Source organism: Acidovorax sp. NPDC077693 (genome assembly GCF_044542805.1).
GTDB lineage: Bacteria > Pseudomonadota > Gammaproteobacteria > Burkholderiales > Burkholderiaceae_C > Acidovorax.
This window is the reverse complement of the sequence record NZ_JBITVD010000025.1, coordinates 1-55,822: the sequence shown is the minus strand read 5'-3', so window position 1 is coordinate 55,822 and position 55,822 is coordinate 1. Positions and strand designations below refer to the sequence as shown.

The 55,822-nt window shown below is 69.0% G+C and carries 52 protein-coding genes (1 of these 52 cut by a window edge); 16 read left to right on the top strand and 36 right to left on the bottom strand.

Annotated elements, in window-relative coordinates; translation table 11 throughout:
• Positions 1–119, bottom strand: partial view of a TetR/AcrR family transcriptional regulator gene (locus tag ACIGHN_RS26305; protein WP_396507143.1) — the 5' end (the start) only. Its footprint begins 454 nt before the window's first position; only the first 119 of its 573 coding nucleotides appear in the window; it begins with the start codon at positions 117–119; its stop codon lies beyond the left edge, outside the window.
• 115 nt (positions 120–234) lie between these two features.
• Here ACIGHN_RS26305 and pdxH point away from each other — a divergent pair, with 115 nt between their 5' ends.
• Both pdxH and ACIGHN_RS26295 read left to right on the top strand, forming a co-directional pair.
• On the top strand, positions 235–876 hold the full coding sequence (pdxH, locus tag ACIGHN_RS26300; protein ID WP_396507141.1) for a pyridoxamine 5'-phosphate oxidase: 642 nt from the start codon (positions 235–237) through the stop codon (positions 874–876).
• A 218-nt stretch (positions 877–1,094) separates the two neighbouring features.
• Entirely contained in the window at positions 1,095–1,655 is a 561-nt protein-coding gene (locus tag ACIGHN_RS26295; RefSeq protein ID WP_396507140.1) for a hypothetical protein, read from the top strand.
• A 66-nt stretch (positions 1,656–1,721) separates the two neighbouring features.
• Here the strand turns inward: ACIGHN_RS26295 and ACIGHN_RS26290 are convergent, their stop codons facing one another.
• Positions 1,722–2,678 (bottom strand): AEC family transporter, encoded by a 957-nt coding sequence (locus ACIGHN_RS26290; protein ID WP_056166555.1) that lies wholly within the window; start codon positions 2,676–2,678, stop codon positions 1,722–1,724.
• Positions 2,679–2,985: 307 nt separating this feature from the next.
• On the opposite strand from ACIGHN_RS26290, the gene ACIGHN_RS26285 reads away from it, so the two are divergent.
• On the top strand, positions 2,986–3,528 hold the full coding sequence (locus ACIGHN_RS26285) for a DUF1697 domain-containing protein (protein WP_396507138.1): 543 nt from the start codon (positions 2,986–2,988) through the stop codon (positions 3,526–3,528).
• A gap of 383 nt (positions 3,529–3,911) precedes the next feature.
• Here ACIGHN_RS26285 and ACIGHN_RS26280 read toward each other — a convergent pair whose 3' ends face one another.
• The 7 genes from ACIGHN_RS26280 to ACIGHN_RS26250 all read right to left on the bottom strand — a co-directional run bounded on the left by ACIGHN_RS26280 (position 3,912) and on the right by ACIGHN_RS26250 (position 9,819).
• Positions 3,912–4,598 (bottom strand): HAD family hydrolase, encoded by a 687-nt coding sequence (locus ACIGHN_RS26280; protein ID WP_396507137.1) that lies wholly within the window; start codon positions 4,596–4,598, stop codon positions 3,912–3,914.
• 31 nt (positions 4,599–4,629) lie between these two features.
• The gene (locus tag ACIGHN_RS26275; RefSeq protein ID WP_396507135.1) at positions 4,630–5,727 is read right to left on the bottom strand and encodes an ABC transporter ATP-binding protein; all 1,098 of its coding nucleotides are present in this window, start codon (positions 5,725–5,727) and stop codon (positions 4,630–4,632) included.
• A 13-nt stretch (positions 5,728–5,740) separates the two neighbouring features.
• Complete coding sequence (locus ACIGHN_RS26270) at positions 5,741–7,216, bottom strand: sensor histidine kinase (RefSeq protein WP_396507134.1); 1,476 nt, start codon at positions 7,214–7,216, stop codon at positions 5,741–5,743.
• On the bottom strand, positions 7,213–7,914 hold the full coding sequence (locus ACIGHN_RS26265) for a response regulator transcription factor (protein ID WP_056412063.1): 702 nt from the start codon (positions 7,912–7,914) through the stop codon (positions 7,213–7,215). Before ACIGHN_RS26265 ends, ACIGHN_RS26270 begins: the two co-directional genes overlap by 4 nt.
• 132 nt (positions 7,915–8,046) lie before the next feature.
• Positions 8,047–8,355, bottom strand: a complete 309-nt coding sequence (locus ACIGHN_RS26260; RefSeq protein WP_396507133.1) for a hypothetical protein — start codon at positions 8,353–8,355, stop codon at positions 8,047–8,049.
• A gap of 13 nt (positions 8,356–8,368) precedes the next feature.
• Positions 8,369–8,791: an MAPEG family protein gene (locus tag ACIGHN_RS26255; protein ID WP_056166298.1), complete on the bottom strand. Its 423-nt coding sequence runs from the start codon at positions 8,789–8,791 to the stop codon at positions 8,369–8,371.
• A 95-nt stretch (positions 8,792–8,886) separates the two neighbouring features.
• The gene (locus tag ACIGHN_RS26250; RefSeq protein ID WP_396507131.1) at positions 8,887–9,819 is read right to left on the bottom strand and encodes a LysR family transcriptional regulator; all 933 of its coding nucleotides are present in this window, start codon (positions 9,817–9,819) and stop codon (positions 8,887–8,889) included.
• Positions 9,820–9,920: 101 nt separating this feature from the next.
• Between ACIGHN_RS26250 and ACIGHN_RS26245 the strand changes: the two genes are divergently transcribed.
• Positions 9,921–10,250: a nuclear transport factor 2 family protein gene (locus ACIGHN_RS26245; RefSeq protein ID WP_396507129.1), complete on the top strand. Its 330-nt coding sequence runs from the start codon at positions 9,921–9,923 to the stop codon at positions 10,248–10,250.
• Positions 10,247–11,029, top strand: a complete 783-nt coding sequence (locus ACIGHN_RS26240) for an SDR family oxidoreductase (RefSeq protein ID WP_396507127.1) — start codon at positions 10,247–10,249, stop codon at positions 11,027–11,029. The genes ACIGHN_RS26245 and ACIGHN_RS26240 overlap by 4 nt, the downstream gene beginning before the upstream one ends.
• Positions 11,030–11,128: 99 nt before the next feature.
• On the opposite strand, the gene ACIGHN_RS26235 is transcribed toward ACIGHN_RS26240, so the two are convergent.
• The 8 genes from ACIGHN_RS26235 to ACIGHN_RS26200 form a co-directional block, all read right to left on the bottom strand.
• Positions 11,129–11,491 carry a hypothetical protein gene (locus tag ACIGHN_RS26235; protein ID WP_056412345.1) on the bottom strand — a complete coding sequence of 121 codons (363 nt, stop codon included), beginning with the start codon at positions 11,489–11,491 and terminating at the stop codon, positions 11,129–11,131.
• Positions 11,492–12,365: 874 nt separating this feature from the next.
• Positions 12,366–14,504 carry a TonB-dependent receptor domain-containing protein gene (locus tag ACIGHN_RS26230; RefSeq protein ID WP_396507125.1) on the bottom strand — a complete coding sequence of 713 codons (2,139 nt, stop codon included), beginning with the start codon at positions 14,502–14,504 and terminating at the stop codon, positions 12,366–12,368.
• A 327-nt stretch (positions 14,505–14,831) separates the two neighbouring features.
• Positions 14,832–15,383, bottom strand: coding sequence for a hypothetical protein (locus tag ACIGHN_RS26225; RefSeq protein WP_396507123.1), 552 nt, complete (start codon positions 15,381–15,383; stop codon positions 14,832–14,834).
• A gap of 78 nt (positions 15,384–15,461) precedes the next feature.
• The gene (locus ACIGHN_RS26220) at positions 15,462–16,058 is read right to left on the bottom strand and encodes a DUF3299 domain-containing protein (RefSeq protein ID WP_396507122.1); all 597 of its coding nucleotides are present in this window, start codon (positions 16,056–16,058) and stop codon (positions 15,462–15,464) included.
• 241 nt (positions 16,059–16,299) lie between these two features.
• On the bottom strand, positions 16,300–16,557 hold the full coding sequence (locus ACIGHN_RS26215; protein ID WP_396507121.1) for a hypothetical protein: 258 nt from the start codon (positions 16,555–16,557) through the stop codon (positions 16,300–16,302).
• A gap of 57 nt (positions 16,558–16,614) precedes the next feature.
• Positions 16,615–17,850 carry an FtsX-like permease family protein gene (locus tag ACIGHN_RS26210; RefSeq protein ID WP_396507119.1) on the bottom strand — a complete coding sequence of 412 codons (1,236 nt, stop codon included), beginning with the start codon at positions 17,848–17,850 and terminating at the stop codon, positions 16,615–16,617.
• Positions 17,847–18,527, bottom strand: a complete 681-nt coding sequence (locus ACIGHN_RS26205) for an ATP-binding cassette domain-containing protein (RefSeq protein ID WP_396507117.1) — start codon at positions 18,525–18,527, stop codon at positions 17,847–17,849. Before ACIGHN_RS26205 ends, ACIGHN_RS26210 begins: the two co-directional genes overlap by 4 nt.
• A complete protein-coding gene (locus ACIGHN_RS26200; RefSeq protein ID WP_396507115.1) occupies positions 18,524–18,949 on the bottom strand; it encodes a Fur family transcriptional regulator in 426 nt (141 codons plus the stop codon). Before ACIGHN_RS26200 ends, ACIGHN_RS26205 begins: the two co-directional genes overlap by 4 nt.
• Positions 18,950–19,110: 161 nt before the next feature.
• Here ACIGHN_RS26200 and ACIGHN_RS26195 point away from each other — a divergent pair, with 161 nt between their 5' ends.
• Entirely contained in the window at positions 19,111–19,365 is a 255-nt protein-coding gene (locus ACIGHN_RS26195) for a hypothetical protein (RefSeq protein ID WP_156370940.1), read from the top strand.
• 95 nt (positions 19,366–19,460) lie between these two features.
• Here the strand turns inward: ACIGHN_RS26195 and msrA are convergent, their stop codons facing one another.
• From msrA to ACIGHN_RS26120, 15 genes are all read right to left on the bottom strand, one after another.
• Positions 19,461–20,003, bottom strand: a complete 543-nt coding sequence (msrA, locus tag ACIGHN_RS26190) for a peptide-methionine (S)-S-oxide reductase MsrA (protein ID WP_156370938.1) — start codon at positions 20,001–20,003, stop codon at positions 19,461–19,463.
• Positions 20,004–20,097: 94 nt separating this feature from the next.
• Complete coding sequence (locus tag ACIGHN_RS26185; protein ID WP_396507179.1) at positions 20,098–20,961, bottom strand: oxaloacetate decarboxylase; 864 nt, start codon at positions 20,959–20,961, stop codon at positions 20,098–20,100.
• A 5-nt stretch (positions 20,962–20,966) separates the two neighbouring features.
• Complete coding sequence (locus ACIGHN_RS26180) at positions 20,967–22,373, bottom strand: FAD-dependent oxidoreductase (RefSeq protein WP_396507113.1); 1,407 nt, start codon at positions 22,371–22,373, stop codon at positions 20,967–20,969.
• On the bottom strand, positions 22,370–23,002 hold the full coding sequence (locus ACIGHN_RS26175; RefSeq protein ID WP_396507111.1) for a cysteine hydrolase family protein: 633 nt from the start codon (positions 23,000–23,002) through the stop codon (positions 22,370–22,372). The genes ACIGHN_RS26180 and ACIGHN_RS26175 overlap by 4 nt, the downstream gene beginning before the upstream one ends.
• Entirely contained in the window at positions 22,999–25,041 is a 2,043-nt protein-coding gene (locus ACIGHN_RS26170) for a hydantoinase/oxoprolinase family protein (protein ID WP_396507109.1), read from the bottom strand. The genes ACIGHN_RS26175 and ACIGHN_RS26170 overlap by 4 nt, the downstream gene beginning before the upstream one ends.
• The gene (locus ACIGHN_RS26165; RefSeq protein ID WP_396507107.1) at positions 25,038–26,753 is read right to left on the bottom strand and encodes a hydantoinase B/oxoprolinase family protein; all 1,716 of its coding nucleotides are present in this window, start codon (positions 26,751–26,753) and stop codon (positions 25,038–25,040) included. The genes ACIGHN_RS26170 and ACIGHN_RS26165 overlap by 4 nt, the downstream gene beginning before the upstream one ends.
• Positions 26,746–27,249, bottom strand: coding sequence for a 3-isopropylmalate dehydratase (locus ACIGHN_RS26160; protein WP_396507105.1), 504 nt, complete (start codon positions 27,247–27,249; stop codon positions 26,746–26,748). Before ACIGHN_RS26160 ends, ACIGHN_RS26165 begins: the two co-directional genes overlap by 8 nt.
• On the bottom strand, positions 27,246–28,523 hold the full coding sequence (locus ACIGHN_RS26155) for a 3-isopropylmalate dehydratase large subunit (RefSeq protein WP_396507103.1): 1,278 nt from the start codon (positions 28,521–28,523) through the stop codon (positions 27,246–27,248). The genes ACIGHN_RS26160 and ACIGHN_RS26155 overlap by 4 nt, the downstream gene beginning before the upstream one ends.
• Complete coding sequence (locus tag ACIGHN_RS26150) at positions 28,520–29,476, bottom strand: tripartite tricarboxylate transporter substrate binding protein (protein WP_396507101.1); 957 nt, start codon at positions 29,474–29,476, stop codon at positions 28,520–28,522. Before ACIGHN_RS26150 ends, ACIGHN_RS26155 begins: the two co-directional genes overlap by 4 nt.
• Before the next feature lie 15 nt (positions 29,477–29,491).
• Complete coding sequence (locus tag ACIGHN_RS26145; protein WP_396507099.1) at positions 29,492–30,208, bottom strand: ABC transporter ATP-binding protein; 717 nt, start codon at positions 30,206–30,208, stop codon at positions 29,492–29,494.
• Complete coding sequence (locus ACIGHN_RS26140) at positions 30,205–30,978, bottom strand: ABC transporter ATP-binding protein (RefSeq protein ID WP_396507098.1); 774 nt, start codon at positions 30,976–30,978, stop codon at positions 30,205–30,207. Before ACIGHN_RS26140 ends, ACIGHN_RS26145 begins: the two co-directional genes overlap by 4 nt.
• A complete protein-coding gene (locus ACIGHN_RS26135; protein WP_056166357.1) occupies positions 30,968–31,939 on the bottom strand; it encodes a branched-chain amino acid ABC transporter permease in 972 nt (323 codons plus the stop codon). The genes ACIGHN_RS26140 and ACIGHN_RS26135 overlap by 11 nt, the downstream gene beginning before the upstream one ends.
• Positions 31,936–32,808 carry a branched-chain amino acid ABC transporter permease gene (locus ACIGHN_RS26130; protein ID WP_396507095.1) on the bottom strand — a complete coding sequence of 291 codons (873 nt, stop codon included), beginning with the start codon at positions 32,806–32,808 and terminating at the stop codon, positions 31,936–31,938. Before ACIGHN_RS26130 ends, ACIGHN_RS26135 begins: the two co-directional genes overlap by 4 nt.
• Before the next feature lie 98 nt (positions 32,809–32,906).
• A complete protein-coding gene (locus ACIGHN_RS26125; RefSeq protein WP_056166363.1) occupies positions 32,907–34,109 on the bottom strand; it encodes an ABC transporter substrate-binding protein in 1,203 nt (400 codons plus the stop codon).
• A 43-nt stretch (positions 34,110–34,152) separates the two neighbouring features.
• A complete protein-coding gene (locus tag ACIGHN_RS26120) occupies positions 34,153–34,953 on the bottom strand; it encodes a GntR family transcriptional regulator (RefSeq protein ID WP_396507177.1) in 801 nt (266 codons plus the stop codon).
• 348 nt (positions 34,954–35,301) lie between these two features.
• On the opposite strand from ACIGHN_RS26120, the gene ACIGHN_RS26115 reads away from it, so the two are divergent.
• The 6 genes from ACIGHN_RS26115 to ACIGHN_RS26090 all read left to right on the top strand — a co-directional run bounded on the left by ACIGHN_RS26115 (position 35,302) and on the right by ACIGHN_RS26090 (position 42,953).
• Entirely contained in the window at positions 35,302–36,000 is a 699-nt protein-coding gene (locus tag ACIGHN_RS26115) for a TetR family transcriptional regulator (protein WP_396507093.1), read from the top strand.
• Positions 36,001–36,002: 2 nt separating this feature from the next.
• Positions 36,003–37,178, top strand: coding sequence for an efflux RND transporter periplasmic adaptor subunit (locus ACIGHN_RS26110; RefSeq protein WP_396507091.1), 1,176 nt, complete (start codon positions 36,003–36,005; stop codon positions 37,176–37,178).
• Between the two features lie 14 nt (positions 37,179–37,192).
• Positions 37,193–40,387, top strand: a complete 3,195-nt coding sequence (locus tag ACIGHN_RS26105) for an efflux RND transporter permease subunit (RefSeq protein WP_396507089.1) — start codon at positions 37,193–37,195, stop codon at positions 40,385–40,387.
• Between the two features lie 41 nt (positions 40,388–40,428).
• Complete coding sequence (locus ACIGHN_RS26100) at positions 40,429–41,142, top strand: protein-L-isoaspartate O-methyltransferase (protein ID WP_056166378.1); 714 nt, start codon at positions 40,429–40,431, stop codon at positions 41,140–41,142.
• 35 nt (positions 41,143–41,177) lie between these two features.
• On the top strand, positions 41,178–41,519 hold the full coding sequence (locus tag ACIGHN_RS26095) for a rhodanese-like domain-containing protein (protein WP_396507087.1): 342 nt from the start codon (positions 41,178–41,180) through the stop codon (positions 41,517–41,519).
• Between the two features lie 84 nt (positions 41,520–41,603).
• Entirely contained in the window at positions 41,604–42,953 is a 1,350-nt protein-coding gene (locus tag ACIGHN_RS26090) for a TolC family outer membrane protein (protein WP_396507085.1), read from the top strand.
• A gap of 99 nt (positions 42,954–43,052) precedes the next feature.
• On the opposite strand, the gene ACIGHN_RS26085 is transcribed toward ACIGHN_RS26090, so the two are convergent.
• The 3 genes from ACIGHN_RS26085 to ACIGHN_RS26075 all read right to left on the bottom strand — a co-directional run bounded on the left by ACIGHN_RS26085 (position 43,053) and on the right by ACIGHN_RS26075 (position 46,684).
• Positions 43,053–44,435 (bottom strand): 3-deoxy-D-manno-octulosonic acid transferase, encoded by a 1,383-nt coding sequence (locus ACIGHN_RS26085; protein ID WP_396507083.1) that lies wholly within the window; start codon positions 44,433–44,435, stop codon positions 43,053–43,055.
• Positions 44,432–45,223, bottom strand: coding sequence for a carbon-nitrogen hydrolase family protein (locus ACIGHN_RS26080; protein WP_082486135.1), 792 nt, complete (start codon positions 45,221–45,223; stop codon positions 44,432–44,434). Before ACIGHN_RS26080 ends, ACIGHN_RS26085 begins: the two co-directional genes overlap by 4 nt.
• A 72-nt stretch (positions 45,224–45,295) precedes the next feature.
• Positions 45,296–46,684, bottom strand: a complete 1,389-nt coding sequence (locus tag ACIGHN_RS26075) for a phosphomannomutase/phosphoglucomutase (protein WP_396507081.1) — start codon at positions 46,682–46,684, stop codon at positions 45,296–45,298.
• 158 nt (positions 46,685–46,842) lie between these two features.
• Here ACIGHN_RS26075 and ACIGHN_RS26070 point away from each other — a divergent pair, with 158 nt between their 5' ends.
• From ACIGHN_RS26070 to ACIGHN_RS26055, 4 genes are all read left to right on the top strand, one after another.
• Positions 46,843–48,465 (top strand): DNA-3-methyladenine glycosylase 2 family protein, encoded by a 1,623-nt coding sequence (locus ACIGHN_RS26070; RefSeq protein ID WP_396507079.1) that lies wholly within the window; start codon positions 46,843–46,845, stop codon positions 48,463–48,465.
• A gap of 64 nt (positions 48,466–48,529) precedes the next feature.
• Entirely contained in the window at positions 48,530–49,129 is a 600-nt protein-coding gene (locus ACIGHN_RS26065) for a methylated-DNA--[protein]-cysteine S-methyltransferase (protein WP_396507077.1), read from the top strand.
• Positions 49,126–50,052 carry a DMT family transporter gene (locus ACIGHN_RS26060; RefSeq protein ID WP_396507075.1) on the top strand — a complete coding sequence of 309 codons (927 nt, stop codon included), beginning with the start codon at positions 49,126–49,128 and terminating at the stop codon, positions 50,050–50,052. The genes ACIGHN_RS26065 and ACIGHN_RS26060 overlap by 4 nt, the downstream gene beginning before the upstream one ends.
• Positions 50,053–50,212: 160 nt before the next feature.
• Positions 50,213–54,073 (top strand): EAL domain-containing protein, encoded by a 3,861-nt coding sequence (locus ACIGHN_RS26055; protein WP_396507073.1) that lies wholly within the window; start codon positions 50,213–50,215, stop codon positions 54,071–54,073.
• A gap of 131 nt (positions 54,074–54,204) precedes the next feature.
• Here ACIGHN_RS26055 and ACIGHN_RS26050 read toward each other — a convergent pair whose 3' ends face one another.
• The gene (locus ACIGHN_RS26050) at positions 54,205–55,371 is read right to left on the bottom strand and encodes a pyridoxal phosphate-dependent aminotransferase (protein ID WP_396507071.1); all 1,167 of its coding nucleotides are present in this window, start codon (positions 55,369–55,371) and stop codon (positions 54,205–54,207) included.
• Positions 55,372–55,822: the final 451 nt, after the last annotated feature.

The following is a 55,822-nucleotide window of genomic DNA, read 5'->3' as shown; positions in this document are numbered from 1 at the left end:
GCAATGCCCGCGGCCCGCGCGATCTCGGCCATGGTCAGGCCGCTCAGGCCCGTGCGGGCCACCAGGTCGAAGGTGGCCTGCGCAATGGCGCGCTGTTTCTCATCGTCCTTGGGTTTCATGGCGGGGCGACTATAAGCGAATAATCATTCGGCCACAACCAGCGGGTGCCGAGCCCGGCGCAAACGCCTGCCGTAGCGCAAGGCGTGATGGTACGGGCGATGCACAATCGCTGCCATGACCACGCACTCCATCGCCGACCTGCGCAAGAGCTACGAGCGCGCAGAACTCAACGAAGACGCCTCGCACGCCGCGCCGCTGCAGCAGTTCGACCAGTGGCTGCAAGAGGCCATCAAGGCCGAGATTCCCGAGCCCAACGCCATGACGCTGGCCACGGTGGGCAGCGACCTGCGCCCCAGCACCCGCATCGTGCTCATCAAGGGCTACGACGAGCGCGGCATCGTCTGGTTCACCAACTACGACAGCCGCAAGGGCCGCCAGATCGGTGGCAACCCGTTCGCCGCGCTGCAGTTCCATTGGGTGGAGCTCGAGCGCGTGGTGCGCATCGAAGGCACGGTGGAGAAGGTCAGCGACGAGGAAAGCGACGCGTACTTTCACAGCCGCCCGCTCGACTCGCGCATCGGCGCCTGGGCCAGCCCGCAGAGCCAGGTCATCCCCGGCCGCAGCGTGCTGGTGGCCAATGCGGCCAAGTACGGCGCGCAGTTCCTGCTCAAGCCGCCGCGCCCGCCGCACTGGGGCGGCTACCGCCTCCAGCCCGAGCAGTGGGAGTTCTGGCAGGGCCGCAAGAGCCGCCTGCACGACCGCCTGCGCTACCGCCTGGACCAGGGCGAGTGGGTGCGGGAGCGCCTCGCACCCTGAGCGAGGCCTGGCCGCCCCACCCGGGGCGCGCCAAGGGCGCACACAGGAGCGCACGGGAGCGTACGGGAGCCCAAGGGCGGGGGGCCCTGTTCATCTTCCGTTCATGTCCCGCTTCGTCGCGGTTCATGGGCGCATCACGTTCTGTCCACCCCTGCCCGGTTCAATGGGAACCGCTGACTTCGCAGTCGGCGTCAACAACTCACAACCATTGAACTTCCATGAAAATCAACCGCCTGGCACTGGCCGCTCTCCTCGTCACCGCCGCTTCTTTGCAAGCCCACGCCAAGACACCCGTGGTCAACCACGCGATCAATGAGGCCGAAGTGCTGACCGCGCAGCAGAACTGGTGCAAGGCGCTGCTCGACATCAGTGCCGTCCACCAGCGCGACGGCGTCGCTGCCGCCACTGCGCTCGCGGCCAAGGTGATCGACAGCGCCTACGGCTACCAGTTCGGCGTCGTGCTGTTCAAGCCCACGCTCACGGTAGCGCCGCAGACCTTCCGCACCGACCGCGCCGGCGCGCTGGCGTACTTTGTGGGCGGCAACCCCAGCTACCCCAACGACACCGGCTTTGCGCTCAAGGGCTGGAAGAAGTGCGATGTCGACAATGCTGCGGTCTACATCTCTGGCGACGTGGCCATGACCATGGGCAACGTGCGCTTCACCGGGCCCGACGGCACGGTGACCACGGTGGACAAGACCTGGAGCTTCGCCAAGGACGATGCGGGCCAGTTGCGCATCGTGGTGCACCACTCGTCGCTGCCCTACGCGGCCCGGTAAGGCGCAACGCACCGGCCCGGCCGGTTGGCCTTGCTGCCGACAGGCAGCCATTGCGCCGGCCGCGCCTTACACGGCGAAGAACTTCGTCACCCCGAGGATCACCACCGGCATGGTGATGAGCGCCAGCGCCGTGGACACCGCCACGCTGGCGGTCACCTCGTCCTCCGCCACTTGGTAGCGCTGGGCGAACAGGAACACGTTGGCCCCCACCGGCAGCGACGCCGCCACGATCATCACCGCCAGCGGCATGCCCGACAGGCCCAGTGCCCAGGCCAGCGCCACCAGCACCAGCGGGTGCACCACGCACTTGACCACCGCGATGCGCAGGGCCGCCTTGAAATGGTGGCCCACCTTGGTGAACGCCAGCGTCACCCCCACCAGCAGCAGCGAGATGGGCCCGAGCGCCTGGCCCAGCAGCAGCATGGGTTTGTCCACCACGGCCGGGATGGCGAGGCCCGTCTGCGCAAACAGCAGGCCCGCGATGATGGGCAGCGGCACCGGGTGCACGATGCCGTTGCGCACCGCCTGCAGCACGGTGCGCCACATGGCCTGCTGCGTGCCCCCGGCGCGGCCCGCATGCTCGCGCGCAGAGGCCAGTTCGAACACCACGGTGGCGGCGGTCAGCAGGATGAGTGCGTGCACCGAGATCAGGGTGAACAGCGTCACCAGCCCGGCCTCGCCAAACACCAGGCTTACCAGCGGCACGCCGATCATGATGGTGTTGCTGAAGGTGTTGGCCAGCGCGCGCGCCGCCGCCAGGCTGGAGAAGCCCAGCACCGCCATGGTGACGCCAAAGACGAGCATCGCCGCTGCGAAGTAGATGGCGATGGGCCCGAAGTCCAGGTCCTGCACATGCACCGAGCTCATGGTGCGAAACAGCAGCGCGGGGGTGAGCACCATGAACACGAGGTTGGCCAGGTCTTTCACGGCCTCGGCCCGTATCCACCCGCGCCGCCCCGTGTAGAAGCCGATGACGATGAACAGGATGACGGGAAGCAGCGAGGTGACGACGGGCGAGTTCACAATGGGCGGCACGGCGCGCTGGGGCGGCCGGCAAAGGGGTGGACGACAGCGCGGCCGGTGGTGGCCGCGGCCGGTATTGTGGCCTCTGCCGCAGGTGCATCACAGCCTTTGCTATGAATTGAATAGCTGCTCCCGCAATCCCATCAAGCGGTAGGTGCCATTTTTCTTCAGTTTTTGGCATTCACCCGGGCATGCAGCCACCCACAGGCCCGCATGCGCCGCCCGCTGAAGGGGCCGGCGCCACAGGTGCAACACGCTTTGGAGCGCCCTATAGTGCCAGCCAGCATCCGCCACAGCGTGCATCGACATGAAGTTCGCCGCCTTCTTTCGCAACCTCAACCTGGGCCACGGCGCCGCGCCGTCGCGCGCTGAACTCGAGAGCATCTTCACGCGGGCCGGCGCGGGCGGGGCGGCATCGTTCCAGACCAACGGCACGGTGGCCTTCACCGCACGCGGTGTGCGGCCCGCACGCCAGGTCCTGCGGGCGGTGCAGGCGATGCTGGTGCACGAGCGCGGGTTCGACGAGCCCGTCTTTCTGCGCGACATGCCCGGCCTGCTCTCCCTGCGCTCCCGCGACCCGTTTACCGGCCTGAGCAAGAGCCCGCCCGTGTACGACTTCTACGTGACCTTTCTGCACGACGACGCGCAGGTGGTGCCCGGCCTGCCGCAGAGCAACGCCCGCGGCGATGTGCAGGTGCTGCTGTACACCGACATCGCGTTGCTGTCGGTGAGCCACGCGCACGGCCTGACCATGGGCAGCCCGAATGTGTGGGCCGAGAAGCTCTTCGGCCTGCCCGCCACCACCCGCACCTGGGGCACGCTGTGCCGGCTGCTGGAGCGCCATGCGTGACCGCCCGTGGAACGAACTGCCCGGGGTTTGCCTGTCTCCTCGGCCGTTTGCCCTGCGCGCAGGCTGGCAAGCTGGCGGGGCTGACTGGGCGCCTGCCGCGGCCCGCCCCCTGGGCGCTTCGGCACCGGCACAGGCCAGCGCGCACAGGGCGCCCTTCCCTGCCCCCGTTGGTGACGGGCGGTGGAGCCGGGCGTACACCACGACATCCGGAGGGCTCCATGCTGTACACAGAACTTGAGATCCACGCGGCCGTGAAGCGGCTGATCCGCGAAGGCTACGCGGCGCTGACCCGGCGCCAGCAGCACATCGTGGACTCGCTCTCGGCCATCTGCTGACGCTGCTGACGCTGCGGCCAGCGCGGCCCGGCCGGTAGCGCCCAGCCGTTACTGCGGTGCCGGCGCCGCTGACAGCAGCCGCGCCACCCCTTCCAGGCCCATGACCTGGTGGTCGGCCCCGTCCCAGGGGCTGACGCCCGGCCGCACGGTCTGCACCGTCACCATGCCCAGCGCGCGCCCCGCGCCCAGCTCGGACAGCGGGTTGTCGCCCACCACCAGTACCTGCCGGGGTGCACACCCTTCCTGGGCCAGGATGTCCGCAAAGATGCGGCCCTTGCCGTGCGGCCCGTGCTCGTCGATCGCGTCGATCACCACGCGCTCGAACCAGGGCGCAATGCCCAGCGCGTCGATCTTGCTCTGCTGCAGCCGCCGAAACCCGCTGGTCACCAGGTACTTGCGCACCGGCAAACCGGGCAACAGGCCGATGTCGGCGTAGCCCGACAGCGGCGGGCGCATCTCCATGCGGCAAAACTCCCGCCAGCCCGCGTCGCGCATCGCGGCGCTGAAGCCGAAGCGCTCAGCCACCAGGTCGAAGGCCGTGTACCAGCACTCGCCAATGGCTTCTTCCAGCACCTCGGGCGACAGAGTGCCCTGGTTGGCCTGGCGGATGGCCACAAAGGCCGACTCGAACAGCGTGCCCATGGCGCGGGCGTCCAGCAGGCAGTTGTCCAGATCAAAAATCGCCACGGTGCAGGGCGCGCGGTGGGCGGGCACGAGGGGGATGGGCTCAGTCATTGCAGGGTTCGTTGTTGCAGTTCATGCGGGTCTAGCCAGCCACCACGGACACGCCGTGGTCCGCCAGCGTCAGGCTCACCGGCGCGCCCACATCCAGTGGCGCCTTGACCAGGGGCGAGACGACGAAGATCTCGCCCAGCGCGCTGGCAAAGGTGTATTCCATGATGCTGCCCAGGTAGGTGCGCTTGGTCAGCCGGGCGGCCAGGCCCGCCGTGGTGGCCGGGCCGATGATCCAGGCCTCGGGGCGCACGGCGATCTTCACCGGGCCGGAGGCCAGCGAGGGCGGCGACGGCACGCGCAGCGGGCCCAGGTCGGCATGGCCCGGGGCGCCGCCGGGGGGCTGGCTGGCTTGGTTGGCGCCCTCGAACAGCATGGCCTCGCCCATGAAGCCGGCCACGAACTCCGACGCGGGCTGCTCGTACAGCTCGCTGGGCGCGCCGCGCTGGGCGATGGCGCCCTTGTTCATCACGATGATCTGGTCGCTGACCGCCAGGGCCTCGCTCTGGTCGTGCGTCACGTACGCCACGGTGAGCGACAGCCGCTGCTGCAGCGTGCGGATCTCTTCGCGCATCGCGCGGCGCAGGCGGGCGTCCAGGTTGGACAGCGGCTCGTCGAACAGCAGCACCGCCGGCTCCAGCGCCAGCGCCCGGGCCAGCGCCACCCGCTGCTGCTGGCCGCCCGACAGCTCCGCGGGCCGGCGCTGGTCCAGCCCGTGCAGGCCCACGGTGTCCAGCATGGCGCGCGCCTTCTCGCGCACCTGGGCCTTGCCCAGGCCCGACATGCGCAGGCCATAGCACACGTTGTCGATCACGTTCATGTGCGGAAACAGCGCATAGCTCTGGAACACCAGGCTCACATTGCGCTGGGCCGGGCCCAGGGTGGTCACGTCGTGGCCGTCGATGAAAATGCGCCCGGCCGTGGGCGACTCCAGCCCGGCGATCATGCGCAGCGTGGTGGTCTTGCCGCAGCCCGACGGCCCGAGGATGGTGGTGAGCGTGCCGCGGGGCACCGCAAAGCTGATGTGGTCCACCACCAGCGGGTCGCTGTCGGCGGTGCCAAAGCGCTTGCACACGCCCTGGAACTCGATGCCGTGGGACGCCAGGGGCGGTGGGAATGAAGACAGGGTCATTGCAGTGGTTTCCTCAGGCAGGCGCGGCGCCTGGCGCTGCGGGCAGGCCGCCCGGGGCCAGCGTGGCGACCGAGTCCCCCGGTGCCGCCGACGGCCCCCAGGTCACGAGTGCATCCACGCCCACCACCCGCCCCGCGTCCTGCCGGTTGAACAGGGTCACCTCGGCGCCCATCGACTCGGCGATCTGCTTGCAGATCGACAGGCCCAGGCCCACGCCGCCCTTGCCCGCAGAAAACGGCTGGAACAGGCGCTGGCGCACCCCGTCCTCGATGCCGGGGCCCTCGTCCCACACCAGCATTTCGCGCCAGCCGGTGCTGTCGCGCAGCAGCACGCCCAGCCGGCCGTGCGCCGGTGTGTGGTGAATGGCGTTGGCCAGCAGGTTGCGCATCAGCTCGCCCAGCAAGGCAGCGTCTCCGGGCACCGAGAGGTCAGGCCCCTCCAGCGCGAAGTCCAGGCGCTTGGCGGCGATCAGCGGTGCCAGCTCCATCACCGCCTCGCGCGCCACGGCGTTCAGGTCCACGCAGGGCAGCTCGCCCATGCGCTTGAGCTGCTCCACCTTGCTCAGGCTGAGCAACTGGTTGGCCAGGCCCGAGGCCCTGTCCACCGTGTGCAGCATCTGCTGCAAGGCGTCGGCCGGCAACACGTCGCCATGGATGGCCGACTGCAGCTGCGTGCGCAGCACCGCCATGGGGGTGCGCAGCTGGTGCGTGGCGTCGGCCAGAAAGCGCCGCTGCTCCTCGATCCAGCGGCTCTGCCCCGCCTGCAGCGTGCGCAGGTGCACCACGGCAGGCGCCAGCTCCGACGGCCCTTCGTACGGCGCCACGGCCGCGCCCGCCGGCCGCTCCAGCGACGCATCCGCGCGGCGCAGCCAGGCCGACGCCACATGTGCCAGCGCCACCGACACGGCGCTCATCGCCAGCGCCAGGGCGTAGACGGCGCGCAAGACCGGGTTGTCCAGCATCTGCCCCACGGTGGGCAGGCGCTCGTTCCAGCGGCGCGCCACTTGCCGCACGACGGGCTCGCCGCCGGCGGCAACCCCTGCGGGCCGGTACAGCGTGGCGCCCACGCGGGCCAGTTGGCCGTCGATCTCTGCCAGGTAGAAGTGCACCTGCCCGGGCGCGCCAAGTTCGTGCACCGACAGCAAGGGCGGCACCGCCGCGCTGCCGGCCAGGCGCTCGCCGCCCAGCCGGGTCTCGCGCAACCACTGCGGCCGGACGGATGGCGTGGCGTAGGCTGGCGCACCGGTATCGGCGTCGTTGTCGGTGCCTTGCCCCGCCGGCCAGGCCAGCAGGGCCACGCGCAGGGTGTTGTCCTGCCAGTCGGCATTGGTGCGCATCTGCTGCACCGCATGTGCGCCAGTGAACAGCGCCACCAGGCCCCACAGCGCCGCCAGCGGCCACACCACCAGCAGCTGCCGCAGCGAGCCGCCGCGCGGCTGCCAGCGCCGCGACCCGTGCCACGCACCCCACCGACGCCGCCTGGGCGTCACCGGGGCGCCCCGCCCTTTTGCGCGGCCATGCTGTCGCCGTCGCACAGCAGGTAGCCCACGCCGCGCAGGGTCACGATCTCGGCATTGGTGCCCACCAGCTTCTTGCGCAGGCGGTGCACGACCACCTCCACCGCGTCGGCCTGCACCTGCTGCTCGCCCGTGTCGGCAAACACCTGTGTGCGCAGCTCTTCCTTGCTCACCACCCGGTCCACGCGGGACATCAGCAGCCGCAGCAGCTCGGCCTCGCGCTGCGACAAATCCAGCGGCAGTGCGTCGTTGTAGAAGACTCCGCTGCCGGGCTCGCGGTACAGCGTGCCGCAGCGCAACTGCCCGTCGCGCCCCACCCGCCGCGTCAGCGCCCGCAGGCGCGCCACCAGCTCGTCCAGGTCGAACGGCTTGGCCAGGTAGTCGTCGGCGCCCGCCTCCAGCCCCGCGATCCGGTCCGTCACCGCCGCGCGGGCCGTGAGCGCCAGCACGGGCGTGGTGCTGCCGCCGTCGCGCAAGCGGCGCAGCACCTCCAGGCCGTCCAGCCCGGGCAGCGACAAATCGAGCGTGATCACGTCGAACACCGTGCGGCGGGCGGCCGCCAGCGCCTCCTTGCCGTCCGCACAGCACAGCACCTCGAAGCCGCGCGCCGCCAGGCTGCGGCTCAGGGCGCCGGCCAGATCAAAATCGTCTTCGACCAGGAGGAGTTTCATAAGCAGGGGATCATGCCGCGTGCGCACAGGGGCTGCCATTGTGCTTTCACCAAGGGTGGGTGAAAGCAAGTCGAAAGCGGGTGGACCAGATGAGATGCACGACAAGGCCACCGGTTGGCCTGCTACGGTGCACTACCCGCCGCTGGAATCGCCCAGCCGCTCCCGCACCCGCGCAATCTCCTGAGCTACGCGTTCGGACAGGCCCTCGGTACTGAACGGGCCCGCGATCAGCACTGCATTGTTGTTGTCGGACGATGCACACAGCTGGATGCAGTTGGGCTGGCCGTCGGCACCGAAGAGCACACGCAGCACGCGGGGACTGCGCGCCGGATGCCACTCCACAGTTTTATAGAAGTAGGTGCGCGACACAGAGTTGACCGCCGGCTCCGGCACCAGCACTGCGGTTGCCACCAGCCAGTCATGCAGCTGCTGGCATGTCATGGTCTGCTGCAAGCTAGCGGCCCACCAGACCGGACTGCCCGGCCACCAGCCAGCCCCACATGCCCAGCACCGCCAGAAAGTTGATGGTGAAGACCAAACCGCGCAAGCGCACGTTGGTTGTCCCCACCTGCACCACGCTGTGCGCAACCCGCCCCGCGATGAACACCCACGCCAGCGCAAGCTGCACTCCGTCGACCGCCTGGAGTTGCCACAGCACCAGGCAAGCGGCGTAGAAAAACAGCGGCCACTCGAACTGGTTGGAGAGATTGGCGCTCACCCTGCGCTCCAGCGCGGCCCAGGGGTTGGAGCCATCGGCGCTGCGGCCAATGCCCCAGACCGACGGGGCGCGCACTGCGGTGAGCAGCATGTAGAGCACCGTGGCCAGGGCGACGTGCAGTGCCATGGGGTAGAGCAACAGGTGGGAAAGGTGGGACATGATGGGGCGCGGCGAAGGGATGACAAAAAACCAGTGTCGGCGATTGTGCGTTGGCAAGCTGCATGTTTGCGGTATGGCGCCTGCACCCCGCCGCATCAGTGGCCAGCCTGGAACGGGCGCTCGGACGCCAGTGGCTCCCTGTCGAGCAGGCAGTCGATCAACGCGGCCAGGGCCAGCGACGGGTGCCGCCGGTTCGAGTAGTAGAGAAACAGGCCGGGACGCGTGACGGACCAATCGGCGAGGACCTGTACGAGCCGCCCCTGGCGCAGGTGCTCGTCCATCTGTTCGCGTTCGAACAAATAGGCGATCCCCAGCCCTTGCAGGGCCGCAGCCACCCCCAGGTCCGAATGGTTGGTGACCAGAGGCCCGTCCACAGCCACCTCCACGAGTTTTCCAGCCTGCTCGAACTCCCACCGGTAGGCGCTGCCATCGGCCTGCAGGCGCCAGTTGATGCAGGCGTGCTGGTGAAGGTCGTCGGGCGACTGCGGCACGCCGCGTCGCGCCAGGTAGTCGCTGGACGCAACGGCAATCATGCGGACGTCCGGGGTCAGGCGCACGGCAATCATGTCCTTCTCCAGCCGCCCGCCCACGCGAATCCCGGCATCGAAGCGCCCCGCCACGATATCGCTCAAGCCGTCGTCCACCACGATGTCCAGATCCACATCCGGGTGCGCCCGGTGAAACCGCCCCAGCCGCGGCGCAATGACCTGGCGGGCCGCCATGCCCAGGGTGTTGATGCGCAGTTTTCCGCGCATCTGGCCGGCCGCCGCGCTGGCCTCGGCCACGGCATCGGCCATGTCGCGAAACAAGGGCGCCAGTCGCGCGTACAGAAGGTCTCCCGTGGGCGTGGGCGCCACGCTGCGCGTGGTGCGGTTGAGCAGCCGGGCGCCCATGCGGGCTTCGAGCAGGCGGATGGTCTGGCTCAACGCCGACGGCGACAGGCCCAGGTGTTCCGCCGCCCGGGCAAAGCTCGCCCGCTCCACCACTGCGGCAAAGGCCTTCAGTTCCGCAAACTCCGCTCCACGCATTGTGTATTCGTTTCTACATAGCTCATTCAGATTCTAGGCCATTCACTAAACTCTTCAGAGGCGTCAATCTCACGGCTTCCACCACTCAGGAGTTTGTCGCCATGACCACATTGCACCTTCCCGACCCCATCGCCGCCTATTTCGCGGCCGACAGGCAGAGCTCCGAAGCCCTGGCCCAGTGCTTCACGCCAGGGGCCGTCGTCCAGGATGAGGGCCACACCCACCAAGGCCGCGAGGCCATCGCGGCGTGGCGCACAGCAGCGTCTGCCAAGTACACGTACACGGCCAGCCCTGTGGCGCTGGAGCAGCACCACGGGCAGCACGTGGTGACGAGCCGTGTGGAGGGCAACTTCCCTGGCAGCCCGTTGGACCTGCGCTACTACTTTCGCCTCGAGCGTGGCCTGATCGCCTCGCTGGAGGTCACGGTATGAGCTTCGACCTTCAACTGCAAGGGCAACGCGCCCTGATCACCGGCGGCACCAAAGGGGTCGGAGCCGCCGTCGTCAGCGCGCTGCGCAGTGCCGGTGCGCAGGTCATGGCCACCGCGCGCACGGTGCCTGTGCAACCGGCCGACGGCGTGCTCTATGTGGCAGCCGACATCACCACCGCGCAGGGCGTGGAAACAGTCGCCCAATCGGTGTTGCAGCACTGGGGCAGTGTCGATATTTTGGTCAACGTGGTGGGCGGCTCCAGCGCCCCGGGCGGCGGCTTTGCCGCGCTGGACGATGTGCAGTGGTTCAGCGAAATCAACCAGAACCTGATGCCGGCCGTGCGGCTGGACCGCGCCCTGCTGCCCGGCATGCTGGCCCGCGGCTCGGGCGTCATCGCCCACGTCAGCTCCATCCAGCGGCTGCTGCCGCTGCCGGAATCCACCACCGCCTACGCGGCGGCCAAGGCGGCGTTGTCCACGTACAGCAAAGCGTTGTCGAAAGAGGTCACGCCCCAGGGCGTGCGGGTGCTGAGCGTCGCTCCCGGCTGGATCGAGACCGAGGCCTCGGTGGCACTGGCCCAGCGCCTGGCCGATCAGGCCGGTACCGACTACGCGGGCGGGCAACGGATCATCATGCAGTCGCTCGGCGGCATCCCGCTCGGCCGGCCAGCTAGGCCGCAGGAAGTGGCAGACCTGATCACCTTCCTGGTCTCGCCGAGGGCCGCAGCGATCTCGGGCTCGGAGCACATCATCGATGGGGGCACGGTGCCGACGGTGTAGAGGGGCGCCGGTAGCGGGCGCATCGCAAGGGGCAACACAGCGGCCGATGTTGCGGCCCAGTCAACGCGGACTGCGGATGGCGTGGCCAGACGCGGGATCTCAAACCTTCAGCGACCGCTCCAGGTCAGTCAGCCGGTAGCGGGCCAGGGCCAGGTTGCCCTTGCTGCGGTCGAGCACCAGATACAGGAACAGCCCTTCGTTGTTGGGGATCAGGCGGATCAGGTGGTATTGCTCGGCCAGCGTGATCAGGATGTCTTCGATGCCGCGGCGGATGCCCAGGGATTCCATGGTCTTGAGCTTGGCCTGCACGACCTGCGTGTTGCCGGCGGCGGCAAGGTCCAGGTTCATGCCGCTGCCGGCCTGCGCCAGGCACATGCCGCTGCGGTAGTCCACCAGCGCCACGGCCAGTGCGCCGTCGATCGTCATGGCTGCGTCCATGGAACTCTTCAGATTCGAACTCATACCGTCTGTGCCTTTTTTCTCTTCGTTGAAATACTCATTGACCGTCTTGACCTTGCCCACCTGCTCCATCAGCACGAACCACAGCGTCTGCGGGTCGCTGTTGGGCAACTGGTATTTGTGAACCCCTGCGCGCGGGTGGGTGCGCAGGAACTTGGCGATCTCCATGTCTTCCATCACGGCGTTGGGCAGCAGGAAGAACCACACCGCCCGCGCGTCCAGCAGCGGCTGCAGCGCCAGCACCGCCGGCAGCATGGTGAAGGCGCCGGGGCCCACCAGGATGGCCACGGCGTCGGGCTGGGCTGGCAGCTGGGACAGATCCGGCACGTTGGCAGGCCGGTACCAGCTGATCTCCGGAGACCCCGCCACACCGCCCAGTGGCATCTTTTCCCAGGCGCCGTGGCCGGTGGTGCCGGTCACACCGAGCTGGGCCAGCGCGTAGCCGCCAATGCGTGAAGTCAGGTCCAGGACGGCAATTTCGGGTACGGGCATCGACGGTCGGCTCGGTAATAAAGGGGGAAAGTGGCTGATCTGGACATCGGGGTTGGTGGACGGGGACCTATCCCCTCGCTCCATGTGGCAGTGCCGGATGTCGTCGGACAGACACCCACGAAGCTTCGTCAGCGGCGCGGGTGGGTGTCCGGGTGGCCCGATCCCCCAACGCCCGGCGCGGGACGCCGTGGGGACGATCGGTTTTTGATCAGGTGCTGGGTCTCAAACCAGGGTTTTCATCGAGGATTTTATGACTTGTATCCAGTTATTGCAAACAGTTGAATTTTGTTAACAATTGGAATGAACTGGCGAGACTTCCCGTCCATTCCTGGTCAACACGGCCCGGGCGCGGGCTGCCAACCCGCATGGCGCCCGGGCCCGTCCATCAAAACGCCACCTTGACCCCCACCGTCACGTTGCGCCCCATCAGCGGCGCCGCGTTCTTGATGAACGAGGTGTGCGCATACGCCAGGCGGTCGGTCAGGTTGTTCGCCTTCACATACACCTGCCACGGTGTGCCGCCGCTGAACTGGCCGCTGTAGCTCACGCCCACATTCAACATGCCGTACCCGGGCGTGGCGGTTTCGAACTCCGCCACACGACCCTGGCGGGCCACCTGCACCCATTCGACCTGGCCTTCCCAGGCGTTCCAGTTGCCGTCCAGGCGCAGGCCGGCGCGGGTCGCAGGGATGCGCGGCAGCAGGCCGCCGCCGGCCAGGCGCGCGCGCACGGTGTCACCGAACAGGGTGATGCCGAAGTGGCGGTTCAGGCGCTGGCGCACCTGGCCTTCGATGCCGGTGAAGGTGGCGTCGGCCTGGCTGTACTGCAGCAGTTGCAGGCCATCGACCTCGTCCAGCGTGCGGCCGTAGATGTAGTTGCTGATGCGGTTGCGGAACACGCTCACGCCGAAGGTGGTGTCGCCGCTGGTCTTCTTCAGGCTGACGTCGATGTTCTGCGAGATCTCGGAGCGCAGGTCGGGGTTGCCGCGCTCGTACGTGCTGGTGGCCATGTGCAGGCCCTGGGCGTACAGCTCTTCGGCCGACGGAGCCCGGCTGGCGCGGGTGAACGAGGTGCCCAACTGGTAGCCGGGCGTGAACTTCCACACCGCACCCAGCGACGCGGACGTGCCGTTGTGGCTGCGCTCGATGCCGCTGGTCTGCGCCTCGGCCGTCTGGCGGTCGTGGCGCAGGGCGGCTTCGAAGCGCCAGTCGCCCAGGCGGTATTCCTCCAGCGCGAAGAAGCCGAGCTTGCGGGTGATGGTGGGCTCCACATACGCCTCTTCGCCCTCGGCGCTGAACTTGCGCTGCGAGGTCTGCAGGCCGATCAGACCTTTGAAGCCGGCAATGGGCTCGTGCTGCAGCTCGATGCGGGTGTCGTAGGCCTTGTTCTTGAAGGTGGTGCTGATGGCGCCGTCCTCGACCTCGTCGTGCACGTAGTCGGTGACGCCGGCGCGCAGGCGCAGCGCCGAGAAGCCGGCAAAGGGGTTGCGCAGCTCACCGCGGATGTCGAAGCGTTCGCTGCGCAGGTCCACCACCGGCACATCACCGGCCTCCGCGCCGTGGTCATGGTCGTGGCCCTCCTCACCTTCGTCGGCATGGGCACCGCAGTGCAGGTGGTCGCCGTGGGTGTGGCACCCCTCAAAGCTGTGGTTGTGCCCTGGCAGGCCGTACTTGGCAGTCTGGCGGGTGTAGGCCGCGCCCAGGTAGCCCCGGTCGCCCACCCACGACAGGCCGACGCTGCCGGTGTCGGTGCGGTTGAAGCTGCCCAGCACCTTGCGGGCGGGATCGCCGTTGGGCGCCCAGCCCTTGCCCACGCGGTAGTCGCTGGCGTCGCGCGAGACGCCTTCCACGTGCACGGCCAGGTTGCCGGTACCACCCGTGAGCGAAAAGGCCCCTGCCCCTTCGCGCGCGCCGGTGTTGGCGCGCAGCTCGGCGCTGCCTTCGTAGCCCTTCTCCGGCACGGCGGTGGGGATCTTGCCGTCGAGCACGTTGACCACGCCGCCCACGGCACCGTTGCCGTAGACCAGGGCAGACGGGCCGCGCAGCACTTCGATCTGCGTGGCCAGCAAGGGCTCGGACACCACGGCGTGGTCGGGGCTGATGGTGGAGGCGTCGTGCAGCTCGGCCCCATCCGACAGCACCTTGACGCGCGGGCCGTCCATGCCGCGGATGATGGGGCGGCTCGCGCCCGCGCCGAAGTGGCTGCTGGTGATGCCGGGCTCGCTGTTGAGCGTCTCGCCCAGCGTGGCCTCGCGGCGGCGCACGAGCTCGTCGCCTTCCAAGACGGTCGCAGGCGTGGTCATCTCCGTGGCGCCCAGTTGCAGGCCGCTGGCAGACACGGTGACGGACGGCAGGCTGGGCGCGGTATTGGCCGACACCGGCGCCGATGGGGCCGCAGCAGATGAGGCCTGCGCATGCGCGATGCCGGAGCCCGACAGCGCCAGCATGGCCGCGAAGGCCACGGGACGAAGGGCTGGGCGGCTGCGATGGGCGGCAGAACGGGGGGCGAGAAGGGTGTGTGTCATGGTGGTGCTTGCTGGCAACGGGCAGGTGCGCACCGCGATGGCAGGGCCAGGCGTGCGGCGCGCGGCTGCACACCAATAGACGTGCAGCCATGAATAAAAATGGCCTCCAGCGCTTGATGGTCAAGCGCTAGCAGCTATGAAATCAGGAGTTAACTGAAGGAAGAAGCAGTGACGGCCGCGATAAACGGCGGCCCGTGGTCGCGCCTACGGCTGCACGGCGATCCCATCCGATCAAGTGCCATGCAGTGCGGTCAGGCGACAAGGCTCAGGCGCTGGATAGGACACACGCTAGGCCAAACGCCAATGAGCCCAGGAGCGTGGTGCTTCTCAAGCCGAAGGCGGGCCGCGCGCCTGGAACAGCGCGACATGCGCAGCGGCGGTGCGCAGCGCATGGTCGGCAGGCGGTGCGTGCGCAGGCACCGCGTCGGGCAGCGCCGCGGGGGCACTGTGCAGGGCATCGCCCAGCGCAAGCTGGTCGAGCAAAAGGCAATCCACGGGCGCGTGCTGCCCCAGGAACAGCGACCAGAGCCCGTGGCTGTGGGACGCAGCGGGCAGCGGCGCGGCATTTGCCGCGCCAGGCGCTGTCGCTGCCGATGCCAAGGGCAACGAAGACGCCAAGGCCGCACTGTGCGCCAGCGCCTGCTCGGCATGCACCCGGTCCAGCGTGCCGCCGTGCGCCACCTGGTGCAGCCGCCCCAGCGTCGGCACCACCACCAGGGCCAGCAGCAGCCACGCCAGCGCCAGCCGCACCAGGGCCTGGGTCTGCAGGCGGCCCGCCCACCGGCCCACACCGCCCGGCATGTGCCAAGGCGCACCCTGCCCCGCGCTGCGATGGGCAGGCGATGGCAGGTGCCGGCGTGGGCGGGATGGAAAAGTCACGACAAGATGCAGTGCAAAAACGAAAGCGAATCAGCCAGTGAGTCGAGGCGCACGGCGCGGAACGCCCGCCACCCGCGATTATTTCACCGGCACGGCCTCCACCACGCGGTAATACAGGCCGTACTGGTCATTGTGGAGCACGGTGAACTTGCCCTCGACCACCACGGGCTCCATCGAATAGCGCACGGGGGTCTTGGCCTTCACCTCGACCATGCTCTCGGGCCCCCCCGGCAGGCAGAACGAGCAGGTCAGCGGCACCGAAGTGAGCAGAAAGTGCGTCTGCGTGGCCTTGGCATCCAGCGGCATCATGAAGCCCTGGATGCGCTGCGTGGTCTTGTCCATGCCCTTTTGCGCATCGCTGAACACGGGCAGGATGCCATCCTTGGTAGTCTTCTTGGTCAGGTCGGTCAGCACCGACCAAGGAATCACATCCGTGCGCTGAGGCAGTGGCGCGATCGGGCTGTTCGGGCTGTGATACCCCGCCCCCGAGCCCGATGGCACACCCGCCACCGGCGCCCCACCAGCACCCGCTGGCAACGGTGAACTGAGCACAGGCGCTGCGGAAGGCTTGGCTTGTGCCAGCGCGGTGCCAGAGACACCGACACCCAACGCCAGCGCCAAAGGCAGAGCGATAGAGCGCCCGGGCACAAACCGAGGCAACCAACGATGGTGCATAAAAATCCCCTTCCGTAAACGCCCCGTGCGCACAGGGCCAGCTGTTCCATGACCGCAGCCACGCCGTCGAGCAACCACGTGACTCCATCCGACCTTATTTGCGGCTGCGCTCTGCAAAACCGGCGCGCCCCAATCCCAGCGCCCCCGTGGAACCGGCTCCGCCGGGCCACCGGGGGCGTCCCCCCTCAGGGGGGAAGGCGCGCAGCGCCTCAGGGGGGAGCCTGATTTTCAGGGGGGTGCCTTAATGACTGTGGCGCATCCCGCAATACTTGCCAATCCCCAGACCCTTGCATGCGGTCTGGAGTTCCTTCTGGCAGGTGTCGTGGTCCTTGCCGGATTCCAGGCACTTGGCAGCGGCCTCGTGCGCGGCGGCCATGGCCCGGTGGCGCTCGATGTCGGCCTTGGTTTCCTTGTCGGAATGCGCGCCCTGCGCATGGGCCACGGCACCGGCCAGCAGCAGCAATGGCACCAGGGCCAGGGTGGTGAACAGTTTTTTCATGAAGAACCTTTCGAAGGATGGGGAGTGAAGATTGAAGTGAAATGAAGAACAGGAAGCTCAGGGCTGGCTCAGCAGGTCCGCCACCTCGGTGCGGTAGGCCTGCATGGCTGGCAACAGCGCCGCCAGCGCCGCCACGGCACCGGCCAGCAGCGGCACGCCCGCCTCGGCCGGTAGCCACACCAGGCCGCTCACCGGCAGCAGGCCTTGAGACTGCAGCACCCAGCCCAGCGTGTGCGCCAGGGCGTGGCCCAGCAGCAAGCCCAGGGCCGACGCCATGGCAGCCAACCACAGCGCCTCCCACAACACCAGCCCGGCCACGCGGCCCGGGGGGGCGCCCAGCATGCGCAGCATGGCCAGGTCGGCCCGGCGCTCGCGCACCGCGTTCCACAGCGCAATGAACACGCTGAGCGCGGCCACGGCCAGCAGCACGCCGCCAAACGCGCGCAGCACATCGGCTCCCACACCCAGCAGGCGCAGCAGGCGCGTCACCTCGATGGCGGGCGCGGCGGCCTGCAAGGCGGTGTCGGCATTGATCTGGCGCGGCAGCGTGACGGCGGCCAGGGGCGTGCGGTAGCGCAGCAGTGCCACGGTCACTTCGCGCTCTTCCTTCAATATCTCCAGGTCCTCGGGCTCGGTGGCCGTGGCGGTCTCGTGCACCATCCAGACGGATTCGGTGCTGGTCAGCACAAGGCGGTCGAGCACGCAGCCGCAAGGCGCCAGCACGCCGCTCACGCGGTAGGGATGGTCGCCGTGGGCGTGCCCTCCCCCGCCCAGGCCGTGGCTGCCGATGAAGGTGGCGCCCACCAGCGGCGCACCGCCGTGGTCGGGCTTGACAATGCCGCGCGCCACGCTGGCGCCCAGCACGGCGTCCATGGGCTGCTGCCACAGGGCGCCTTTTGCCAGCGTGGCGCTGTAGTGCGATACATAGTCGGGGGTGGTGCCCACGATGCGGTAGCCCTGGTAGCTGTCGCCCAGGCTCAGCGGGATGACCTGCGCCACGAGCGGGTTCTTTTGCAGCGCCTGCACCTCTTGCAGCGGGATGTTGCCCGTGGGCACGTCGATGTGGAACACGCCCGCCAGGATCAGTTGCAGCGGGCTGCCCTTGGCGCCAACCACCAGGTCGATGCCGTCCAGGTCCCGCTCGAAAGCCTTGTCGAGCTGCGTGGCCACCAGCACCACCAGCGTGATGGCGGCCAGGCCCAGCGTGAGCACCAGCAGGTTGAGCACGGCGGCCAGCGGCCGGGACCACAGGTAGCGCCAGGACAGGGATGCGAGCTTTACTATGTTTTTCATAGCTGGTTGCGCCCGTCCAGAGCGCGGTAGGCCGCTGTTTCATTCAAATCCAGCTGCTGCGCGCCGGCCAGTGCCTGCACCACGCGCTGGTCGTGCGTGGCGATGACCAGGCTGGCGCCACACGCGGCGGCGCTGTGCTGCAGCAGGGCCAGTGCATCGGCGGCGGCTTCGTCGTCCAGGCTGGCGGTGGGTTCGTCGGCCAGCAGCAGCTCGGGCGCCAGCAGCACCGCCCGCGCCAGCGCCACGCGCTGCGCCTGCCCGCCCGAGATCTGGTGCGGCTTGCGCGCGGCCAGCTCGGCCACACCCAGTTGCGCCAGCGCGCGGGCTATTGCAGAGTCGTCGCGCGGCAGCCCGGCTGCAAAGTAGACCAGGCCCAGGTTGTCCGCCACGGTGAGTGCGCTGGACAGGTGCAGCTTTTGTGGCAAGAACCCGATGCTGCGCGCGCGCCAGGCATCGAGCTCCGCGCCGCGCTGCGTGCCCAGCTGCAGGCCGCCCACGAACAGGTCACCGCCGCTCGCGCCGCGCAGGCCGGCAATGAGCGACAGCCAGGTGGACTTGCCCGTGCCCGAACGGCCGCGCAGCAGCAGCGTGCCGCCCTGGTTCAGGTCCACATCCGGAAAGCGCAGCGGCGCATCGCCCGTGGGGTAGGTGTAGGCAAGGCCTCGGGTCCGGATCATGCCGCCGCGCCCCCAGCAGGGTGCGCGCAGCCCGCGCAGCGGCCCCGCACGGCAATGTCCACCGCCAGGCTCTCGTGCCCTGCGGTGGCCAGCGCCTGCAGCACCTGCTTCAACGCGGTCTGCACCTTGGCAGAGCCCTGCGACAGGCGGAACTGGCGGTGGCAGTCGTCGCATTCAAAGCGCGGCGCGGCGCCCTCCTCGCCTTGGGGTGCGAGCGCATACCGCGTCACGCGGGCGGCATCTACCTGCTTGTGCAGCAGCCCTGCCGCGGCGAAGCGGTCAAGCATGCGGTAGACGGTGACTTTGTTGACGGGGGCGCCGGCAGTGGCGAGGGCGGCCTCGACTTCGGGTTCGGAGAAGGCTGCGTCTGGGCGGGCTGCGTACAGCGCAGCCAGTGCGCGTGTGGCACGGGTCGCACGCATGCCTGCGGGCATCGCCCAGCCTGGGCGATGATGAGGGCTCGGGCGGGAGGGCTTGGGAGCGGTGGACATGGCTGCAGGCTGGCAGGTGGAGTAACGCAATTGGGTTGCATTATGCCGCCGCAGCAACCCCTCGCTAACATGTGCCATTTGAAAGGGCCCCTTTGGGATACGAATACACGTTAAAGGTGCCGCAGGAGGCCATGGCTCGCGTGTCGGACGAGGCTGCGGCAGAAATCTCCAGGCTCCTTGAAAGCCTGGGGCCTGACGCCAGCCGCCATGTCGCCATCACCCTGATTCCTGAAGGCCTGCTGTTGTGCGACCACCTGTCTGACCGGGTGGTGGCCGCTCTGGCCTTTCACAAAGCCATTCAATGGTTGCTGCGCTTCTCGCTCAACGTGGTGGTCGAGGATGCCTGAAATGACAGCGACGGCTGCAGCGCGCATCGCTGACGCATGCCGCGCCACCGTAGGCCCGGCGTGCGCGGCATGTCCAGTGCGGGGGCTGTGCGCGGCTATGCCTTCACATACCGCGCAAACGTCTTCCTGAACTTCTCCACCTTCGGCCCCACCACAAACGCGCAGTAGCCCGCATTCGGGTTCCGCGCAAAGTAGTCCTGGTGGTAGGCCTCGGCCGTGCTGTAGTTCTGCAGCGGCTTAACCTCGGTGGTGATGGGCGCGCCGAACAGCTTGTCCTGCGACATCTGGCGGATCATGGCGTTGGCTGCCTCGCCATCCTCGGGCTTGTCGAAGTAGATGCCGCTGCGGTACTGCGTGCCCACGTCGTTGCCCTGGCGGTTGAGGGTGGTCGGGTCGTGGGTGTGGAAGAAGATTTCCAGCACTTCTTCCAGGCTGATCTCGTCAGCGTCGTACGTCAGCCGCACCACCTCGGCGTGGCCGGTGTCGCCCTGGCAGATCTGCTCGTAGGTGGGGTTGATGGTCTGGCCGTTGGTGTAGCCGCTTTCCACGTCGGTGATGCCGCGCACGCGGTCGAACACGGCCTCGGTGCACCAGAAGCAGCCGCCGCCCAGGGTGATGGTTTGAAGGTTCTGTGCCATGTGGGTCTCCATGCGATGAATGGTTTCAGGGGCATGGTACGCGGCGCCCGGTAACGCAGTGCGGGCGGGGGCATTGGGCCGGCCCGCCTGTTCGTCATTCGTAGCGCCGGCCCTGCTCCATCAGCTCGGGCGTGCCGATCAGCGCGTTGAGCCCGTCGAAGTCCAGCATGCGCTCCTTGAAAGGCGCCGTGGTCTGGTGCGCGTGCAGGCTGGCGTAGTAGCCCTGCAGGGTATGGGCCACCGCCCGTGCTGTGCCACCGGGGAAGATGGCGATGCGAAAACCGCGCTCGCCCAGCTCCTGCGCGCTTTGCACCGGGGTCTTGCCGCCTTCGACCATGTTGGCCAGCAGGGGGATGCGGTGGGCGAAACGCTGGCAGGCGGCGTCCATCTGTTCGGGCGTGCGCAGGGCTTCGATGAAGAGCGCATCCACGCCGCACTCCAGGTAGCGCTCGGCCCGGTCGAACGCGGCCTCGATGCCCTCGACCGCCAGCGCGTCCGTGCGCGCCAGGATCAGGGTGCTGGCGTCGCGGCGGGCGTCGAGCGCGGCGCGCAGCTTGCCGCACATCTCGGCGGCGGGCACCACGGTTTTGCCGTCCAGGTGGCCGCAGCGTTTGGGAAAGCCCTGGTCCTCGATCTGCACCATGGCCGCGCCCGCGCGCTCGAAGCCGCGCACCGTGCGCTGCACGTTCAGCGCGTTGCCAAAGCCGGTGTCGGCATCCACGATGACGGGCTTGCGCACCCGCTCGGTGATGCGCGCCAGGGTGTCTTCCACCTCGGTGTAGGTGGTCAGGCCCACGTCGGAGCGGCCCAGCCGTGTGTAGGCGATGGAGGCGCCCGAGAGGTACAGCGCCTCGAAGCCGGCCTGCTCGGCCACCAGGGCGCTCAGCGCGTCGTAGATGCCTGGGGCCAGAAGGATGTTCGGCTGCTGCAGCCGTTCGTGCAGGGTCATGGCAGTCATGGCGGTCATGGGTTGGAACCCGTAGGGGGACGAAGCAGATGGGCGGCGGTGTAGGCCGCCAGGTAGCCGCCGGCCACGGCGCTCAGCAGGCCGTTGCCCGAGAGGTAACCCCAGACGGCATCGCCCGAGACGCCACGCGCCGCGCCGCCTGCCGCCAGCAGGTTGGGAAACGGGCGGCCCTGGGTGTCGAGCACGCGGCACTGCGCGTCGATGTCGAGCCCGCCCTGGGTATGGAACAACGCGCCGGTGACCTTGACGGCGCAAAACGGCGCCTGCAGCGCTCGCGTGCCCGGGCGGGGGTACGGGCCCTGCCCTGCCAGCGTGGCCGCCAGCGCGGTGTCGTCGCAGCCTATCAAGGCCGCCAGCGCCTGCACGCTGTCGCAGTGCTTCACCGCGCCCGCGGCTTCGGCGTCCACGAAGTCCGGAAAGCTGCGCGCCAGGGCCAGAATGGGCGCGTCGAACACGTTCCAGGCCACGCCGCCCGGCTGGGCCAGCACATGCACCGAGGCCTCGGAGTATCCCTGTGTCTCGTCATGAAAGCGACGGCCCTGCGCGTTGACCTGCATGCCGCCTTCCATCATCAGCGCCCACGAGATCAGCGCGCCCTGCGGTATGGCCCACGAGCCGTGGCCCTGGTAGCCACCCAGGTCCGCCAGGCGCGCGCCCAGTGCTCGGCCCCAGGCGATGGCGCTGCCGTCGTTGCCGGTGTGGCCGGCGAACAGGGCGTCGCGCATTTCGGGCAACAGTTCGCGCACCATGGCGGCGTTGCCGCCGAAGCCGTTGCAGGCCAGGATGACGGCTTCGCACGACAGGTGCTCCAGCGTGCCGTCCGGCCGCTCGTAGCCCACGCCCAGCAGCAGGCCGGTGTCGTCGGCCCACAGCTCGCGCACGGCGGCGTCGGTGACCAGGGGAATGTCGGCGGCCGCCACCGCGTTGGCCAGCCGGCCCATCAGGCCCACACCGGTCTTCTCGGGCACGGCGTGCATGCGGCGCACGCTGTGGCCGGGGTACAAGAATCCATCGAGCACCTGCCACTCCAGGCCATGGCGGTCCTGCAGCGCATCGAGCGCGGGGCCGATGGCGCGGGCGTAGGACTGCACCAGTTGCGGCGCTGCCCTGCCCTTGGCCTTGGCGGTGATGTCGGCGGCAAAACGTTCGGCGCTGTCCGCAATGCCCAGGTCCTTTTGCACTTGTGTGCCCGGTGCCGGGATGAAGCCTGAGGACAGCGCTGATGAGCCCGTGGGCGTGCCGTCGCGCTCCAGCACGGCGCAGTCCACACCCAGGTCGTGCAGCATCAGCGCCGCGGTCAGGCCGCAGGCGCCACCGCCCACGATGGCGACCGGCACATGGTTGTCCCGCGCGGCCGCCGGCATGCTGTCGGCGCGGCGGATGGTCGGCAGCATGCTGCTCATGGCGTGCCTGCAGCCAATGCAGCGGTGAAGTCGTTGCAGGTCAGCACCTGCGCCACGGTAGCCATGTCCGCCAGCGCGGTGTCGTGCACCTCCTGGCGGAAGGCGGCACAACCGTCGGACAGCACCAGGGTGCGGTAGTCGCGCATGTGGGCGTCGCGCACCGTGCTGGCCACGCCGCCGTTGGTGACGATCCCGCACACCGCCACGGTGTCGATGCCCGCGCGGCGCAGCACCCAGTCGAGCTGGGTGTTGAAGAAAGCCGAATACGCCACCTTGCACACCGCCACGTCGACCCAGGGCGCAATGTCGGACACCATGGCCTGGCCCGCGCTGCCCGGCGCGAAGTCGCCGCGCCGCAGGAACGGGCGCAGGGTCTTGAGGTGGGGCGAGATCATGGGTTCGCCCTGCGCATCGGGCCACAGGGTGAACTGGCTGCCCACCACCATGCCGCCCGCGGCCTTCAGCGCCTGGGCCACGGCGGCCACGCGCGGCGGCAGGGCCTGGGCGGCAGCGCTCACCGCACCGCCCCGGGCATAGGCGCCTTCGGGCGCGAGGAAGTCGTCCTGCAGGTCGATGATGACCAGGGCCGTGCGGCGCAGGTTCAACGGTGCGTTGGCGCTATGGCTCATGCTGCACGCACCAGCAGGTTGCCCAGCGTGTCCACCGTGGCATGAAAGCCCGGCTCCAGCCACACCGTGGTGTCGGGCTGCTCCAGGATGGCGGGGCCGTCGATGCGCGCGCCCACCGGCAGGTCCAGCCGTGCATGGCGCGCCGCGTCCCACCACTGGCCGGCGTGGAACACGCGCTGCACACCCAGCGAGGGGTTCAGCGTGGTCGACTGCGGTGCCAGCACCGTGAGGTCGAACTTGGGCCGCACGCCCACGCGGGCGTAGCGCAGGTTCATCACCCGCACGGCAATGCCGTCGAGCACCCGGCCGAAGGCAGCGCGGTAGGCGGCCTCGAAAGCGGCCTGGATGCCTTCGCGGCTCAGTGCCTGCGCCGCCAGTGGCACCTGCACGGTGTGCGTCTGGCCGGCATAGAGCATGTCCAGCGCAATGATTTCCTGCACCTGCACGAACTGCACGCCCGCCGAGTCCAGGCGCTGCTGGCAGGCGGCCGACAGGGCCTGCACGCGCTCGCGCAGGTCGGCCACGTCCAGCTCGGCCAGGGGTTTGTTCAGGGTCTGCACCGCATCGTGGCGCATGTCGGCCATCACGCAGCCCAGCGCCGACGTGACGCCGGGGTAGCGCGGCACGATGCCGGTGCCCACGCCCACCTCGCGCATCATGGCGCACACGTGCAAAGCGCCGCCACCGCCGAACGGCATGTAGGCGAACTGGCGCGGGTCGTGCCCGCGCTCGATGGAGACCACCCGCACGGCGCCGGCCATCTTGGCGTTGGCCACCGTCAGGATGGCTTCGGCTGCGGCCATCACGTCCAGGCCCAGGGGCTGGGCCACGTGGGTGTCGATGGCGTCGCGGGACTTGGCCGCATCCATGGCGGCCAGCAGCCCGCCGCCCAGCGGCCGGTCGGCCGCGATGCGGCCCAGCAGCACGTTGGCATCGGTCACCGTGGGGCGGGTGTTGCCGCGCCCGTAACAGGCGGGGCCGGGCACGCTGCCCGCCGACTCGGGGCCCACCTGCAGCATGCCGCTGGCGTCCACCGACGCGATGGAGCCGCCGCCCGCGCCGATGGTCTCGATCTGGATCATGGGCGAGCGCACGACCATGCCGAACTCGATGGCGGTCTGCGCGGCCAGGGCCGCCTCGCCACCCGCCACCAGCGACACGTCGAACGAGGTGCCGCCCATGTCGCCGGTGATCGCATCGGGGAACCCCGCCGCCCGCGCAATGGCCGCGCAGGCGATCACGCCCGCCGCCGGGCCCGACAGTGCGGTGCGCACCGGCACGTCGCACGCCGTCTGGCGCGACATCACGCCGCCATTGCTCTGCACGATGAGCAGCTCGCCGCCAAAGCCTTGGGTGCGCAGGTCGCCCTCCAGCCGCTCCAGGTAGCTGCCCACCACGGGTTGCAGGGCGGCGTTGAGCGTGGCGGTGGAGCAGCGTTCGAACTCGCGGATCTCGGGCAGCACCTCGCTGGCCGCGGTCACGTGCGGGTTGGGCCACAGGCTGCGCACGGCAGCCACGGCCGCCTGCTCGTTGGCCGGGTTGGCATAGGTGTTGATGAAGAACACGCAGACCGCCTCGCAGCCTGCGTCCAGCAAGGCCTTGGCCTGGGCTTTCACCTGGTCCAGATCGACCGGGGTGTGCACCGATCCATCGGCCAGCACGCGCTCGTCCACCTCCAGGCGCAGGTCGCGCGGCACGATGGGCTCGAAGCTGCCACGCAGGCCCCAGGTCTGCGGGCGATCGCGGCGGCGCATCTCCAGCACGTCGCGAAAGCCGCGCGTGGTGATGATGCCGGTGCGAGCCACCTTGCGCTCCAGCAGCGCATTGGTGCCCACGGTGGTGCCGTGCACGATGGTGGCGATGGCCGAGGCCGAATCCGCCACCCGCGCCACCCCGTTCATGAAGCCGCGTGCTTCTTCCCCCCGGGTCGAGGGCACCTTGACGATGCGAGCACTGCCGTCGGACTCGTCCAGCACAAAAAGGTCAGTGAACGTACCACCCACGTCCACACCCACCACAAAGGAAGCCTTGCCGCTCATGCTGCGCCTTTCATTGCTGCTGCGCTGTTGTCCGCCACCACATAACCCATCGCCTCGTCGCTGTGGCGCGCTGCTGCGGCCCGCGCCGAAGGGGCGCCGTAACCGCCGCCGCCGGGTGTTTCCAGCCGCACACGCTCGCCTTTTTTCAGCTGGATGCCGATCATCTTGGAGCGCATGGGCGGCGTCTTCCACTCGCCCGCGTTCTCATAACTGAAGACATTCAAGGCGCCCTGCCCGCCTCCGGCGATGCCCTGCGGTGCGGCCTTGCCGCGCTCGCCGAAGATGAAGACTTCGGCGTCCTGCTCCAGCAGCTCGATCTCGTAGATGGCGCCCAGGCCACCGCGGTGCTGGCCGTCGCCGCCCGAGCCGGGGCGCAGCGCCCACTGTGTGAAGCGCACGGGGTAGGCAGCCTCCAGGATTTCGAGCGGCGGGATGGTCGCCGTGGAGATGGGTGCATTGCCGTGGCTCATGCCGTCGCCATCGGAATGCCCGCCGTGGCCGCCGCCGAAGAAGCTGAACATCACCCAGCGCTGGCCTTTGCGCGCGGCATCGGTGCGGTGTCCGGCGATGGACAGCGCATTGATGGTGCCGTAGGCCTGGGCCATGGCGCGCTCGGGCGCGGCCAGGGCCGTGGCGCTGAAGATCACGTCGATCATGCGCAAAATGGTCTCGGTGTAGCCACCCACCGGGCGTGGTCGTGCGGCGCTGATCACCAGGCCGTCCGGCAGCACGAAGTCCACCGCATCCAGCACGCCGGCATTGGCGGGCACGTCCGGGAACAGGTGCTTCAAGGCCACGTAGCAGGCCGCGATGGCCGTGGCCCGCGAGATGTTCACCGGCCCGGCGCACTGCGGCGAGGTGCGCGAAAAATCGAGCGTGAGGCGGTCGCCTGCGACCGTCATGTCCAGGGCGATGGTCAGCGCCTCGTCCTTCACGCCGTCGTTGTCCAGCATGTCGCTGAAGCTGTAGCGCCCATCGGGCAGCGCCGCGATGTGCGAGCGCATGAGCTTGACGGCACGCGTGCGCAGCTCGCCCATGGCCTGCAGCACCACGGCATCGCCATACTGGTCCAGCAGGTCGTTCAGGCGGCGCTCGCCCAGGTCCAGCGCGGAGAGCTGTCCGTTCAGGTCGCCCCACAGGCTGTCGGGCAGGCGGGTGTTGGCTTTCAGGATGGCCAGCACGTCCTCGTCCAGCGCACCGCCGCGCACGATGCGCACGGGCGGAATCTGCACGGCCTCCTGCCAGCACTCGGTGGCGGCGGGGTTGTAGTTGCCGGGCACATTGCCGCCCACGTCGTGCCAGTGCGCGGCCGACGCGAGAAAGCAGTACAGCCGGCCGTCGCGAAAGAACGGTCGCACCAGCTTGAAGTCATTGGCGTGCGTGCCGCCCTCGTACGGGTCGTTGAACAGCCAGGTGTCGCCCTGCGCCATGCCGCCACGCTCTGCGGCGATGCGCATGGCCGCGCGCACCGCAAAGGCCATGGCGCCCACGAACACCGGCAGGCCCGACTTGCCCTGCACCAGGGTGTCGCCGCTGACCGCGTCGTACAGGCCATGGCAGGCGTCGTGCGCCTCGGCGATGATGGGGTTGAATGCGCTGCGGTACAGCGTGGCATCCATTTCGTCGGCCACCTGCTCCAGCCGCCCGCGCAGCACGGCCAGGGTGACCGGGTCCATCGATGATGTTGCTGTCGCTACCTTGTTGTCAGCCATTGACGGCCTCCTTGCCAAATCGGGCGCGCAGCTGGTTCAGCAAACCGCCGGCGCGCACCATGTCCATGAGAAACGGGGGAATCGGATCGCACGCCAGGCGCGTGCCATCCGCAGTGATCACGGCGGGGGCCTGCCAGTCGAGCGCTATCTGCTCACCCTCGGCCATCTTGTCCGCCTCGGGGCAAGTCAGCAGCAGCAACCCCAGGTTGAAGGCGTTGCGAAAGTACAGGCCGCTGAACGACGGTGCGATGACCGCCACGACACCCAGCCGCACCAGCACGGCAGCCGCCTGCTCGCGCGACGAACCGATGCCGAAGTTGGGGCCGGCCACGATCACATCGCCCTGGCGCACGCCGCCCACGAAGTCCAGGCGTACGGATTCGAGGCAGTGGCGGGCCAGCACGTCGATACCGTGCTTCATCGCGTGGCCGGGGGCCAGCACATCCGTGTCGATGTCGGCGCCCAGCTTCCAGACCCTGTGTTGTGCGGCGCTCATGCCAGCACCTCGCGCGGGTCGGCAATGTGCCCCTGCAAGGCCGAAGCGGCCACGGTGTAGGGCGAGGCCAGGTACACCTGCGCCGTGGCCGAGCCCATGCGGCCCTTGAAGTTGCGCGCCGTGCTGGAGATGACGGTGGTGCCGTCGCCCACCGTATCGCCATAGCCGGCGCAGGCGCCGCAGGTGGTGGGGAACAGCTCGGCCCCCGCGTCCTCCAGCACCTGCAGCACGCCTTCGGCGCGGGCCGCAGCCTGGTCCTGCTGGCTGGCCGGGGCCACCATCAGGCGCACGCCGCGGGCCACGCGGTGGCCGCGCAGCACGCTGGCGGCGGCGCGCAGGTCGTCGAGTTTGGCGCCGGTACACGCGCCGATGTAGGCCACGTCGATGCGCGTGCCGGCATGCTGGTCCACGGCGGCCGTGTTGGCCGGGCTGTGGGGCGCCGCCACCTGGGGCGCCAGGGTGTCGGCATTGAAATCGTGGCGGGTGAGCAGCGCGCCGGGGTCGGTCACCCAGGCGTCCAGGCCTTGCAGGTCGGCCTCGGGCACGCCGTGGACGGCCAGCCAGTCGTGCGTGGTCGCGTCGGGGGCGATCAGGCCGGCCTGCGCGCCCAGCTCGGCGCTCATGTTGGACAGGGTCATGCGCTCCTGCATCGACAGGGCCTGTACTGCAGGCCCGGCAAACTCCACAGCCTGGTACTGGCCGCCGTTCATGCCGAAGCGCCCGACCATGTGCAGCATCATGTCCTTGGCGGTGACGCCAGCGGCCAGCCGCCCGGTCCAGTGCATCTGCAGGGTGTGGGGCACGCGCAGCCAGATCTCGCCGGTGACCACCACGCCCAGCATCTCGGTGCTGCCGATGCCGAACATGTAGGCACCAAACGCCCCACCCGTGGGCGAGTGCGAGTCGCCCCCCACGCAGAACATGCCCGGGCGGATGTGGCCGTGCTGCGGCACCACCACGTGGCAGATGCCCTGGCCGTCGTAGACGTGGGGCAGCGCCTGCTCCTTGGCCCATTCGCGGGCGATGCGGACAATGCGGCGCGATTCGTCATCGCGCTCGGGCAGGTAGTGGTCCATCACCAGCACCACGCGCGACTTGTCCCAGATGCTCGCGCCCAGCTCGTCGAGCATGGGCTTGAGCCGGCGGGGGCCGGACGAGTCGTGGAACATGGCCAGGTCGACCTGGCAGTTGACGATCTCCCCGGGCGTGACGGCGGTGCGGCCGCTGGCGCGGGCCACCAGCTTTTGCGCCAGGGTACTGGGGGCGGTGGTCATTCGGGCTTGGCTCCGGCAAAACGCACGACCTTGGCCCAGCGCGGGATCTCGGCCTGCACGAAGCGCGCGAATTCCTCAGGGCTGTTGCCCACGGGCACGGCGCCTTCGGTCTCCAGGCGTTTTTTGACATCGGGCGTGGCAATCGCCTGGCGGGCCGCGTCGCTCAACTTCTTGGCCAGCTCGGGGTTCATGTTGCCGGGGCCGAACAGGCCGAACCAGGCGCTCGACTCGTAGCCGGGCAGCACCTCGGCGATGGCCGGCACGTCCGGAAAGGCCGGCAGCCGCTTGGCGCTGGTCACGCCCAGCGCCTTGAGCTTGCCTGCGCGGATCTGCGACTGGGCGTTGCCCACGGCGGCGAACATCAGCTCCACCTGCCCGGCCAGTACGTCCTGCAGCGCGGGCGCGGTGCCGCGGTACGGGATGTTGACGATGTACGCGCCCGACTGCATCTTGAAAGCGTCGCCCGCCAGGTGCAGCGACGAGCCCACGGCGCCGATGGCGAAGTTGAGCTGGCCCGGCCTGGCCTTGGCCAGTGCGATCAGCTCGCGCACATCCTTGGCCGGCACCGCGGGGTTGGCCACCAGGATGGACGGCGAGGTCGCCACGCAGGTCAGCGGCGTGAAGTCCTTGATGGGGTCGAACGGCAGCGACGGGTACAAGCTGGCATTGATGGCGTGGCTCGTGAAGCTCATCAGCAGCGTGTTGCCGTCCGGCACGGCCTTGGCCACCGCGTCGGCCGCGATGTTGCCACCCGCGCCCGGGCGGTTTTCCACCACCACGGTGCGGCCGAGCTGGCGACCCATCTCGGTGGCCAGGTTGCGCGCCAGCGTGTCGGTGGAGCCGCCGGCAGGCGCGCCCACCAGGATGCGGATGGGGGCGTTCTGCGCCAGGGCCTGCCCGAGCGGAAGCACGGCGGGCAACGCCAGCAGCAGTTTTCGGCGTGGAATGGTCATGTGGTTGTCTCCTTCTCAAAGGCCCAGATAGGCCCGGCGCAGTTCGTCGCTGCGCAGCAGTTCGTCGGGCGCGCCGGAAAAGCGGATGCTCCCGTTTTCCATCACGTATGCACGGTCGGCGATCTCCAGCGACTGCCCCACGTTCTGTTCGACCAGCAGCACCGCCAGGCCCGTGGAGCGCAACTGGCGGATCAGGCCGAACATCTCTTCGACCAGCAGGGGCGACAGGCCCAGCGAGGGCTCGTCCAGGATCAACAGGCGCGGCTCGGCCATCAGGCCGCGGCCGATGGCCAGCATCTGCTGCTCGCCCCCGCTCATGGTGCCGGCCAGCTGTGCGGTGCGCTCCTTCAGCCGCGGGAAGGTGGCGAACACCTTGTCGATGTTCTCGGCGCGGCGCTCCCGGGCGCGCGAGAAGCTGCCGAGCGACAGGTTTTCCAGCACGCTCAGGTTCGGGAAGATCTTGCGCCCTTCGGGCACCTGGATCAGCCCGGCCTTGACGACCTCGGTGTAGTGCGCACCGCTCAGGTCGGCGCCGCCAAAGGCCACGCGCCCGGCCCAGGTCGGGTAGATGCCGCAGACCACGTTGTTGAGCGTGGACTTGCCCGCGCCGTTGCTGCCCAGCAGGGCCACGGTTTCGCCCGGGTTCACCTGCAGGTCCACCCCGCGCAGCACTTCCACACGGCCATAACCGCCGCGCAGGCCCGCAATATCCAGCAGTGGGCCCGTGCTCATGCGGCCTCCTTCGAGGAGGAGGAGGCAGCGGCGGCGCGCAGGCGGGCTGCGGTGCCGTGGCCCAGGTAGGCTTCGATCACGCGCTCGTCGGACGTGACCTTGCCGGGGTTGCCCTCGGCGATCAACTGGCCCTGCGCCAGCACCCACACGTGCTCGGCCAGGTTCATCACGGCCTGCATGACGTGCTCGATCATCAGCACCGTCACGCCGCCCTGCGCGATACCGCGCACCACGGGAATCATCTCGGCAATCTCCTGGGGGTTGAGGCCGGCCAGCACTTCGTCCAGCAGCAAGAGGCGCGGCCGGGTGGCCAGCGCGCGCGCCAGCTCCAACCGCTTGCGCCCGGCCACGGTCAGGTCGGATGCGGGTTTGTCCAGCTGCGCCGTCAAGCCCACGCGCGCCGCCACGTCGGTGGCCAGCGCCAGCGCTGCCGCGCGGCGCGGCTCGTGCAGATGGGCGCCCACGGCGATGTTCTCGCGCACGGTCTGGGCGGCAAAGGGCTGCACGATCTGGAAGGTGCGCGCCATGCCCAGCCGGGCATTGAGGTGCGGCGCCTGGCCGGTGATGTCGCGCCCGGCGAACTGCACCTTGCCCGCGTCAGGCTTCACGAAGCCGGTCATCAGCGCGAACAACGTGGTCTTGCCGGCGCCATTGGGGCCGATCAGCGCGGTGAGCGAGCCTTCGGGTACGGTGAGGCTCACGTTCTGCACGGCCTTCAGGCCGCCGAAGGACTTGCCCAGCCCCGTCAGAGTCAGCAGGTCATTGGCCATGGCGGCCTCCCGAACGTTTCCACAGATGCACCACCGACTGTCCCAGTCCCGCGATGCCGCGCGGCAGGAACATGACGATGACCACCAGCACCACCCCGTAGATCACCATGTTGATGCCGGGCAGCTGGCCGAACAGGTTGCGCGTGAGGTCGGCCAGCACGTGCAGCACCAAGGCGCCCAGCACTGGCCCCCAGATGGTGCCGATGCCGCCCACGATGGCCGCCACCAGGGCTTCCACCGAGGTCACCGAGCCGTAGGCGATGCCCGGGTCGATGTACTGGAACACCTGCACATAGAACGCCCCTGCCGCGCCCATGAAGCCGCCCGACAGCGCGATGGCGCCCATCTTCACGGTGAACGGATTGACGCCGATGGCGCGGGCCGCGTCTTCGTTGTCGCGCACGGCCTGCAGCCAGGCACCGAAGCGAGAGTTCTTGAGCCACCAGCTGGCCAGCAGCGCCAGCGTGACCAGCGCCAGGATCAGGAAGACATAGCCCTTGCGCGAGCCGAACTGCATGTTGGCCACCGATTCCTTGAGCGGCAGCATCAGGCCCACGCCCGCGCCGGTGAACGGCACCGACAGCGCCAGGATGCGGAACACCTCGGCAAAAGCCAGGGTGACCAGCGCGAAGTACGAGCCCTTGAGCCCGTAGCGGAACGACAGCCCGCCCACGAACAGCCCCACCAGCGCGCTGCCGCCCACGGCCATGGGCAGCGCCACCCAGGCGTTGATGCCGCCCTGCATCTGCGCAATGGCCTGGATGTATGCGCCCGTGCCGAAGAACAGCGCATGGCCGAACGAGAACTGCCCGCCGAAGCCGCCCAGAATGTTCCAGGCCTGCGCCAGCAAGGCGGCATACAGGGCCATCATGATGAAGTTCAGCAGCACGCCGGAGTCGGACGCGAAGGTAATGGCCGACACGGCCAGCGCGAAGAGAGCGATGGATGCGAGCTGCTTCATTGACGGGCTCCAAACAGGCCCTGCGGGCGAAACAGCAGCACGGCGATGAAGATGGCGAAGATGCCGATCTGCCCCAGCGATTCGCCCAGGTACAGGCCGCCCAGCGACTCCACCACGCCGATCAGCAGCCCGCCCACCAGCGCACCGGTGAAGCTGCCCATGCCGCCGAGCACCACGATGGTGAAGGCCACCAGCACGAAGCCGCTGCCCACCTGCGGGTTGACGTAGTAGGCCGGCAGCAGAAAGCACGCGGCCGCGCCCAGGCAGGCCAGGCCGATCCCGAAGCTCATGGCGTAGACATGGTCCACATGGATGCCCATGAGCTTGGCGCCGTGCTTCTCGCGCGCCACCGCGCGGATGGCCCGGCCCAGGTCGGTGCGCCCCACGATCCACAGCAGCAGGCCCGATACGACCAGCGCGCCAGCAAAGGACACGAGCTTGGGCAGCGCGATCATCGCCGGGCCGATGGCCACGGTGGTGAGGGTGTAGCTGGTCTCGATGGTGCGCGTGTCCGACTTGAAGAACAGCAGCGCCAGGTTCTCCATGACGATGGAGATGCCCAGCGTGACGAGCAGGATGTTCTCGTCCTTGCCGTGGCTGGCGCGGTTGATGACCACGCGCTGCAGCACGTAGCCCAGGGCGAACATGCCCGGCACCACGATGGGCAGCGCCAGGTAGGGGTCGATCCCCCAGTGCTGCTTGAGCAGGTAGACGGCGTACAGCGCCAACATCAGCGACGCGCCGTGCGCGAAGTTGATGATGTGCAGCACGCCGTAGATCAAGGTCAGGCCCAGGGCGATCAGCGCGTAGACAGCGCCGGTCGTCAGGCCGTTCAGGACCGAGGGGAAGAGGATGCTGAGATCGAACATGGGTGTGGTGTGTCCGGCTGTTCAGGCAAAGGCGCGGCCTGGCACCAGGTGCTCTGGCGCCGCGCTGGCCGTTGCAGGCATGGCCGGAGGTGGGGTTCTCAGGCCTTCAGGGGGAAGAGTGGGTCCGCTTCGCGGTAGTCGCGCGGGATGATGACCTTGATGTCCTTGTTCAGCACCTGGGTCATGAGTGGCTGGGCTCCCTGGTTCTGTCCGGCGACGAACTTGGTGGGGCCGTACGGCATGATGTGGTCGGCAAACGTGCTCTTTTCCAGCGCGTCGATCAGGGCGGCGCGGTCCATCGACTTGGCGCGCTCCAGGGCATCGGCCAGCAGCCACATGGACGTGTAGGTCATGAACAGCTCGTAGCTGAAGAACAGGCCCTTGGCCTCCACCCGCTTCTTGAGGTCCTGCGCGCGCTTGTCCTTGGGGTTGAACCAGTGGTTGCAGTCGATGATGCCGTTGGCTGCGTCCGGAAACTCCTTGACGAACTTGTAGCTCGACGCGGCGCCGCCCAGCACCGAGTAGATGGCCTTGGGCGTGACCTTTTGCTGCTGCATGGTGCGCACCAGCAGCGCGTACTCGTTGTAGTAGTTGGCGGGGATCACGATGTCGGGGTTGACCGCCTTCATGCGCAGCACGATGTTGTTGAAGTCGCGCGTGGGGTTGGCGTGCTTGACGACTTCCTTGACCTCGTAGCCGTAGCCCGGCAGCTCGCGCGACAGCAATTGGGCCGTACCGGAGCCGAACAGCGATTCCTCGTGGATGATCATCACCGTCTTGGCTGGCTTGCCGGCGGCGGTGTTGAGCACGTGCAGGTTGGCCATGGCCGTCTCGGTGCACTTCTTGTAGCCGGGACCGAAGCGGAAGGTGTTCTTGAGGCCCCGCTCCACGATCTGGTCGGCCACGCCCACGTCCACGATGTGCGGCAGGTTGTACTTGGCGGCGGCCTGCGTGGTGGCCAGGCAGATGGCCGACGCGAAGGCGCCGACCACGGCGGACACGCCCGCCTCGTTCATCTTCTCGACCTCGGCCGCGCCGGCCTGGGGCTGCGACTGCGCGTCGCCCAGCAGGGCCTCGAGCTTGGCGCCGCCCAGAGACTTGATGCCACCGGCCTTGTTGATGTCCTCGATGGCCATCATCGCGCCCTCGCGGCACTGCTGGCCCGAGTACGCCAGCGCGCCCGTCACCGGGTGCAGCACACCCACCTTGATGGCCTTGGCCTGGGCCCCGCCCACCAGGGGGAAGGCCAGGGCCGATGCGGCGGCAGCCGACTGGGATAGGAAATGGCGGCGGTTACTCATGGGCGTTCTCCTTGGGGGGTGGGTCGGGGGGCGGTCGTTGTGATCAGTGGAACTGGGCGGACAGCTCTTTGCTGACCCAGACCTTGGCGTCGATGCTGCCGACGCGCGACAGCTGCATCTCGTATTCGTAGCGGTCCGGCCGGTACAGGCCGTGCAGCCATTGCACCGGCCGTTCCTGGTCGTCCAGGATCAGGCGGCGCACCGCCAGCAGGGCCGAGCCCACGGCCACATCCAGGTGGCGGGCGACGACGGCATCGGCCAGCTTGGCGGAAATCGTCTGGTGGGCGCGGCCCACCTTCACGCCGGATTCCTCCAGCAGCACCAGGATGGGCTTGCGGGCCAGTTCGCGCCGGCCGAACTGGCGGGCGATGTCGGCAGGCACATAGGTGGTGATGTGCGACAGCGGGCCCTCACGCGTGCTGCGCACCCGCACTGCCTTCTGCACCGAATCGCCCACGGCGATCTGCAGCGCACCGGCCACGGCGCGAGAGGCCGTCACCGTCTCCACATCGAGCACCTTGACCGAGGTGCGCAAGCCCATGCTGACCAGGTTTTCGAGCAGGCCCGTCAGTTGCGCGCGGTTGCTGTGGGGGGAGCCGTCCACGCTGCCCTGCCCTGCGTCGGGCTGCGGCACAGGCCGGGTGCCGCGGCCGGGCTGGCGCGAGATCAGGCCTTCGCCCTGCAGCAGCTCCAGCGCGCGGCGCACGGTGACGCGGGCCACGGAGAACTGCTCCATCAGCGCCAGCTCGCCCGGCAGGCCCGCGGCGAAGTGGCCTTCCTGCAATTGCTCGCGCAGCACCAAGTAGATCTGGTGGTACTTGGGCAGTGGCAGCTTGGGCGACATGGGGTTCATCGTCAAGCATCGGTAATGTCCTGTCAATAAGACATTTAGGGTCGTTTGGTCCTGTTTTAAGGACATTTGCGCCAGAGAGCCACAGCCCGCAAGGCGCTCCCTTTTTTGGAGCGCGCTTTTGCACAAAGACGGGGCCTGCAGCAGCACGGCGCACCACCACGGGGCGTCGATGAACGCCCCTGCCAGGGCGCCTTCGCGGCCCAAAATCCGCACGCTCGGGGTTTACCCGCAGGTGCCGCCTGCGTGTCGGTTTTGCGGTCTGCCGGGCACCAACGAATTGACGCCAGCACACACCCTTGCTACATTACTAACCAGTCAGTCATTAACTACGCACCCCCTTTGACCTCAGCCTCCCCACCCCCTTCTGCCGGAACCAAACGCGAGCGCCGCAAGGAAGCCCGCCCCGGCGAATTGCTGGAGGCAGCGCTGGACCTTTTTGTCGAAAAAGGCTTTGCGGCCACGCGTGTGGACGAGGTCGCCGCGCGGGCCGGAGTGTCCAAGGGCACGCTGTTCCTGTACTTCCCCAGCAAAGAAGAACTCTTCAAGGCTGTGGTGCGCCAGAACATCGCGGGCCGCTTCGAAGAGTGGACGCAGGAGCTCGAAACCTTCGAGGGCAGCACCACCGAGCTGCTGCGCTACTGCTACCAGGTCTGGTGGGAGCGCATCGGCTCCACCAAGGCGTCGGGCATCACCAAGCTGATGTTCAGCGAGGCGCAGAACTTCCCGGAAATCATGCAGTTCTACCGGCAGGAGGTGATCCTGCCCGGCCAGGGGCTGGTGCGCCGCATCATCGAGCGCGGCATCGAGCGCGGCGAGTTCCGTCCCGTGTCGCTCGATTACATCGTGCACGTGGTGCTGGCACCGATGATCTTCCTCATGATGTGGAAGCACTCGGTGTCGGTGTGCATTCCCGAAGGCATGGACCTGGACCCCGAGAAATTCATCGAGGCGCAGATCGACAACGTGCTCCATGGGCTGCTGGTGCGGGCCGATGGCCCCGCCACTGCCGCCCCCTCCCCTTCCTCACGCGGCACCTGACCATGAAACGCTGGATTCCCTGGATGGCAGCAGCCGTCGTCGTCGTGTTGGTCGGCGGGGGCGCCTGGCGCGGCATGGCGGCCCGCCAGGCCCAGCAAAAAGCGCTGGCCGAAGCGTCGGCCCAGAAGGCGCAGGCACCGCTGCAGTTGGCGGCCGACGAGATCATCCTGGTGCGGCGCCAGAACCTGACGCTCGGGGTGCCGGTGTCCGGCTCGCTGCGTGCGGTCGAATCGGCCATGGTCAAGGCGCGCGTGGGCGGCGAGCTGCAAGGCCTGACGCTGCGCGAGGGCGACAGCGTCAAGGCCGGGCAGGAAGTGGCCCGCATCGACCCCACCGAGGCCCGGGCCCGCCTGCGCCAGGCGCAGCAGCAGGCCGACGCGGCCAAGTCGCAGGTGGACATCAACCAGCGCCAGTACACCAACAACCGCGCGCTGGTGGACCAGGGCTTCATCTCGCCCACCGCGCTGGTCACATCGCAGGCCAGCCTCGAATCCGCGCAGTCGAGCTACCAGGCCGCCGTGTCGGCCGCCGACGTGGCGCGCAAGTCGCTGGACGACACCGTGCTCAACAGTCCCATCACCGGCCTGGTGGCCCAGCGCCTGGCCCAGCCGGGCGAGCGCGTGGCCGTGGACGCCCGCATCATCGAAGTGGTGGACCTGTCGCGGCTGGAACTGGAAGCACTGCTCACCCCGGCCGATTCGCTGGCCGTGCGCGTGGGCCAGAAGGCGCTGCTGACCGTCGACGGCACAGCGACCCCGGTGCCTGCCACCGTGGCGCGCATCAACCCCAGCGCGCAGGCCGGCAGCCGCACCGTGCCGGTCTACCTGCGGGTGGACCAGGCCAAGGGCGACACGCCGCTGCGCCAGGGCCTGTTCGTGCAGGGCACGCTCGACACCGGCCGTGCCGAGGTGCTGACCGTGCCGCTGGACGCCGTGCGCACCGACAAGCCCGCGCCCTACCTGCAGACGGTCAAGGACGGCCGCATCGCGTACGCCGAGGTCAAGACCGGCGCGCGCTCGGTGGTCAACGGCCAGACCTGGGTCGCCGTCCAGGGCGTGGCAGAAGGCACGCCGGTGATCGACGGGCGCATCGGGCAACTGCGTGAAGGCACGGCGGTGACCACTGCCGCAGCGGCCCCGGCGGGCGCGTCAGCATCGGCGCCCCGCGCTGCTCCCTGACCGGCCCGCACCCCATGTGGTTCACCCAAGTCAGCCTCAAGAACCCTGTGTTCGCCACCATGGTGATGCTCGCCATCGTGGTGCTGGGTTTGTTCTCGTACCAGCGCCTGAAGGTCGACCAGTTCCCCAACATCGACTTTCCGGTGGTCGTGGTCACCGTGGACTACCCCGGTGCATCGCCCGAAATCGTGGAGAGCGAGGTCACCAAGAAGATCGAGGAAGGCGTCAACTCGATCGCCGGCATCAACGCCCTGACCTCGCGCAGCTACGAAGGCACTGCGGTGGTCATCATCGAGTTCCAGCTGCACATCGACGGCCGCAAGGCCGCCGAGGACGTGCGCGAGAAGGTGGCCACCGTGCGCCCCCTGCTGCGCACCGAGGTCAAGGAGCCGCGCGTGCTGCGCTTCGACCCCGCCAGCCGCGCCGTGTGGTCGCTGGCCGTGCTGCCGGATGACAAGGCGGGCGGCACGCAGCGCAGCGCGGTGGAGCTGACCACCTGGTCCGAGCAGGTGCTGAAAAAGCGCCTGGAGAACGTGCGCGGCGTGGGTGCCGTGAACCTGGTGGGTGCCACCAAGCGCGAGATCAACATCTACCTGAACCCGCAGGCGCTCGAAGCCTTCGGCGTGACGCCCGACCAGGTGGCCCAGGCCGTGCGCAACGAGAACCAGGACCTGCCCGTCGGCTCCATCCGGTCGCTGGCGCAAGACCGCGTGGTGCAGATCGACGCGCGCATGGAGCGGCCGGAGGACTTCGGCAAGATCATCGTGGCGCGCAAGAATGCGGCCCCCGTCCGCCTGGACCAGGTCGCCCGGGTCAACGATGGCGCCCAGGAAGTGGAGAGTCTCGCCCTGTACAACGGCCAGCGCACGCTGCTGCTGTCGGTGCAGAAGTCGCAGGGCGAGAACACCATCGAGGTGGTGGACGGCCTCACCGCGGCCGTGGCAGAGCTCAAGAACCAGTTGCCCCCCGGCGTGCGCCTGGAGACCATCGGCGACAGCGCCCGACCCATCCGCGTGGCGGTGAACAACGTGCGCCAGACGCTGATCGAGGGCGCCATCCTCACGGTGCTGATCGTCTTTCTGTTCCTGAACTCCTGGCGCTCCACCGTGATCACCGGGCTCACGCTGCCGATCGCGCTGATCGGCACGTTCCTGTTCATGAACATGTTCGGCTTCACCATCAACATGATCACGCTGATGGCGCTCTCCCTGTGCGTGGGCCTGTTGATCGACGACGCCATCGTGGTGCGCGAGAACATCGTGCGGCACGTGCAGATGGGCAAGTCGGCCTACAACGCGGCCATGGACGGCACGCAGGAGATTGGCCTGGCGGTGCTGGCCACCACGCTGTCCATCGTGGCGGTGTTCATGCCCATCGGGTTCATGGGCGGCATCATTGGCAAGTTTTTTCACGAGTTCGGCATCACCATCGTCGCGGCGGTGATGATCTCGATGTTCGTGAGCTTCACGCTCGACCCGATGCTGTCGAGCATCTGGCACGACCCCAGCATCCACGGGCATGGCCACAAGACCGGGCCCGTCACCTTCTACGACAAGACCATCGGCCGTGTCACCGGCTGGTTCGACCGTGCCACCGAGGCGCTGGCCGAGGGTTACCAGCGCATCCTGCGCTGGTCGCTGGTGCACAAGGTGGCGACGATGGCCATAGCGCTGGCCGTCTTCGTGCTGAGCATCTTCATGGTGCCGCTGCTGGGCACCGAGTTCGTGCCCAAGGCCGATTTCTCCGAAACCTCGCTCAACTTCTACACGCCCGTCGGCTCGTCGCTGGAAGCCACCGAGGCCAAGGCACGGCAGGTGGAAGGCATCCTGCGCGAGATGCCCGAGGTGCGCTACACGCTGTCCACCATCAACACCGGCAGCGCGCAGGGCAAGATCTACGCCAACATCTACGTGCGCCTGGTGGACCGCAAGGACCGCAGCCGCAGCGTGGACCAGATGTCCGACGTGCTGCGCGAGCGCCTGAAGACCGTGCCTGGCATCACCATCACCCACGTGGGCCTGCTGGACGCCGTGGGCGGCCAAAAGCAGGTGGAGTTCTCGCTGCAGGGCCCGGACCTGCAGGAGCTGGAGCGCCTGACCAAGGTGGTGACCGAGAAGATCCGCGGCATCCCCGGCCTGGTGGACCTGGACACCAGCGCCAAGCCCAACAAGCCGGTCATCGCGCTCGACGTGCGGCGCGATGCGGCGTCGGACCTGGGCCTGTCGGTGTCGCAGATGGCCGCATCGCTGCGCACCCTGGTAGCCGGCACCACCGTGGGCAACTGGCGCGCGCCGGACGACCAGACCTACGACGTGAACGTGCGCCTGGCCCCCGAGGCCCGCACCGCCCCGCAAGACCTGGAGCGCCTGCCGTTCGCCCTGGCCAACGCCGACGGCACCACGCGCATCGTGCGCCTGAACCAGGTGGCCAGCGTGACCGAGTCCACCGGCGCCAACCAGATCAACCGGCGCGACCTGACCCGCGAGGTGGCGGTGAACGCCAACGTGTCGCAGCGCTCGGCCGGCGAGGTGTCGAACGACATCAAGAAGGCGCTGGAGGGCGTGAGCTTTCCGCCGGGCTACCGCTACCAGTTCGGCGGCTCCACCAAGAACATGGCCGAATCGTTCGGCTACGCCATCTCGGCACTGGCCATGGCGATCATCTTCATCTACATGATCCTGGCGAGCCAGTTCAAGAGCTTTTTGCAGCCGCTGGCGCTCATGACCTCGCTGCCGCTCACGCTGATCGGCGTGGTGCTGGCGCTCCTGATGTTCCGCTCCACGCTGTCGATGTTCTCCATCATCGGCGTGGTGATGCTGATGGGCCTGGTGACCAAGAACGCCATTCTGCTGGTGGACTTTGCGATCCGTGCCCGCGAGGAACACGTGAACGACGAGGGCCGCACCGTGCCCGGCCTGCCCCGCGCGGACGCCCTGCTGCTGGCCGCGCGCGTGCGGCTGCGCCCCATCCTCATGACCACGCTGGCCATGATCTTCGGCATGGTGCCGCTGGCGTTTGCGCTGTCCGAAGGCTCCGAGCAGCGTGCGCCCATGGGCCAGGCGGTGATCGGCGGCGTCATCACCTCGTCGCTGCTCACGCTGGTGGTGGTGCCGGTGGTTTATTGCTACATGGACGACCTGGCAGGCTGGGCCCGCCGCAAATTCGGCAGCGCCCGCGCAACGCCCCCTAAAATCGAGGGTTTGTCCTGATCGTTCCGATCGGCCCTGCACCCGCCCCACGGAGAAATCCCATGAACATGCCCCTGAACACCTCTGCCAACATCAGCGACCCCGTCGCCCAGGCCCGCTACAACATGATCGAGCAGCAGATCCGTCCGTGGAACGTGCTCGACTTCGACGTGCTGGAACTGCTGGCCGTGGTGCGCCGTGAACAGTTCGTGCCGCCGGCCTACAGCAGCATGGCGTTCATGGACATCGAAGTGCCCCTGCTGGGCAACGACGCCGAAGAGGCCGTGCGCCTGGGCCACAGCATGCTGCAGCCCCGTGTGGAAGCGCGCATCCTGCAGGACCTGCAGATCAAGCCGACCGACCGCGTGCTGGAGATTGGCACAGGTTCGGGCTACATGGCCGCCCTTCTGGCCCACCGCGCCGAGCGCGTGGTGTCGCTGGAAATCAACGCAGAGCTGGCCGAGATGGCCCGCGAGAACCTGCGCGATGCCGGTATCCAGAACGCCGACGTGCGCCAGGCCGACGGCGCCCGCGACCCCATCCCTGATGGCCCGTTCGATGTGATCGTGCTCAGCGGCTCCGTGGCCGAAGTGCCTGCCGCCCTGCTCTCGCAGCTGCGCGACGGCGGCCGCCTGGGCGCCATCGTGGGCAGCGAGCCCGTGATGCGCTTCACCCTGACGCGCCGCACCGGCGACCGTTTCGAGACCACGTCGCCCTGGGACACCATCGCGCCGCGCCTGGTCGGCTTCCCCGAGCCATCCGGCTTCACGTTCTGATTTTCAGCGTCTGATTTTTCCTTTCGGAGTTCTGCATGATCGACCACGTCCGCCCCGCCCAGCTGTCTGCCTGGTTCGCCTCGGCCCCCGAAGGCAGCCAGCCCGTGGTGCTGGACGTGCGCGAGCCCTGGGAGCTGCAAACCGCGAGCGTGCGCGCCGACGGTTTCGAGCTGGTCGCCATCCCCATGGGTGAGCTGACCGGACGCCTGGACGAACTCGACCCCGCGCGCCCCATTGCCTGCCTGTGCCACCACGGCGCCCGCAGCCTGCGCGTGGCGTCCTTTCTGGAGCACCACGGGTTCGAGCGCCTGGCCAACATCACGGGCGGCATCGACGTGTGGTCGCATGAGAACGACCCGGCCGTGCCCCGGTACTGAAGCCCGCTGCCGCCGCCCCGACGTTCCCAGCCTGTTCTTTCTGTCTCCCACCCTCCGATCCGCAGACTTCTCCGAAGGACTTTCATGACGACCCCGCTCCGGCCACATCCTTTGTCACCCCTGTCCCTGGCACTGGGGACCTTGCTGGCCACGGCCCTGTGTGCACCCGTGCACGCCCAGAGCCTGCTGGAAGTGGTGGAATCGGCCCGCACCTACGACACGGCCTGGCAGTCGGCCCGTGCGCAACTGGATGCAGCGGCGCGCCGTGCCGACCAAGCCCGTGCCGGCCTGCTGCCCACCGCCGGGTTGACAGCCGGCCTGAGCCGGGCCAATGTGGAACTGAGCCGACCTCCGGTCGAGAACACCGGCACGCAGCAGACCGTGGGCGTGCAGGCGTCGCAGCCCTTGTTCCGCCCCGCCAACCGCATCAACCTGGAGCAGAGCCAGCGCGGCATCGACGTGGCGCAGGCGCAGCTCGACGCCGCCACGCAGGACCTGCTGGTGCGCGTGAGCCAGGCGTACTTCGACGTGCTGGCTGCACAGGACACGCTGACCTTCGTGCAGGCGCAAAAAGCCGCCGTGTCCGAGCAGCTGGCATCGGCCAAGCGCAATTTCGAGGTGGGCACCACCACCGTCACCGATTCGCGCGAAGCCCAGGCCCGCTACGACCTGGTGATCGCGCAGGAGATCGCGGCCGAGAACGACCTGCGTGTGAAGCGCCTGGCGCTCGACCAGCTCGTCGGCATCACCGGTACGACCCCTAAGCCGCTCGCCCTGCCCGTGCCGCTGCCCACCGTGCAACCCGACAATGTGGCCCTGTGGGTGGACACCGCCCGCGACCAGCAGCCCGGCGTGCGCCAGGCAGTCATCGCGCTCGACATTGCGCGGCTGGAGACCAAGAAGGCCGAGACCGGCCACCTGCCCACGGTGGACCTGCAGGCGGGCTACAACGTCACGCGCAACCCCAACGGTACCGTCACATCCCCGGGCGTGAACAGCCGCACCAACAACGCCAGCGTGGGCGTGGCGTTGAATCTGCCCCTGTTTGCCGGCTTCTCGGTGCAAAACCGCATCCGTGAAACCCTGGCGCTGGAAGACAAGGCCGCCGCCGACCTCGAAACCACCCGCCGCAACGTGGCCCAGGCCACCCGCGCAGCGTTCTTCGGCGTGCAGTCCGGCCAGGGCCAGGTGCAAGCGCTCGAAGCGGCCGAAGCCTCCAGCCAGAGCGCGCTGGACGCCAACAAGCTCGGCTACCAGGTGGGTGTGCGCATCAACATCGACGTGCTGAACGCCCAAAGCCAGCTGTTCCAGACCAAGCGCGACCTGGCCCAGGCCCGCTACAACGTGCTGCTGGGCACACTGAAGCTGCGCCAGGCGGCCGGCACGCTGACGCAGCAGGATGTCGAGGCGATCAACGCGTTACTGGTCCGATAAGTCAAGCCGCCACGCGCTGCCCCGCCGAAGATCGTCTTCACGGGCAGGCACTGGCAGCAGCCGGCAGCGACAGCCACAGCGGTGGCGCGCACGGTCGTGTCAGCCGCCAGAGGCCATGGACCTGGCGGGCAACACGATGCCCAGCACGGCCTGCGCCGTGGCCAACGCCCCGCCCCGGTGGTCGTCGGCAAAGCGGCTGGCGCGGTAGCTGGCGCTCTTTTGCAGTTCGGGGTCGAGCGCCAGCGCAACTGCTTGTGCCACGCCGCCAGCCATGTCCGGCACCCGGCGGGCAGCACCTGCTGCGCAGGCCTGCTCCGCCGCTTGCGCAAAATTGAAGGTGTGCGGGCCCAGCACCACCGGGCAGCCGCAGGCGGCGGCTTCGATGAGGTTTTGCCCGCCCAGCGGCGCGTAGCTGCCGCCCAGCATCGCCACGTGGGCCAGGCCGTAGTACAGCGTCATTTCACCCAGCGAGTCTCCCAGCCACACGTCGGCGGCCGGGGGCGACCCTGCCCAGGTGCTGCGGCGGGACACGGTCAGGCCAGCGTGCAGCAACAACTGGTGCACCTCGTCAAAGCGCTGCGGGTGGCGCGGCACGATGAGCCACTGCACGCTGCGGGCGGTGGCATCACCATCGCCCGATGCTTCATTATTGATAGCGCCTTGCGCTTGCCCAGCCAGCGGTAGCGCCGTTTTTTGCTTGAAATTCTCCAGCCACATGGCTTCCTCGCCCTCGCGGCTGCTGGCCAGCATGACCACCGGGCGTGCAGCCTGGTCGCGCCAGGTGCGGCCTTGCGCCAGCAGGCGGGCGTCTGGCACCACGTCGAACTTCAGGTTGCCGAACACGCCGCGCACCTTGGCGCCGATGGCGCGCAGCCGACTGGCGTCGTCCTCGGTCTGGGCCCACACGGCCGACAGTCCGGCATAGGCGGGGCGCGCCAGCGGGGCCAGGCGCTGGGCATTGCGCAGCGACTTGGCGTTCAGCCGGGCATTGGCCAGTACCAGCGGCACGTTGCGCCGGCGGCAGCCCGCCACCAGGTTGGGCCAGACCTCGGTTTCCATGAGGATGCCGATGGCCGGGCGGAACTTGCGCAGAAAGCGCGCCACCGCGCCGGGCGTGTCCCAGGGCTGCCACACCTGCACGTCGCCGGGCAGCAGCAGCTTTTCGCCCTCGGCGCGGCCGGTGGCAGTGCCATGGGTGAGCAGCAGGCGCATGCCCGGCAGCTCCTGGCGCAGCGCGGCCAGCAGGATGGCGGCGGCGCGGGTTTCGCCCAGCGACACGGCGTGGATCCACACGAACCGGCCCAGCGGGTCGGAGCTGCTGTGGGGCATGAGGCTGTCGATGGGCGCCGGGTAGCGGCCAAACCGCTCGCCAATCGCGTGGCCGTAGCCGGGCTCGGCCTGGGCGCGGCGGCGCAGCTTGCGGCGCAGCAGGGGCTGTGCGCCCCAGGTGACCACCGAATAGAGGGCGCGGGCCGGGTTCATGCCGCGGCGAGGTGCAGGTCGACCGACACCACACCGCCGCTCCAGCCGCTGTCGCCGCGCGCCGCCCACACGATGCAGGGCACGTCGCCATCGGCCGCCACCACGCAGCGGCCACCCGCCTCCCAGAAGGCACTGCCGCCGGCGCTGACGTAGCCGCCAGACGGCCCGCTGTAGTTGGCCAGCAGCACGGCCATGCCGTGGTCGCGCGCATAGCCCTGCAGCAACTCGGATTCAGGGCCGTAGCCCTGGTGGCTGACCAGCGCTCCGGCGGCGTACAGCGTGGCACCGGCCGCGTGCGCGGCACGGGCATGCTCGGGGTGCGTGATGTCGGCGCACACCGCCATGCCCGTGGGCTCGCCCGCCAGCAGGTGCACCTGCGCGTCGTCGGTGCCCGGGCTGGCAAAGGACTCTTCGCTGGCATGCAGGTGGCGCTTGCGGTACAGCGCGGCGCTGCCGTCGCCATGGAGCACCCAGGCGCCGATGGCGGGCAGTGCGCCGTCCTGCACCGGCGCGGCGGGGCCGCCCACCACCAGGGCCATGCCATGGTCGCGCGCAGCCTGGCGCAGGGGCGCCAGCGCCGCGTGGTCGGCATGCAGCACGTTGGCGGCCAGCACGGACGGCTCGTAGCCGGTGAGCGAGAGCTCCGGGAACACCAGCACCTGCACCCCCTGGCTCGCCGCCACCCGCACATAGGCCAGGTGGGTCTGCACGTTGCGCGCCACATCTCCCGGGACGGAGGGCGACTGTGCGGCGGCAACGCGCAAGGGGGTCGAAAACTGTGGGTTCACGCAGGCAACTCGCTCAAAATCAACGGTGAAAGAAGGTGGCAACGACAGTCAAAGACAGGGCCAGGGCGCCCATCAATGGCTGGCAGCGCCCACATGGGCGTCGGGCTTGACCTTGTGCAGCAGCGCCAGCATGGCCGCCTCGATGCGCGCCAGCGCCTCGGGGGTGTGGCCTTCGAAGCGCAGCACCAGCACCGGCGTGGTGTTGCTGGCGCGGATCAGGCCGAAGCCGTCCGGCCAGTCGACCCGCAGGCCGTCGATCGTGCTCACGGTGGCGGGCGCCGAGAAGGTGCCGGCGGCCAGGCCCTGCAGCTCGGCCGTCAGGCGGTGCGGCTCGCCCTCGGCGCACGAGACATTGAGCTCGGGGGTGGAGAAGCTGGTGGGCAAGGCGTTGAGCACGGCGCTCGGGTCTTGCGACCGGCTCAGAATCTCCAGCAGGCGGCAGCCCGCGTAGGTGCCGTCGTCGAAGCCGTACCAGCGCTCCTTGAAGAAGATGTGGCCGCTCATCTCGCCGCCCAGCGGAGAATTCGTCTCCTTCATGCGGGCCTTGATGAGCGAGTGGCCGGTCTTGAACATCACCGGCACGCCGCCGGCCGCCGCAATGGCGGGCGCCAGGCGCTGGGTGCACTTCACGTCGAAGATGATCTCGCCGCCGGGTACGCGCGAGAGCACGTCCTGGGCGAACAGCATCATCTGGCGGTCGGGGAAGATGTTGGTGCCGTCCTTGGTCACGATGCCCAGTCGGTCGCCGTCGCCGTCGAAGGCCAGGCCCAGTTCGGCGTCGCTGGTCTTCAGGGCCTCGATCAGGTCGCGCAGGTTCTCGGGCTTGCTGGGGTCTGGGTGGTGGTTGGGGAAGTTGCCGTCCACCTCGGAGAACAGCTCGACCACCTCGCAGCCCAGCGCACGGAAGATGCCGGGGGCCGATGCACCGGCGATGCCGTTGCCGCAGTCCACCACCACCTTGAGCGGGCGGGCGAGTCGGATGTCGCCCACGATGCGCTCGGTGTACGCCGGCAGCACGTCCACATGCCGCACCGAGCCGCCGGCCTGCAGCTGCCAGCTTTCCTGCTCCATGGTGCGGCGCAGGCCCTGGATCTCTTCGCCATAGATGGCGCGGCCGTTGAGCACCATCTTGAAGCCGTTGTAGTCCTTGGGGTTGTGGCTGCCCGTGACCTGGATGCCGCTGTGGCACAGCGTGCTGGCCGCAAAATACAGCATGGGCGTGGTCACCAGGCCCACATCGATCACCTCGATGCCCGCTTCCACCAGCCCCTGAATCAGCGCCGCCGACATGGCCGGGCCCGACAGGCGCCCGTCGCGGCCCACGGCCACCGTGGCCTGGCCTTCGGCGCGGGCGGCGGTGCCAAAGGCCCGTCCCAGGCCCAGGGCCACGTCTTCATTCAGAGTGGACGGCACGATGCCGCGGATGTCATAGGCTTTGAAAATGGCGGGCGTGGGTTGCACGTAGGGGCCTTTCGCGAAGGGATGAGAGGGAGTCCGACACATTGTAGGCGGGGCATTCCGTGCCCCAGGGCAATCACCCCGCGGCCCGAAAACCGCCCAGGGAGGCACATGTCCGAAAACGGCCAGTGCGCACGCGCCCACTGCCTATGATCGGGCCCATGACCTCCCCTGCCCCGCCCTCTGCCGCCGCTGCCGATACCGCCCCGGATGACGGCCGCTACCTGGCAGTGATGGCGCGGGATGCGCGTTTCGACGGGCATTTCTTCACCGGCGTGACCTCCACCGGCATCTACTGCCGCCCGGTGTGCGCGGTGCGCACGCCGCGGCGCGAGAACTGCCGCTTTTTCGCCCTGGCCGCCCAGGCGGAACACGCGGGCTTTCGCCCGTGCCTGCGCTGCCGGCCCGAGCTGGCGCCCCAGGCCCTGGTGTGGTCGGTGCAGGATGCGAGCAGCATCCTGGTGCAGCAGGCGGTGCGGCTGCTGGATGCTCCGGACCTCTGGCCTGCCCAACCCGCAACCACCACCCAGGCCGAAAGAGGCGCCACGGTGGCCCGCCTGGCCGAGCGGCTGGGCGTGAGCGACCGGCACCTGCGCCGCATCTTTGAGGCGGCCCTGGGCGTGTCGCCCCTGCAGTACCTGCAGACACGCCGCCTGCTGACCGCCAAGCAGCTGCTCACCGACACCTGCATGCCCGTGACCCAGGTGGCGCTGGCCAGCGGCTTTGCCAGCGTGCGCCGCTTCAATGCGGCCTTTGTGGGGCACTACGGGCTCAACCCCACCCAGCTGCGGCGCAGCGGCGCACCGGCCAGCAAGGGAGGCACAACCGGGTCACACGACACCGGCAGCACACTGCGCCTGGCCTGGCGCCCGCCGTTCGATGTGGGCGCGCTGCTGGCGTTCTTCGAGCGGCGGCAGTTCCACGGCGTCGAATGGGTGCTGCCGCACGAGGCCACGCTGCGGCGCACCGTGCGGCTGCCGGCCGCATGCACCGGCATGGCGCAGGAGACCACCGGCTGGTTCAGCGCACGCTTCGACGCGGCCCGCCACCAGGTGCTGCTGCAGACCAGCGACAGCCTGTACCCGGTGCTGCCGCTCGTCATCCGCCGCGTGCGCGCCATGCTGGACCTGGACGCCGACCCGGCCGCCATCAACGCCGTGCTGCACCCGTACTTCCCGGACGGAGACGGCCTGCGCGTGCCCGGCGCGTTCGACGGCTTCGAGCTGGCGGTGCGCGCGGTGCTGGGCCAGCAGATCACCGTGGCCTCGGCGCGCACGCTGGGGCAGCGCCTGGTGGAGCGGCTGGGCGAGCCCATCGACACCCCCTGGCCTGCGCTGAACCGGCTGTTCCCCACCGCAGCCACGCTCGCCATGGCCGATGGCGACACCCTGGGCCAACTGGGCATCGTGCGCCAGCGGCAGGCCGCCATCGTGGCGCTGGCCCGCGCGGTGGACGGCAGGGGCCTGGCGCTGCAGGCGGGCGCCGACGTGGCCGCTACCACCGCCGCGCTGTGCGCCCTGCCCGGCATCGGCGACTGGACCGCGCAGTACATCGCCATGCGCGTGCTGCGCTGGCCCGATGCCTTTCCGGCGGGCGACGTCGCCCTGCACAAGGCGCTGCAGGTGCAGGGCGAGAAGAATCCGGCCCGCGCGGCGACGGAGGCCTCACAGGCGTGGCGCCCCTGGCGCAGCTATGCGGTGCTGCGGGCCTGGGCTGCGGGTACCACCGCCGTGGCGCAACCCGCTCCCACCAGCCCACTTCATGAAAAGCTATCAAAAACATAGCTGCTAGCGCTTTCCTATCAAGCGGTAGAGGGCATTTTTATTCATCAATCGACAGGATTCACCCATGTTCTTCCACCCCCACACCGTGCAGGCGGGCGCCAGCACAGTCCTGGGCCCCGTGCGCCTGGCCGCGTCGCCCGCGGGCCTGTGCGGTGTCTGGTTCGAGGGCCAGCGGCACGAGCCCGTCCACCTGCTGCACGGCGATCGCGCCTGGGCCGAGGCGGCCGGCCACACCCTGCTGCAAGAGGCCGCAGGCCAGCTGCAGCAGTACCTGCGGGGCGAGCGGCATGGTTTCGATGTGCCGCTGGACCTGTCGGGCGGCACGGCGTTTCAGCAGGACGTATGGCGCGCGCTGCTGGCCATCGGCCGCGGTGGCACCACCAGCTACGGGCGCATCGGCCAGCAACTGGGCCGGCCGCTGGCGGTGCGCGCCGTGGGCGCGGCCGTGGGGCGCAATCCGGTCAGCGTGATCGTGCCGTGCCACCGCGTGCTCGGTGCAGACGGCAGCCTGACCGGTTACGCTGGAGGGCTGGACCGCAAAACGGCCCTGCTGGCGCTGGAACATGCGCCGCACCGGCACGGCCACCCGCAGCCACCGCACCTGCGGCAGCAGCCTTGGCTGCCGGACGACCACGACATTCAAACCCTGAAAGAGCACGCATGAACAGCCCGGGAACCCAACCCGTCACCGCCTGGATCGGCGAATTCACTCTGCTGGCGGCGCTGTGGGGGTCATCCTTCCTCTTCATGCGTTTGGGCGCCTCGGAGTTCGGCCCGCTGCCCACCGCCGGGCTGCGCGTGGCGCTGGCCACGGTGTTCCTGTGGCCCATCATGCTGCGCCAGGGCCACTGGCCCGCCTTCCGCCAGCACTGGCGGCCCATCATGTTCGCGGGCGTCATCAACTCGGCGATCCCGTTCGCGCTGTTCTCCTGGGCGGTGCTGCACATCGCCACCGGGCTGTCGTCCATCCTGAACGCCACGGTGCCGCTGTTCGGCGCGTTGATCGCCTGGGCCTGGCTGGGTGACCGCATCAACCGGCTGCGATGGGCGGGCCTGGCGCTCGGCTTCGTGGGCGTTGCGCTGCTGGCCTGGCGCGCGCCGGCGGGCACGGGCTTCAAGACCGACAGCGCTGAATGGGCCATTGCCGCCTGCCTGCTGGCGTCGTGCTTCTATGGGGTGTCGGCCAGCTTCGCGCGGCGCCACCTCACCGGCATTCCGCCGCTGGCCACGGCCACCGGCAGCCAGCTGGGCGCGGCGCTGGGCCTGGCGCTGCCCACGCTCTGGCTGTGGCCGGCGCAAATGCCGGGCCTGCGCGCCTGGGGCGCCATCGTGGCCATGGCGGTGCTGTGCACCGGCATTGCGTACATCCTGTACTTCCGACTCATCGCGAGTGCAGGCCCCAGCCGGGCGCTGGCGGTGACCTTCATCGCGCCGGTGTTCGCCGTGCTGTACGGCTCCGTCTTCCTGGGCGAGCGCATCACGCCGTGGATGGTGGGCTGCGCGCTGGTGATCGTTTGCGGCACGCTGCTGTCAACGGGGCTTATCAGGACGCTGCGCCCCGGGCGCGCCCAGCCGGAACAGCCATAAACTCGGGGAATGGTTTTTCCCCTGGGCTGCTGCGACCGGATGCTTGTGCTTGACGACAGCACAGGATGCGGTGCCGGCGCAGTTTGCCCCCGGCCCAAGGCGCTGACAGCCGCCACGGCCATCAGCCCCTGGCAGGTCTGCCACCGCTTCGCACACCGCCATGGGTAACAACACCCTGATGGCGGGCACCGTGCTGATGCTGCTCCTGCTGGTGCTGGAGTGGCTGCCGCCGCACGAAGCGCTGCGCCCGTCCCGGCGCACGCGCTGGCTGCTGGGCGCCGCAGGCGGCGTGGTGTCGGCGACAGCTTTCACCGCCCTGCACTGGAACGCGCCCGAGCTGGGCATCGTGGCCTACCCCACCGTCGTCGCGTTCATGGGCCTGTATTTCGGCGGACTGCCGGCGGCCGTCACCGCCCTGGCTGCGCTGCTGGCCGTGGTGTTCATGGCCCCGTCCGCCACGCCCCCCGCCGTGATGGTGCTGGGGGCCACCTGGCTGCTGGCCTGGCTGTGGCGGCGCGCATCGCGGCGCCTGCCTTTGCGGTCTGCAGCGTGGATCGCCCTCGCGGGCCTGACGGTGACCCTGCCGCTGACCGTGTCGGCCTGCCTGTGGCTGGCCAACCAGGTGCCCGGTACCCTGGGACCCTGGCCCACCACGCTGCCCTGGCACCACGGCGCAGGCTTTTTGATGCTGGGCGTGGGCCGCCTGCTGCTGGCCGGCAAGGCCCGCGCAGAGATGGCGCGCACCAGCACCCAGGAGGCGCTGGTGCAGCGCGAGCAGCAACTGCAACTGGCCATGGACGCACTGGGCGGTGGCCGGTGGGAATGGGATGTGGTCGAGCGCCAGTTCCGCTGCCACGGCAAGTTCTACGAGGCCTTCGGCGTGAGCTGCGAAGAAGCCGATGCGAAAGGCCTGTGGGAGCGCTGGTACGGGCGCCGCCACCCGCTGGACGCCGAGCGCAATGCCGCCCGGCTCGAGCGCGCCATGGACGGGCTGGACGAAACCTACGAGGCCGAGTTCCGCGTGCGGGACACCGATGGCCGCTGGCGCTGGCTGATGTCGCGCGGCACCGTGGCCCGGCGCGACGCCCAGGGCCGACCCACCGCCCTCATCGGCATGGACGTGGACATCACCGCCCACCGCGAGGTGGAAGATGCGCTGCGCTCGTCCGAGGCCAAGTACACGACCTTCTACCAGACGTTGCCCGACCCGGCGGGCATCTCGCGCATCTCGGACGGGCGCTACATCGACGTGAACCCGGCCTTTTGCGAGGTGCTGGGCCGCCCGCGCGAGGATGTGATCGGCCGCACGTCCACCGAGCTCGACATCTGGGCGTCGGAGCAGGAACGCGCCCGGCTGGTCGAGACCTTCCGGCGCGATGGCCGGGTGGACCGCCTGCCGCTGGTGGCGCAGGGCCGGGGTGTGCGCATCCCGGGCCTCATGTCGGCACGCTCCGTGCTTGTGGATGGCGAGAACTGCTTTGTTTTCATCTTCCACGACATGACCGAAGCCCATCGCACCAGCGACGAGCTGCGGGCCCTCAACAGCCTGCTGCAGCAGGCCGGCCGCATGGCGCGCCTGGGCGCCTGGGAGGACGAACGCGGGCGCGGCCTGGTGTACTGGTCGGACGTGTGCTTCGACATCCACGGCCTGCCCCCGGGCTCGCCGCTGCCCCACGACTACATCGACCGCCTGGTGGCACCGGACTACCGCGAGCCGCTGCGCGAGCGCATCCGCCAGAGCATCCGCGAGCGCACCGAGTGGAGCATGGAGATGGAGGTGCTGCACGCCGACGGGCGCCAGGTGTGGGTGCGCGCACGGGGCGAGCCCGTGGTCGAGAACGGCCGCGTCACCCGCGTGCGTGGCGTGATGCAGGACATCGACGAGGCCAAACGCTCGGACCAGCGCCTGCGCCATTCCGAGGAACGGTTCTCGCGCATCTTTCACCTCATGCCCTTCCCCATGGGCCTGTCGCACCGCAACGACGGGCGGTATGTGGACATCAACCCCGCGTGGGTGGAACTGCTGGGCATACCGCGCGAGCAGGCGATCGGCCGCACCGCCATCGAACTGGGCATCTTCACCGAGGAAGACCGCGCGCGCCTGCTGGAGGCCGAGGGCGGCACGGGGCACCTGGGCAGCTATGAAATCACGCTGAACGTGCGCGGCGGCCCGCCCCGCACGGTGCTGCAGTCCATGCGCGCCACCCAGTTCGACGGGGAGCCCTGCTGGCTGTTCTCGGTGCACGACATCACCGACCGCAAGAGGAGCGAAGAGCAGGTGCGCGAACGCGAAGAACTGCTCTCGCTCACCATCTCGGCCGCGTCGCTGGGCCTGTGGGATTGGAACCTGCAGACCGGCGCCGTGAGCGGCGACACCCGCTGGCGCACCATGCGCGGGCTGCCACCGCTCGAATCCCCTGAAGCGGCGCCCGCGACCATCCAGTGGACGAGCGGCATCGCCCCCGACGACATCGACCGCATCACGGCCGAGATGGCGCGCCACATCTCCCATCCCGGCACCCCGTTCGACGCCACCTGGCGGGTGAACCAGGCCGGAGACGCCGTGCGCTGGGTGCGCAGCCTGGGCAAGATCGTCGGCGCCGACGCGCATGGCCGCGCCCAACGCATGCTGGGCGTGGCCATCGATGTGACCCCCCAGCGCGAGCAGGAGGTCCTGCTGCAGCGACTGGCACTCTTCGACGCGCTCACCGGCCTGCCCAACCGCGTGCTGCTGGCGCGCAAGCTGCAGGACTCCATGGCGCAGGCGCGCAAGCGCGGCACTCCGTTGGGCGTGGCCTACCTGGACCTGGACGGCTTCAAGCCCGTGAACGACCGCCTGGGCCATGGCGCCGGCGACCGCCTGCTGGTGGTGGTGGCCGGCCGGCTGACCCGCGCCCTGCGCCCGCTCGACACCGTGGCCCGCCTGGGCGGCGACGAGTTCGTGATCCTGCTGCCCGAGCTGGAATCCGTGCACGACTGCGAGCGCATGCTGCACCGGGTGATGGAGAGCATCTCGGCCCCCTACACGCTGGACACCGAGCGCGTGGTCGTCACGGCCAGCATCGGCTACACCGTGTTCCCGCAGGACGATGCCGACGCAGACACCCTGCTGCGCCATGCCGACCAGGCCATGTACGCCGCCAAGCAGGCCGGGCGCAACCGATTCCACCAATTCGACGCGGCCCAGGAGCGCGCGCTGCAGTTGCTGCGCGAACAGGGGCGCCACCTGCAAGGCGCGCTGGCGGACGCCCAGTTCACGCTGTACCTGCAGCCCAAGGTCGACATGAAAAGCGGCACCGTAGTGGGTGCCGAAGCGCTCACCCGGTGGCAGCACCCCCAACGCGGCGTGGTCTCGCCCGGCGAGTTCCTGCCCATGCTGGAAGGCACCGAGCTTGAGATCGGCTTTGGGGAATGGGTCATCGAAGCCGCCTTCCAGGTGCTCGAACAGATGCAGGCCCGCAAGAACCCGCCAGGCCTGCCCATCAGCGTGAACATCGCCGCACAGCACCTGCAGCACCCGCGGTTTGCGGACTGGATGGCCGAATGCCTGGAGCGCCACCCCAGCGTGCCCGGCCGCCTGGTCGAGATCGAAATCACCGAAAGCGCCGCGCTGTACGACCTGGCCGCCGTGGCGCACACCCTGCACGCAGTGCGCGCCCTGGGGATGGCAGTGTCGCTCGACGACTTCGGCACCGGCTACTCGTCCCTCACCTACCTGCGCCGCCTGCCCATGGACACGCTCAAGATCGACCAGAGCTTCGTGCACGGCATGATGGGCGACCCCGGCGACCTGGCCATCGTGCAAGGCGTGATCGGCCTGGCCCGCTCCTTCGGCTACCGCGTGATCGCCGAAGGCGTGGAAACCGTCGAGCAGGGACAGATGCTGCTGCAGCTGGGCTGCACGCAGGCCCAGGGGTATTGCATTGCCCGGCCGATGCCGCTCGGAGACTTTCTCAGCTGGTCATCGGAGTGGCAGCCGCCGCCGGGGTGGCAGCGGCAGGCCCACGGCGCATTGCGGTAGAAAGCCCGCTAGCGCGCGCCTGGCAGGCGCAGCAAGCTATCAAATAAGAAGCAAATCGTCTTTTCGCAGTGTCGAGGCACGCCGCGCCTCGCCGCGTGGCAACCGGGCGTCGCGCCTGCGGTGCCTCTGCCTCAGCTTCGGGCCGCTGTGTCCAGCCAGGCTTGCAGGCGCTGCACACCGGCGTCCAGGCGTGCCGTGTCCTTGGACGCAAAACACCAGCGCAGCCAACCCTGGGCTTCGGGCGCGAAGGCATTGCCCGGCGCCAGACCCAGGCCGGCCTCGCTGACCAGCCGCTGCGCCACGGCCAGCGAATCATCAAACCCATGCAGGCGGAAAAACGCGTACATCCCGCCCAGCGGGCTCGCAACTTCCACCTGGGGCACCGCCGCCAGCCGGGGCAGCAGCGTGTCGCGGCAGCGGCGCATGTGGGCCACCAGGGGCGGCGTGATCTCGCCCGCGTGCTCCAGTGCCGCCAGACCCGCGCGCTGGGTGAACACGCTGGAGCAGGAGGTGTTGAACTCGATCAGCTTGCCCACGGCATCCACCAGCGCAGGTGGCAGCACCAGCCAGCCCAGGCGCCAGCCGGTCATGAGGAAGCTTTTGGAAAAGCTCTGCACCACGATGAGCCGGTCTTCGGCGTCAGAAATGTCCAGAAAGCTCGGCGCGCAGCCGTTGGGTGTCGCACCGTAGTACAGGCGCTCGTAGACCTCGTCGGCCAGGATCCAGGTGCCGGTGCGGCGGCAGTGCTCCAGGATGGCCTGCTGCTCCACCCGCGTGAGGGTCCAGCCCGTGGGGTTGTTGGGCGCGTTGACGATGAGGAGGCGCGTGGCGGGGGTGATGGCGTCGAGCAGCGCCTGCAGATCCAGCGTCCACGCACCGCCTTCGGCCCGCAGCGGCACACAGTGCACACGCGCACCCAGCACGGCGGGCTGGGCCGTGAGGTTGGGCCACACGGGCGTGACGGCCACCACATCATCGCCCGCATCGAGCAATGCCTGCATCGCGATCATCAGCGCGCTGACTCCGCCCGAGGTCACTGCGATACGGTCTGCGCTGATGGGGCCATGCAGGGCGCTGGCGTAGCTGGCGATGGCCTGGCGCAGATCGGGCAGGCCGAGGTTGTGGGAGTAGAAGGTTTCGCCGCGTTGCAGGGATTCGATGGCGGCCTGGCGGATGGGCTCGGGGGTGATTTCGTCGCTCTCGCCGAACCAGAAGGCCAGGACATCGGCGCGGCTCATGCCGGCATTGGCGACTTCGCGGATTTTGGAGGCTTCTAGGTTTTCTACGGCTAGGCGCATGGGAGGGGTCCTTGGGCGGTCTGGGGGAAGGAGGATGGTTGAGCATAGCTGCAGGTGCGATGGCAATGGCACTCGGGCGCCTGCCGAGCCCAACCGTTCAGGTTGAGTTTGCCGAAACCTGGGCGCATCAGCCCATCGCCGTTCGGGTTGAGCCTGTCGAAACCAGGGCGCTGCTCGCAGGCTCGCTGATGGGCAGCATGCCTTTGTTGAGGGCGGAGGCCGGGAGTCGCCCGGCGTGCGAGTAAGTTTGTTTCGCGTCGCCGAAAGAAAGTCACCAAAGAAAGGGCGACCCTACAGCCTGCGTCCCCACTCGCCCTGCGGCGAGTGGGGCAACCTGCGGTGCTCGGTCGTGGGGCGCGCTGCGGAACTCGCTGCGCGCTGCCGCGCTACGCTCAAACATCCGCAGCGAGTCAGTTCACGATGCGTGTGTCCTTCGGCACACGCTCACCCC

Coding starts and splice junctions, on each gene's coding strand:
- pdxH (WP_396507141.1), top strand. CDS start 235: ATGACCACGCACTCCATCGCCGACCTGCGCAAGAGCTACGAGCGCGCA.
- ACIGHN_RS26295 (WP_396507140.1), top strand. CDS start 1,095: ATGAAAATCAACCGCCTGGCACTGGCCGCTCTCCTCGTCACCGCCGCT.
- ACIGHN_RS26285 (WP_396507138.1), top strand. CDS start 2,986: ATGAAGTTCGCCGCCTTCTTTCGCAACCTCAACCTGGGCCACGGCGCC.
- ACIGHN_RS26280 (WP_396507137.1), bottom strand. CDS start 4,598: ATGACTGAGCCCATCCCCCTCGTGCCCGCCCACCGCGCGCCCTGCACC.
- ACIGHN_RS26275 (WP_396507135.1), bottom strand. CDS start 5,727: ATGACCCTGTCTTCATTCCCACCGCCCCTGGCGTCCCACGGCATCGAG.
- ACIGHN_RS26265 (WP_056412063.1), bottom strand. CDS start 7,914: ATGAAACTCCTCCTGGTCGAAGACGATTTTGATCTGGCCGGCGCCCTG.
- ACIGHN_RS26260 (WP_396507133.1), bottom strand. CDS start 8,355: ATGACATGCCAGCAGCTGCATGACTGGCTGGTGGCAACCGCAGTGCTG.
- ACIGHN_RS26255 (WP_056166298.1), bottom strand. CDS start 8,791: ATGTCCCACCTTTCCCACCTGTTGCTCTACCCCATGGCACTGCACGTC.
- ACIGHN_RS26250 (WP_396507131.1), bottom strand. CDS start 9,819: ATGCGTGGAGCGGAGTTTGCGGAACTGAAGGCCTTTGCCGCAGTGGTG.
- ACIGHN_RS26245 (WP_396507129.1), top strand. CDS start 9,921: ATGACCACATTGCACCTTCCCGACCCCATCGCCGCCTATTTCGCGGCC.
- ACIGHN_RS26240 (WP_396507127.1), top strand. CDS start 10,247: ATGAGCTTCGACCTTCAACTGCAAGGGCAACGCGCCCTGATCACCGGC.
- ACIGHN_RS26235 (WP_056412345.1), bottom strand. CDS start 11,491: ATGAGTTCGAATCTGAAGAGTTCCATGGACGCAGCCATGACGATCGAC.
- ACIGHN_RS26230 (WP_396507125.1), bottom strand. CDS start 14,504: ATGACACACACCCTTCTCGCCCCCCGTTCTGCCGCCCATCGCAGCCGC.
- ACIGHN_RS26220 (WP_396507122.1), bottom strand. CDS start 16,058: ATGCACCATCGTTGGTTGCCTCGGTTTGTGCCCGGGCGCTCTATCGCT.
- ACIGHN_RS26215 (WP_396507121.1), bottom strand. CDS start 16,557: ATGAAAAAACTGTTCACCACCCTGGCCCTGGTGCCATTGCTGCTGCTG.
- ACIGHN_RS26210 (WP_396507119.1), bottom strand. CDS start 17,850: ATGAAAAACATAGTAAAGCTCGCATCCCTGTCCTGGCGCTACCTGTGG.
- ACIGHN_RS26205 (WP_396507117.1), bottom strand. CDS start 18,527: ATGATCCGGACCCGAGGCCTTGCCTACACCTACCCCACGGGCGATGCG.
- ACIGHN_RS26200 (WP_396507115.1), bottom strand. CDS start 18,949: ATGCGTGCGACCCGTGCCACACGCGCACTGGCTGCGCTGTACGCAGCC.
- msrA (WP_156370938.1), bottom strand. CDS start 20,003: ATGGCACAGAACCTTCAAACCATCACCCTGGGCGGCGGCTGCTTCTGG.
- ACIGHN_RS26185 (WP_396507179.1), bottom strand. CDS start 20,961: ATGACTGCCATGACCCTGCACGAACGGCTGCAGCAGCCGAACATCCTT.
- ACIGHN_RS26180 (WP_396507113.1), bottom strand. CDS start 22,373: ATGAGCAGCATGCTGCCGACCATCCGCCGCGCCGACAGCATGCCGGCG.
- ACIGHN_RS26175 (WP_396507111.1), bottom strand. CDS start 23,002: ATGAGCCATAGCGCCAACGCACCGTTGAACCTGCGCCGCACGGCCCTG.
- ACIGHN_RS26170 (WP_396507109.1), bottom strand. CDS start 25,041: ATGAGCGGCAAGGCTTCCTTTGTGGTGGGTGTGGACGTGGGTGGTACG.
- ACIGHN_RS26165 (WP_396507107.1), bottom strand. CDS start 26,753: ATGGCTGACAACAAGGTAGCGACAGCAACATCATCGATGGACCCGGTC.
- ACIGHN_RS26160 (WP_396507105.1), bottom strand. CDS start 27,249: ATGAGCGCCGCACAACACAGGGTCTGGAAGCTGGGCGCCGACATCGAC.
- ACIGHN_RS26155 (WP_396507103.1), bottom strand. CDS start 28,523: ATGACCACCGCCCCCAGTACCCTGGCGCAAAAGCTGGTGGCCCGCGCC.
- ACIGHN_RS26150 (WP_396507101.1), bottom strand. CDS start 29,476: ATGACCATTCCACGCCGAAAACTGCTGCTGGCGTTGCCCGCCGTGCTT.
- ACIGHN_RS26145 (WP_396507099.1), bottom strand. CDS start 30,208: ATGAGCACGGGCCCACTGCTGGATATTGCGGGCCTGCGCGGCGGTTAT.
- ACIGHN_RS26140 (WP_396507098.1), bottom strand. CDS start 30,978: ATGGCCAATGACCTGCTGACTCTGACGGGGCTGGGCAAGTCCTTCGGC.
- ACIGHN_RS26135 (WP_056166357.1), bottom strand. CDS start 31,939: ATGAAGCAGCTCGCATCCATCGCTCTCTTCGCGCTGGCCGTGTCGGCC.
- ACIGHN_RS26130 (WP_396507095.1), bottom strand. CDS start 32,808: ATGTTCGATCTCAGCATCCTCTTCCCCTCGGTCCTGAACGGCCTGACG.
- ACIGHN_RS26125 (WP_056166363.1), bottom strand. CDS start 34,109: ATGAGTAACCGCCGCCATTTCCTATCCCAGTCGGCTGCCGCCGCATCG.
- ACIGHN_RS26120 (WP_396507177.1), bottom strand. CDS start 34,953: ATGTCGCCCAAGCTGCCACTGCCCAAGTACCACCAGATCTACTTGGTG.
- ACIGHN_RS26110 (WP_396507091.1), top strand. CDS start 36,003: ATGAAACGCTGGATTCCCTGGATGGCAGCAGCCGTCGTCGTCGTGTTG.
- ACIGHN_RS26105 (WP_396507089.1), top strand. CDS start 37,193: ATGTGGTTCACCCAAGTCAGCCTCAAGAACCCTGTGTTCGCCACCATG.
- ACIGHN_RS26100 (WP_056166378.1), top strand. CDS start 40,429: ATGAACATGCCCCTGAACACCTCTGCCAACATCAGCGACCCCGTCGCC.
- ACIGHN_RS26095 (WP_396507087.1), top strand. CDS start 41,178: ATGATCGACCACGTCCGCCCCGCCCAGCTGTCTGCCTGGTTCGCCTCG.
- ACIGHN_RS26090 (WP_396507085.1), top strand. CDS start 41,604: ATGACGACCCCGCTCCGGCCACATCCTTTGTCACCCCTGTCCCTGGCA.
- ACIGHN_RS26085 (WP_396507083.1), bottom strand. CDS start 44,435: ATGAACCCGGCCCGCGCCCTCTATTCGGTGGTCACCTGGGGCGCACAG.
- ACIGHN_RS26070 (WP_396507079.1), top strand. CDS start 46,843: ATGACCTCCCCTGCCCCGCCCTCTGCCGCCGCTGCCGATACCGCCCCG.
- ACIGHN_RS26065 (WP_396507077.1), top strand. CDS start 48,530: ATGTTCTTCCACCCCCACACCGTGCAGGCGGGCGCCAGCACAGTCCTG.
- ACIGHN_RS26060 (WP_396507075.1), top strand. CDS start 49,126: ATGAACAGCCCGGGAACCCAACCCGTCACCGCCTGGATCGGCGAATTC.
- ACIGHN_RS26055 (WP_396507073.1), top strand. CDS start 50,213: ATGGGTAACAACACCCTGATGGCGGGCACCGTGCTGATGCTGCTCCTG.
- ACIGHN_RS26050 (WP_396507071.1), bottom strand. CDS start 55,371: ATGCGCCTAGCCGTAGAAAACCTAGAAGCCTCCAAAATCCGCGAAGTC.